Origin of the sequence: Bacillus sp. FSL W8-0519 (assembly GCF_038005585.1) — a bacterium.
GTDB classification, from domain to species: domain Bacteria; phylum Bacillota; class Bacilli; order Bacillales; family Bacillaceae_G; genus Bacillus_A; species Bacillus_A paranthracis.
In genome coordinates this window covers 4309239-4366909 of sequence record NZ_JBBOTL010000001.1, presented here as the reverse complement: position 1 = coordinate 4366909, position 57671 = coordinate 4309239, and the positions used below count along the sequence as shown (strand labels likewise).

The following is a 57671-nucleotide window of genomic DNA, read 5'->3' as shown; positions in this document are numbered from 1 at the left end:
TCACAATATTCCCCTCTTTCTATAGGGATTATTATATAACATTTCTCATTTATAAAAACAGATTTTTCTTTGGGAAAATCTGAATATATAAGAAGAAAAAAAGAATTGGCAAATTATATGCAAATTATGTATACGTTTTCTTGACGCTTCGACAAAAATAGGAGTAAAATGAACTTGGTATCAAATTATGCTGAAATATTTCGAATAATTTTTTCAGTTTTTCTTATGCCAATAGTGAAAAAACATTATTGCCATAAACTAATCTGAAAACAGCAGTCAATCATTCAAGGGGGGTAATGGGGACATGAAAGGCCGCGAGTATACGTTTCGTAAGTGGCACTCATTAATGGGGGTCATCCCGGTTGGTGTCTTTTTGACGCAACATTTAATTGTAAACAACTTTGCAACACGAGGAGCAGAGGCTTTTAACAAAGCTGCAGGCTTTATGGAGCTCCTTCCATTCCGGTATGCGCTAGAAATTTTCATTATCTTTTTACCAATACTGTACCATGCTATATATGGCTTATATATTGCATTTACAGCTAAGAACAATGCGGTTTCTTACGGTTATTTCCGTAACTGGATGTTCGTCTTCCAAAGAATTTCAGGTATCGTTACACTGATTTTCATTTCTTGGCACGTCTGGGAAACTCGTATTCAAGCAGCGTTAGGTAAAGAGGTAAACTATGACATGATGGCAGATATTTTAAACAATCCAGCTATGTTTGCATTCTACTTAGTTGGTGTTGTTTCAACAATTTTCCACTTTGCAAATGGACTATGGACATTCTGCATCAGCTGGGGAATTACAGTATCTCCACGTTCACAAAGAATCTCTACTTATGTAACATTAGCTATTTTCTTAGGTCTATCTTATGTAGGTGTGAGTGCATTATTAGCGTTCATCGATCCACAGCTAGCAAACCAGTAAGGAGTGGGAGAGCATGAAAGGGAAACTTATAGTAGTCGGCGGTGGCTTGGCTGGCTTAATGGCAACGATTAAAGCGGCGGAAGCAGGAGTAAATGTTGAACTGTTCTCTTTAGTACCAGTAAAACGTTCGCATTCTGTATGTGCCCAAGGTGGAATTAACGGTGCCGTAAATACGAAAGGTGAAGGGGATTCTCCATGGATCCACTTTGACGATACAATTTATGGTGGGGACTTCTTAGCGAACCAACCACCAGTTAAAGCAATGTGTGAAGCAGCACCTGGTATCATTCATTTAATGGACCGTATGGGTGTTATGTTCAACCGTACGGAAGAAGGACTTCTTGATTTCCGTCGTTTTGGTGGAACGCAACATCACCGTACAGCATTTGCTGGTGCAACAACTGGACAGCAATTACTATACGCATTAGATGAGCAAGTACGTCGTCACGAAGTAGCAGGACTTGTAACGAAATATGAAGGTTGGGATTTCTTACGAGCTGTTATTGATGATGAAGGTGTGTGCCGAGGAATCGTTGCACAAGACTTACAAACTATGGAGATTAGAAGTTTCCGAGCTGATGCCGTGATTATGGCAACAGGGGGCCCTGGTATCATCTTCGGAAAATCAACAAACTCCATTATCAATACAGGTACAGCAGCTTCTGCTGTATATCAACAAGGCGCATATTATGCAAACGGTGAGTTCATTCAAATTCACCCAACGGCAATTCCTGGAGACGATAAATTACGTCTGATGAGTGAATCTGCACGTGGTGAAGGTGGACGTGTTTGGACATATAAAGATGGTAAACCATGGTATTTCTTAGAAGAAAAATATCCGGCTTACGGAAACCTTGTACCTCGTGATATCGCAACGCGTGAAATCTTTGATGTTTGCGTAGAGCAAAAACTAGGTATTAACGGTGAAAACATGGTGTACTTAGATCTTTCTCATAAAGATCCGAAAGAACTAGATATTAAACTTGGTGGAATTATTGAAATCTATGAGAAATTTACAGGTGATGATCCTCGTAAACTACCAATGAAAATCTTCCCAGCTGTTCACTATTCAATGGGCGGGCTATGGGTTGATTATAAGCAGATGACAAGCATTCCAGGTTTATTTGCAGCAGGTGAGTGTGATTATTCTATGCACGGTGGTAACCGTCTTGGAGCGAACTCACTATTATCAGCAATTTACGGTGGTATGGTAGCAGGACCAAATGCAATTGAATATATGAAAGGTCTTTCTAAATCATCAGATGCTGTTTCATCTACTGTGTATGAACAAAATGAATTAATCGAAACAGAGAAATTTAACAATATTTTAACGCTCGATGGTAACGAAAATGCGTATGTTCTTCATAAAGAGCTTGGAGAATGGATGACAGATAACGTTACAGTAGTTCGTGAAAATAAAAAATTATTAGAAACAGATGCAAAAATTGAAGAGTTAATGGCTCGCTACAAACGTATTAACATTAACGATACAGCGAGATGGAGCAACCAAGGTGCTTCATTTACACGCCAACTTGCAAATATGTTTGAATTAGCACGTGTTATTACAATTGGTGCATATAACCGTAATGAGAGCCGTGGGGCGCATTACAAACCTGAATTCCCAAATCGTGATGATGCAAACTTCTTAAAAACTACGATGGCGAAATTTGAAGGAGAAGGAAATGCACCGGCATTCCATTACGAAGACGTGGATATTTCATTAATTAAACCACGTAAACGTGATTATTCTTCAAAACACGATGTAGCTGCTAAGAGTGAAGAGAAGGGGGATAAACAACATGTCTGAGAAAACAATCCGCCTCATCATTACGAGACAAGACGGACCAGATGCGCAAGCGTTTGACCAAGAGTTTGAAATTCCGTATCGTCCGAATATGAATATTATTTCGGCGCTTATGGAAATTCGTCGTAATCCTGTTGATTCAAAAGGAAACAAAACAACTCCGATTGCATGGGATATGAACTGTTTAGAGGAAGTATGTGGTGCATGTTCGATGGTGATTAACGGAAAACCACGTCAATCATGTACAGCGCTTATCGATCAATTAGAACAACCAATTCGCTTAAAACCGATGAAGACATTCCCGGTTGTTCGTGACTTACAAGTTGACCGTAGTCGCATGTTTAATGCTCTAAAACGTGTTAAAGCTTGGATTCCAATTGATGGTACGTATGACTTAGGACCAGGACCAAGGATGCCAGAGAAGAAACGTCAATGGGCTTATGAGCTTTCAAAATGTATGACATGTGGTGTTTGCTTAGAATCATGTCCAAACGTAAATAGTAAATCGGACTTTATTGGACCAGCACCGTTATCACAAGCTCGTTTATTTAACTCACATCCAACGGGTGAAATGCATAAAGCAGATCGCTTACGTGCAATTATGGGTGATGGAGGACTTGCAAACTGTGGTAACTCTCAAAACTGTGTGCAATCATGTCCAAAGGGTATTCCATTAACAACTTCAATTGCGGCGTTAAACCGTGATACAACAATTCAATCGTTCAAAGATTTCTTTGGTAGCGACAATAACTATTAAAAAATATTGCCTCTTCATTTCGAAGGGGCAATATTTATAACTATATTTTTCTGTTTATTCTGTTTATTTTAAAGCGAAAAGGAGAGGGAACAATGAAGAGGATTTCTTATATTGAAGACTTTGAGCAATGGGAAAGTGGTTTTTCGTTTTACAATCCTGTAAAGGTTCGTTTTGGTGAAGTAGATATGTTTGGACATGTAAATAATGTCGTTGCCTTCACCTATTTTGAAGAAGCGCGTATCGCATTGTTTAAAGAACTTGGATTTATGCAAGAATGGACGCATGAATCTTCAGAAACGATGATTGTTGTTGCGGATTTACAATGTAATTTTATTAAACAAATATATTTTGATGAACAGTTGAAGGTGTATGTAAAAGCGGGATCAGTTGGAAATTCTTCATTAGATTTGCATTATATGGTGAAGAATGCAGAAGGAGAGGTTTGTTTAGTTGGTCGTGGAATGATGGTCCAAGCGTCGAAAAAAACAGGAAGAGGCGAACCGTGGCCTGAAGAGTGGAAGAAAAAATTACTACAATAATAGAGTGAAAGAAAAATAAGAGAGCAACATGCTCTCTTATTTTTTGTCTTCCATCGCTTCTTCTAATGTTAAATGATGTTTATATATGTATGTAGCGTATGGATTTCCAACGTAGCGCAAATGCCATGGTTCATATGAGTATTCTGTTGTTTCTGTTTTATCTTCTAAATAACGAATGACAAAGCCAAATTCATGAGCATGTTTTGCAACCCATTTACCTTCGGCTGTCTCTCCAAAAATAGGCTCTAATTGGAATTTAGCAGATTTTGAACTAATATCCATTGCTAAACCAGTTTGATGTTCACTCGTACCAGGAATGGCGCTTACTGAATCTGCCTCAGCTTTTCCTTGACGTCTAACGTATGTATCATGTAATGATTTTTGGCGTTTGTATGAACGATAACCAGATACAGCTGTAAGTTCAAGTCCTTCTTTTTTTGCTGCTGCAAACATATTTTCAAGCGCATCTGCAGCATCTTTGCGTAGCAATGTTTTTTCTTTATCTTTTGGACTAGTAAATGGTACATTTGGTCTTGTTAAGTCTTCAGGTGTATATCCGTCTGGTAGTTTTCGATGTTTATTAACTAATACAAGGTTAGAATCTGGATTTGTTACAACGGAAAAATCATTGTCTAGCTTCTTGGCGTTATGATCAGCTTTTGGAAAAGCAGGAATCTCTTCTTTTTGGTGATTATTATGCTGTTGACTTTCGACCGCTTTCGCCTCATTTTGTAGTGGCGATTTAGAATCAAAGTAAGCGAAAGAAGTGATACCGATTACAATAGTAGCGGCAGAAATAAGGATTATTTTTTTCATGATGCCTTGTAATCACAATCCTTTCTTAATAAAATATGTATCGTTTTTTATTATAAGTCTAGTTTACTGAAAAAGAAATATAAGAGTCGTAACGTAATAGAAATGCAAAGAAAATGTCAGAAAATGTGTGGAATTGTAGTATTTTTTTATATAATTCATTTCTTATCTTTCATGAAATTCATTTTTTATGTAATATATATACATAAGAAGATGTAGCGATTATCGAGAATAAAGAACTTCTTGTATAGACTAGGAGTGAATGGGAATGGATTTTGCAACACTTATTGGAATCATCTTAGGAGTAGTGGCGGTAGTTGTAGGGATGGTCGTCAAGGGCGCTGACGTAATGGCCTTAGTTAATCCTGCCGCAGCATTAATTATTTTTGTTGGTACATTTGCTGCAGTATGTATCGCATTTCCGATGGATCAATTAAAAAAGATTCCAAAATTATTTAAAGTTCTTTTTGGTTCTAATAAAAAAGATTTAAGTTATGAACAGTTGCTAGAATTGTTTGTTCATTGGACATCTGAAAGTAGAAAATACGGTATTTTGTCTTTAGAGCAGCAATTAGACAAAATTCAAGATGAATTTCTTTTGCGTGGTATGAAGTTTGTGATTGATGGCGTATCTGCAGAAGATTTAGAACAGATTTTAGAAGCTGAATTAGAAGCAATTGAAGAAAGGCATGCAAAGGGGGCAGCAATTTTTTCTCAAGCTGGTACATATGCACCAACATTAGGGGTTTTAGGTGCTGTTATTGGTCTTGTAGCTGCACTTGGTAATTTAACTGATATTGAAAAGTTAGGTCACGCTATTTCGGGTGCATTTATTGCAACGATTTTTGGTATTTTCTCAGGTTATATACTATGGCATCCATTTGCAAATAAATTAAAGCAAAAATCTGCAGCTGAATTAGAGAAAAAACGTTTAATTATTGATTGTTTATTAATGTTACAAGAAGGTACATATCCGTTTATTATGAAGAACCGCATTTTAGGTGCACTTTCTGCAACTGAGCGCAAAAAGCTTGAAAAAGGGGCAGAAAAAAATGCGGAGTAAAAAAAATAGAAGAAGTAAAAAGAAAAAACACGAAGAACATATCGATGAAACTTGGCTAATCCCTTATTCTGATATGTTAACGTTGTTGTTTGCATTGTTCATCGTTTTATTCGCAATGAGCAGTATAGATGCTGCTAAGTTTAAACAGATGGCTGTTGCTTTTCGAAGTGAATTAGCTGGTGGAACAGGTAACAAAGAATTTTTAAGTGATCAGAAGCCAAATGATGAAAAGGAATTATCAGCAAGTAGTTTAGAGTCTGAGAAGATTAAAAAGAATGCTGAAGCTGAAGTAAAGCAACAAGAAATGAACGAATTAAAAGCGGTACAAAAAGGTATTGATAAGTATATTGAGGAAAATCGATTATCTTCTTCTTTTAAAACTGATTTAACAGAAAAGGGATTGAAGGTAACGATATTAGAAAATGTACTATTTGATTCTGGGAAAGCGGACGTAAAATTAGAATCGTTAAGTATTGCGAAAGAAATGTCTAATTTACTGGTTTCAGCATCACCTCGTGAAATCACAGTATCTGGACATACAGATAATGTTCCTATTGCAAATGCGCAATTTGCATCGAACTGGGAATTAAGTACGCAGCGGGCAGTTAATTTTATGCAAGTATTACTGCAAAATAAAGAATTACAACCAGGAAAATTTAGTGCAGTTGGTTACGGAGAATATCGGTCAATTGCTCCAAATGATACGCAAGAAGGAAAAGCGAAAAATAGACGTGTAGAAGTGTTTATTTTACCTTTAACGAGAAATATGCAATAAAAGAGGAGGGCACATGCCATCCTCTTTTATTTTGCATCAAATGATTTTAAGTTGTCATGGCGGATTTTATCTTTTTCTGCATCTGATTTTTTGAAATCATAATCATATAAAGCGCCTTCCCAATCACCATACATCGGATTAGGGAAAATAATAAATTTCTCACCAAATTGTGCTTTTGAATCTGCTACTGCTTGGTTTCGGTCCTTTACAGACTTTCCATCAAAACCAGTGAAGTCAGATAAGTTATCACCGAAGAATAAGACGATATCATGTGTTTGAGAAACGAGTTCACGTCGTTTTTCTTTTCCTTTTTCTTTCGGGTCTTGTAGTAATATATGTTCTTTCGTTGCTTGAGGAGCGCCTACACGCTCAAGATTTTTAATTGTTGCATCTAGTTGGTTCGTTTTACGATTTGAGATGTAGTAAATATCTACACCTTTAGACTCTGTATATTTTAAGAAATCAATTGCACCTGGAAGGGCTTCGGCTTCAGCCTTATTAATCCAGTCATCCCATTTATATGGATAGCCTTTTCCTGTTTTTACGCTCATTGCTTGATGAGGACTGTTATCTAAAACAGTTTCATCTAAATCAAGTACGATAGCGGGTTTTTTCTCGGTTCCTTTTGCAAGAGCTGCATCAAGTTTCAATTGACCGATATTGTATCCTTGGTAGTACAGTGCTTTCGTTTCACCGGCTGTTTGATACCATAAATCAGCCATTAATTGCTGGTCTGTTAATTTTACTTTCTCTTCTTTCGCCACTGTTTTCTCTTGTGTTCCTGAACATGCTACAAGTGATGTAGATAGAACCGCTACAGATAATAAAGTGGTAATGCCCCTTTTCATCTTCATATGTACCCTCCTTGATGTTAGAAAACCAGTTAATATTATATATCGAAAAATAATATTTTTTGTATGAACATTTGCATATTGTCTTTTGTATATATAGTAGTATGTCCTATATTAGAAAGATGAGAAAAAATGATGGGAATTATTTTGACAAGTTTAATTGTCGAAATGACAATAATAATTGACAAACTATGTAATTTTATTTACAATTTTAACTAAATGAAACAAATGATGGATTAGAGAGATGCTACATAATAAGAGGATGGAGTGTAGTGCTATATTTTATCCTGAATAAACATAGTCTTTGAAAGAGAGTATGAATGATACTAAAGGGGAGGCTTTATACTTTGAGTTTACAAATTCAAAACTTAACGAAACAATTTGGGGAATCAAAAGCAGTTAACGGCTTGCAAATTTCGTTACCAAAAGGTGAAGTGTTAGGATTACTTGGACGAAATGGTGCAGGAAAAACAACGACAATCAAAATGCTTCTCGGATTATTAACGCCTAATGAAGGCTCTATTACATGGGATGGAAAACCATTTGGGACTAGTGGGGTAACGATAGGATACTTACCAGAAGAAAGAGGTTTATATACTAAAAGTAGAGTAATAGACCAGTTGCGATATTTTGGTAGATTAGAAGGAATGACGAAAAAAGAAGTAGATCTTGCTATTGATCATTGGTTAGATCGATTAGCAATACCAGAATATAAATTTAAAACAGCAGGAGAGCTTTCAAAAGGGAACCAGCAAAAAATTCAATTAATTGCTGCTCTTCTTCATAATCCAGAACTTCTCATTTTAGATGAGCCATTTAGCGGACTGGATCCAGTGAATGCTGGAATGTTAGCTAGCATTATTGAAGAACAAGTACAGAGCGGAAAGACAATTATTTTATCTAGTCATCGTATGGAACAAGTAGAGGCTTTTTGCCAACATGTATGTATTTTGAAAAAAGGCGAAGCAGTCGTAAAAGGCCAGTTAAGTGATATTAAAAAACAATATGGTTTTCGTAATTTAACGATTGAAGATACAGAAGTGAATGAGAAGGGATTAGAATCTATACATGTATCGTATGAAAAACAACAAGGCCTTCTTTATGTGCGAGTACAAGATGATGCAGAAGCTCTAAACATTTTACAACAATTACAAGAACAAGGTGTTACCTTACGACAATTTAAGATGTTAGAGCCGACGTTAAACGAAATCTTTGTAGAGAGGGCGAAATAACGATGCGTAAATTTTCTCACGTATTTTCATTTTATTTTAGAGAAGCATTTTTATCTAAAAAATCATTAATTACGAGTGCGATTTTGTTTTTAGTTGTGTTTGGCCTTTTTGCCTTTAATCATTTCACAGCTGATAACGATAAAGGAAAAGATAAATTTGCTGTAGTAACAGAAAGTGATACGTATAAAGTGCAAGAAAGTGATGTAACAAAGTTACTCCCGTCTGCTAAAGTAACGGTAGAAAATAAGGATAAGTTTAATGAGTTACGTAAGCAAGTAGAAGATGGGGATCTAGACGGTTTATTCCGTATTACAGAAAAGAATGGTATTCCAGAAGTGACGTATATGTATAGTGGTTTTCCAAGTCAATCAACTGCTACACTTATGGCGAGTTATTTAAAAGAACAATATACAGCGGTAATGATCGAAAAAAATAATGTATCTGCAGAAGTAGCCAAACAGTTACAGATGGAAATTCCGTTAAAGCAAGAGGCAGTAAAGGATCATGCATCTTCCTTTGGAATTGGTTATGTTTTCTCGTTTGCTTTATATATGTTTATTGTTATCTTTGGTGCTGCAATTGGAACAACTGTGGCATCTGAAAAATCATCTCGTGTTATGGAGTTAATGCTTCCGAAAGTAAAACCATTAACAATGCTACATGCCAAAATTTTAGCAATTGTTTCTAGTGCTTTACTATTACTTGTTATTGCTTCTTTCGGTTTTCTTGTACCAAATTTATTAGGGTGGGTGGATTTAGATAATGCATCCTTAATAGGACTTACACTAGATTTTTCTAAATTGGATGCTGTAGTAATTAGTATGTTCTTTGTGTATTTTGTTACGGGTTACTTACTATACGCAATGCTATATGCAGCGGTTGGTGCTGTTGTATCAAAAATTGAGGATGTGCAATCTCTTTCGTTCCCAATTACAATGTTAGGTATGGCGGCATTTTTTATTAGTCTTAAATCATTATTTGATCCAAATAGTACATTAGCTATAGTTAGTTCATATATTCCATTCTTTACACCTATGGTTACTTTTTCAAGACTTGTATCTGGTGAAGCGGGCACTGTAGAAATTATTGTGACGTTAGTCATTTTATTGGTGACTATTGTTATCGTCAATATGCTAACAAGCCGCATTTACGTAAATGGTGTAATGAATTACTCAGACAAAGTGAAATTTAAAGACTTAGCGAAATTTATAAAGCGTCAATAATGAGAGAAAAGCATGATTTCCTAATGAAATCATGCTTTTTCTTTATGTATAAATTAAAAATAGTATATAATAATAAGAGTCGTCTTTTAATAGAATGAATAAAAAGGAGGGTGTGCAGATGGGAATTAGTAGTCGTTTTACAGTAGGTGTTCATATGCTGACATTACTTGCGATAGATCGAAACTCTCGCTGTACCTCTGAATGGATTGCCGGTAGTGTGAATACAAATCCAGTTGTGATTCGTCGCATTACAGGAATGTTGAAGAGAGCAGGACTTGTTGATGTACAAGCTGGTAAAGGTGGTACGACACTTGCTCGTGATTTAGAAGAAATTACATTACTTGATGTATATAAAGCAGTGGAAGTTGTAGAAGAAGGACAGCTATTTTCCTTCCATGAAAATCCCAACATTGAATGTCCAGTAGGAGCTAATATTCAATCAGTATTAGAAATTATTTTAATGCAAGCACAAGAAGCGATGGAAAATGTACTTGCAAATGTAACGGTAGATCAACTAGTTACAAATTTAAAGTCTAAAATGAAAGAGTAAAAAAGCGAGCATCCTCATAATGAGGGCTCGCCTTTTTTTATTCAGAAATATTGAAAATTCTATTTTTCAGTATTTAAAATGAATTTACCTACGATAGCTGCTACGATACCACCAAGAATTGGTGCGATGATGAATACCCATAGTTGAGAAAGGGCTTCTCCGCCAGCGAATAAAGCTGGGGCGATACTACGAGCTGGGTTAACAGAAGTTCCAGTTAACGGAATACCTAATAAGTGAACTAAAACTAATGTGAAACCAATTACTAATCCTGCTAGAGAAGAACTTCCTTTTTTACCTGTTACAGCAACGATCACTAAAATGAATACGAAAGTTAAAATAAATTCAACTAGAAATGCTCCAGATAAACCAAGAGTTCCAAAACCGTTTTGTCCTAAATTATCTAAAGGTGTTTTAGCAGATTTTAAAATTGTTACTAACGTTGCAGTTCCTAATAAACCACCTAAAATTTGAGCTAATACATAATAACAAAGTTCCATAGCGTTCATTCTTTTATTGATGAACATAGCTACTGATACTGCTGGGTTAATGTGACATCCAGAAATTGTTCCGATGCTATATGCCATAGCCACAATAGATAGACCGAAAGCCATAGCGATTCCTAATGTTCCAATTCCTTCAATTCCGCCGCCAATGACAGCTACTCCAGTTCCGAATAATACTAGTACAAACGTACCAATAAATTCAGCGATTGCTTTTTTTAACATAATTTACCTCCTATTGTTGCGCATGAACCGTATTATAACATAGGTTTTAGTATAAACCGTTAATGAAATACTATTCTGATAAGGCGCAATAGGGGGACAATAAAAAAGAGTATAGTTCTTTGTTACAGAACCATACTCTTTTTTTATGCTGTTTTTTTCTGTTTAACGACTGGAACAGAACGGTTTAAAATGCTATTTGCAACCATTCCTAACATAATAATAATCATTCCAAGTAGGGAAAGCCCGCCAGGAAATGAACCATTTAAGAAAACAATTTCGCCAAGCACGGTAAAGACCATCGTTCCAGCTTGCGTTGCTTCAACAGCTCCAAGTAGAGCGAGATTATCTTTGGCTAAGTCAGTAGCAAAGAAAAATGTCATTGTCGCTATAACGCCAGAACATAATGCTAACAAAAATCCTTGTAGCATTTGGCTTGATGTTGGAATACCAGTAGTAGAAAATCCGTATATACCAAGTAAAATTGTTATAGGAAGACTGCCTATTGCCATTCCTAATACACGTTGGAATGTATCAAGGCGCCCACCAACAAGTTCCATCATTTTTCGGTTACCGAACGGATATAAGAAAGCAGCTAACACGACAGGTAAAAAACCTGAAATAAACTGAGTCATTGTAATGTGACCTGCTGCAGTTGCTTGCATACAAATTACACCAAGTAAAATAAATAATGCAACGTATAAACTACGAAGTGGAATTTTTCCGCGTACAAGTTTCGTACCTGATTTCGTTTCTATTTTAACGAAAAATAATGGCGAGAGTAGTAAACCTGCTAATATAGTAACTTGCCAAGTTCCAGCAACGAGCCAAGCTGGAGAAAAGACAGCTGCAAAACTTAATAAAGAATAGAAACCAATACCAGCAACAGAACCCCACCCGATCCAAGCCAATGGATGTTTCTTTAATTCTTCCCATAACTCCCTTAAGTTTTTGCGAAATAAAACGATAAGGAATAAAATAGGGAGAGCAAATAAAAAACGGAAGGAAGCTGTCCAAGCCCAGCTCGTTCCAGATACATTCATCGCTCGATTTATAATAAAAGTTGCGGAAAAAAAGGCTGATGATAAAAGGCCTAATAAAATTGCGCGCATGAAGTATAGCACTCCTTTCGGAATTTAATGATTATGTATAGTATAATATACTTTATCTAGATAAAAGTAAACTATTTTATATTTTAAGGTGGTTTTATAGATGAAAGAACATGAAGATATGCAAACGAAAGAAGTCATTCAGCAAGTAGGTCAGTTATTAAGGCAAATTCGAAATGAACAAAAATTAAGTTTAGAAGAATTAGCTCAAAAAACAGGGGTTAGTAAATTAACATTAGGAAAGATTGAAAGAGGCGAAACGAATCCGACGTTAGCTGTCATTTGGAAAATAACGAAAGGGTTATCGATTCCTTTATCGAGATTGATGGTTGTTGGAGAACCTGTAGCGGTTGCGCGCTGCGGAGAAGGATTTGCAGTAGACGTAGGACAAGCATGGCATTTAGAAACAATGTTCCGTTATACGAAAGAAACGGGTATGGAAATGCATCGTGCTTGTTTAAGGTCGAATAGTATATATGAACCAGAAGCTCATCATGAAGGTGCTATTGAGCTTGTAACGGTAATGAAAGGAAAAGTATCGATTCAAGTAGAAAGCGATGTTTACGAATTAAATGAGTTTGACTCTATTCAATTTGAAGCGAATAAGAAACATAGTTATAAGAATGAAGAAGATGAAGTGGCGGTATTACATTTAACGATGAAATATTCTTCATGAAAAAATCCCCTATAGAAAAATCTATAGGGGATTTTGTATACACTATGCTCAAATATACGAAAGAATGTTATTAGTAAGAGCGTGGCATAAGTAATAAACAAATAAAATAAACTAAAAACCCCGTCCCAAAACATAAAACTGCAATGACCCAAAGTATGCGAATGAGAGTAGAGCTAATATCAAAATATTCTCCTAAACCACCGCATATACCAAATAGCATTTTATCAGTTTCGGATTTATATAATTTTTTTGACATATTACGATCAACTCCTTTTTATAGCAAACTATATACTTCTATTCTATATGGAAATCTATGAGGAGACTATGAGGTTGTATGACATTTTTTTATAAAGTGAACCGTATTTTAAAATTTAGATGTGAGGTCATATAAACAATAAATCTAATTTATAGCGCAGTATAATAGTTTGCGATAAAAATAAAAAGGCCTTAGGTAGCAAAATTTAAGCTACCAAAAAGGCCTCATATTATTGTTTCATTTTATAGTTGAATTGTTGATGTATCCAATGTGAAAACAGAAAACAAATACTTAGTGAAAGAGTAACCGCTATACTAACCCAAATGCTCGTTAAAGGACCGATTAAGAAGTAAACTACATAACCGGTAAGAGCACCAATAATCGAGATGAGCGGTATAATGATGCTGATTTTTTGCTTGCTGAAAATAACGAATAATATTGTGATGATAAGAGATGTATAAAGAATACCAAAGAAAAAAATAATTTCTAAAATCGTATAGTTTGTAGTAATTGTAATGAAAAAAGCTAAAAATCCGATAGTGATAGAAATAAAATGAGTTGTATATAATTTGAAATTTATTTTTGTAGGTATCATCGGTATAAAATCTCGAATGAGTTTAGTAAATCCATGTATCCAAGAAATAAAACTAGAAGTTATTGCGCTTAACGAACCGATAACGAGCAGATAAAATAAAATGGTAAATTCTATTTTTTTTGGAAGCTGGACTAGAAGATCGTATAAGTGATCTAAGCTCCCACTAAAGATAACTATCATAATTAGAGAAGCGAATGCCAAAGGGATAGTAATCCATATAAATCCTGATAGTAAAAAAGTTGGAATAATTTTTTTAGGATGAATACGGAAAGCTTTATCCCAAGATGCAGGGCTTATTAATACTCTTCCTGTTTCAATGAGAATACCGGCAGTAAGAAAATATATTCCATTTCTATTTTCATAAAATAGCAAGTACGGGTGATATAAGCGGATTCCATCGTATACATGGGTAATGCCATCTTGCACAAAAAAATAAATTGGAATAATGATCATAGTAGAAAACATTAATACAGTTTGCATAATAGCCATTTTAGTAAATAGCTTAGCGTTACTTAATATTACGAATATTGTACAAAGGGTAATGAAAAGGAAAGAACCCAATGTATATGGAATATGGAAAAAAACATTAAGTAAAATACTAGCAACTTTCGTTTGAATGAACATACTTTCTATACTTAATAGAACAAGGAAAGAGCATACAATTATATATCCTTTGCGAGAAAGTTTATAAGATAAGTAATCGTGAATGGATTCTCCTTCTGGGAATGTAGAACGTATTTTTTTTATTAAAATCCCCAATAAAATAAGAGTAAAAGGGCCAATCATCGCATAAAGAATACCAGCGATTAGCCCATAATTAATAATCGATTCAGGTAAAGCGAGCGTCGATATACTTGCGACCCATTTAGATAATAAAAGAACAGTACCAGTTCCAATGCCTAATTGTAAAGGTGTGAAAGCTGAGTTGTTTTTCTTCACAATTTATCCCTCGCCTCTATATTCTTTCGGAGTCATTCCGGTCATCTTACGAAAAACAGTGCTGAAATAATGCTGACTATTAAAACCAGATCTTTCAGAGATTTGAGAGATACACCAATGTGGGTGTTCCATTAAATATTTCTGTGACATTTCAATCCGATATTGCATGATATATCCGGAAAATGAAACCCCTACTTCTTCATGGAATTTTCGGCTTAAATAAGTCGGATTTGTATGTACTTTAGTTGCGATGTCTGCTAAGTGTAGTTTGTCATGAAAAGTTTCATGGATGATGTCTAATGTATCTTGAATAATACGTGAGTAGGAAGGGGTATTAGCATCTCCTTTGTACTTTTGTAATATATCGATGAGTTCTTTCTCTATAATTGGCTTTGTTATGTAGTCAATAACGCCTAGACGAATAGATTGTTTTGCATAATCGAAATTTTGATATGCGGTTACAATAATGATATCGAGGTTAGAGTTATTATTTTTTAATTTCTCACCTAGTTGTAGGCCGGATATGCCCGGAAGGTGAATATCTAAAAGTGCCAAATGAATTGAGAATTTTTCATTTATACGTAAAGCTTCAGCCGCATCTAAAGCTAGATGTAATGTCCAATTAGGGAACTGACGGTGGATAAGAAATTCTAATTGTTCCAGTTCCAGTGGTTCGTCATCTACTAATAGCACGTTCATTTTTGTATTACCTCCTCTGTGTTTTTTTCTGTGATGAAAGGCCATGTGATTTCTACTTTCGTGCCATTCTCTTTTGTAGAGAGGAAAGAGAATGTAGTTTGTTCTTGAAAGAATAACTGAAATCGTTGTTTTATATTTTCAAGTCCGTATCCGCTTTCTTCCGTATGGGAAGTAAATGGTTCGTTTTGAGTACCGTTGTCGGATACTAGAAGTGTAATTCGGTTATTTGTATTGTGTAGATGAATATTTAAAATAGCTTGACCAGCTTTTTTTTCAAGACCGTGTTTAAAAGAATTCTCAACTAACGTTTGAATAACGAAAGGTGGAATATAAGCATTCTGTAAATCTTCAGAAGAAGTAATATTTATTGAAAGTCTCGAGCGAAACCGCATTTTTTGAATCTCAATATAATAATTCGTATAAGCCAGTTCTTCAGAGATTGGAATTAACAAATCTGTTGTTTTATATTTTCCTTTCAAAAATAGAGAAAAGATCTCGAGTGATTTGACAACTTCATCTGTTCTCTGTAGACGAGCTAAGCTCAAAATTGTATTTAATGTATTGAATAAAAAATGAGGCTGAATTTGTTGCGTAAGTTGATGATATAAAGACTGTTGCAACTCTCGTTCCAGTGCTATTTTTTTCTTTTCACTTTCTAGTAAATCGATTCGTTTTTCAAAAATAAATAAACATAATAAAATAATAGCTCCAAAAATTGGAGCTAAGACAAGTATAGTTATTAATACAGCAAATGCTTCATAAGTTAACATACATACCTCAATCTTGTTTTTTATTATTATACTAAAGCGTTGTAAATGTTTCTATTATTCAGACTCGGATCAAATGATATGACAGGCTACTTTATGACCTTCGCTTATAGATTGAAAACTTGGTTGCTGCGTAGCGCATTTTTCAATGGCATACGGACAACGAGTATGAAAACGACAGCCTTTTGGCGGGTTTAGAGGAGAGGGGAGGTCTCCTTTAAGTTCAATGCGTTCTTTTTTCGTTCCTGCACTAATGGTAGGAATTGCTGAGAGAAGCGCTTTTGTGTAAGGGTGTTGCGGATTGTTAAAAAGAGAATGTTTATCGGCAATCTCCACAATGGTACCAAGGTACATTACAATGATGCGATCTGATATGTGACGAACGACAGCTAAGTCGTGAGAGATGAATAAATATGTTAACCCGTATTGTTGTTGCAACTGCTTTAATAAATTTAAAACTTGTGCTTGCACTGAAACATCTAAGGCGGAGACAGCCTCGTCACAAATAATGAGTTTTGGATTAACAGCTAAGGCGCGTGCGATTCCGATTCTTTGCCGTTGACCACCGCTAAATTCATGTGGATAGCGCTTCACTGCATCAGGTGGAAGACCAACTTTCCCGAGCAGCTCAATAACTTTCGCCATTCTTTCACCTTTTGGGCATACGTTTTGAATGGCTATAGCTTCTTCTAAAATGCTCCCTACAGTTTGCCTAGGGTTTAAAGAAGCAAAGGGATCTTGAAAAATAACTTGTAAATCTTTTCGAACCTTTCGCATTGCTGAGTTATTTAATTCTAGTAAATCCTTGTCTTGAAAAATAATTTTTCCACTTGTTGCTTCATCAAGGCGTAATATTGCACGCCCAGTGGTGGATTTTCCGCAACCAGATTCACCAACAATACTAACAGTTTCCTTTTCGTAAATTGTAAAGCTAATATCGTCAACCGCTTTAATATAGTTAATAGAGCGTCCTAGAATTCCTTTTTTTATAGGGAAGTATTGTTTTAAGTTTTGTACTTGTAATAACTCTTTTTTATTTATTTGCGTAGCAGTAGACATATTATAATACCTCCAATTTTTCTGAAGATGATTTATCCCAAAGGTCTGTAAACATCCAGCATCGAACTTTACTTCCATCTTGTGTGAGTTGAAGTTCTGGAAGAGTATTGTGACATAGTTCTTTTGCATGTGTGCATCTATCAGCAAAGCGACATCCGCTCGGCATATGGTATGGACTCGGTACGGATCCAGGAATAGTTTGTAACTCTTCTTGGTCTGTATCGAGTCTTGGAAGAGATTGAAGAAGTCCGATTGTATAAGGATGTTTTGGACTAGTAAATATATGCTCGATATCTGCATATTCGACGATTTTTCCAGCGTACATAACGGCGACTCTATCGCATGTTTCTGACACGACTCCTAAGTCATGTGTAATCATGATAATTCCCATACCGAGTTGTTTTTGAAGTGATTTCATAAGTGATAATATTTGGGCTTGAATTGTTACATCAAGAGCAGTTGTTGGTTCGTCTGCAATGAGTAAATCTGGATTGCAAGCAAGTGCCATTGCAATCATAATGCGTTGTCGCATTCCTCCGCTTAGTTCATGAGGCTCTTGTTTTGCACGCTTTTCAGGAGAAGGAATTCCAACTAGTTTCAACATATCTACGGCTTTATTCCAAGCTTCCTTTTTATTTAATTTTTGATGGATACGAATTGCTTCTGCGATCTGTTCCCCAACAGAATATACTGGATTCAAAGATGTCATTGGTTCTTGGAAAATCATTGAGATTTGATTTCCGCGAATTGCACGCATTTCAGCTTCGTTTTGTTGTAATAAATCTTTTCCTTTAAATAAAATGCTCCCCTCAATTTTACTGCCGCTTTCTCGGTCAATTAATCTCATAATGGATAGAGAAGTGATACTCTTCCCACAACCAGATTCACCTACGATGCCGAGTGTTTCTCCTTTAGAAACAGAGAAATTTAAACCATCAACCGCTTTGCTTACACCTTCGTCTGTAAAGAAATGTGTTTTTAAATCTTTAACTTGTAATACCTCTTCCTTTTTATTCATGTTTGTGCACCCCCTTAATTAAGCTCAATACGTTTATTGAAATGACGGTATAAAATATCAACAATAAGATTGACTAGAACGAAGATGACCGAGGCGATTAATACGCCTCCTTGTAACATTGGTAAGTCTCTCATTCGGATGGCGTCTACGATCAATCTTCCAAGTCCATTTATAGCAAAAACTGATTCTACTAAAACTGTACCGCCTAAAAGGGCACCAAATTGTAATCCAACAACAGTAATAACGGGAATTAATGCGTTTCTCAAAGCATGTTTATATATAACAACTCTTTCTTTTACCCCTTTTGCTCTTGCTGTTCGTATATAATCTTGGCGTATAACATCAAGCATACTTGAGCGAGTCATACGTGCTACAATTGCTGCGCCAGATGCACCAAGTGTAAGTGCTGGTAAAACCATGTGCATCCAAGTTCCCCAACCAGAAACCGGGAATATTTGAATTTGGACAGAGAAGTAGAAAATGAGCATAAGTCCAAACCAAAAGCTTGGTAATGAGACACCTAACAAAGCGATAATCATAATAGAAACATCTGTCCAAGAATATTGCTTTGTAGCAGAGATGATACCAGCAATCATCCCAATTACAACTGTAATGACGATACTACACAGTGCGAGTTCAATAGTGATTGGAAGGCGGATTAATACTTCGTCTAACACTGGGCGGTTAGAACGAATTGAAACCCCGAAATCTCCTTGTAATATATTTCCGATATAAGAGAAATATTGCATGATAAAGGGTTTGTCTAATCCTAATTGATGGCGTATTTGCTCGACAGTTTCTTTTGATGCTCCTTCACCAGCGATAAGGAGAGCTGGGTCACCGGGTACCATTTGCATAATTAAGAAAACGACGAATACAACGCCGAAAAGAACGGGAATTAATTGTAGTATTCTACGAAAAATAAACATTAGCATGTATAATGCCCCTTTCTATTTTTTAAGTCTCGGATCTAGTGCATCACGTAATCCGTCACCAAACATGTTTAAACCGATTACGAGTGTAGACATTGCGATTCCAGGAAACATTGCAATATGTGGTGCGGTAAATAAAAAGTCGCGCCCATTACTTAACATGGCACCCCATTCAGGTGAAGGTGGTTGCGCTCCAAGTCCTAAAAATGATAATCCAGCTGCAGATAAAATTGCTGTAGCTAAGCGTAAAGTAGCTTGGACGATAATAGGTGATAAGATGTTAGGGAATATGTGTTTCATAATAATAGTAAAATCATTTGCCCCTAGTGCTCTTATAGCATCGATATACTCTAATTTTTTTACTGTTAATGTAGAAGCTCTAACGATACGAGCGAACATAGGGATTGAGAAAAAGCCAATAGCGATAATTACGTTCACAAGACTTGGTCCTAGTGCGCCTACAATGGCAAGAGCAAGTAAAATACCAGGGAAAGCTAGCATAATATCAATGATTCGCATAATGATTGTGTCAAACCATCCACCGTAATAACCAGAAATGATACCAAGAATAATGCCGAACAATGCCCCTATAAATACAGAAGAAAATCCAACAAGTAACGAAAGGCGTGTCCCGTGTAAAAGGCGGCTTAAAATATCTCTGCCTTTATCATCTGTTCCCATCCAATGTTCCATAGATGGTGGTTGTAATTTGTTAACTAACTGAATATCAAATGGATTGTAGGGTGCTAACAATGGGGCAAATATAGCTATTAAAATATAGAAAAGAACGATAATACCCCCGATAAATGCCATCTTATTTTTTTTCAGTTTTCGATAGCTAATGATCCATTTCGATGTGTTCTTCGTTTGAATTGTTTGCAAAGAAGTATTTTCTTCTTTAGAAAGACGAACTTCCATTTTTTATACCTCCCTTTCTTTCTTTCTTTATGATTAAATTATCAGAAAATTAAAACGAGTCAACGAGTTTAAAACAATAAGTAAAGAAAGTGCAAATAGAAGTAAAGATGTTTCAAAATAATTCAGAAAATTCAATAAGTAAAGAAAGTGCAAATAGAAGTAAAGATGTTTAAAAACTTTTTTCGCAAAGTTATTTATAATTACAAATACATAGACGAAATTGAAAAAGAAAGGGTGGTGGAATGATCTGCTATTAGAAAGTAGGGGATAGAAAGCTAGATGTAAGGTTTCACTTTAGGATGTAGAGATAAAAGAAAGTGGAGGGGGAAGGGCGATGAGATTCAAAAGGGGACTTGTGATTTGTTTTATCACAATTTTATGTCTTTCAGTTTTTCTAGCGGGGTGTTCATCTAATACGAAGACAGGAAATGAAGGATCAGGAAGCAATGGAACAAAAGAAGGCGGTGTTTTAACAATTGCTAGACTGTCAGATGCTGATAATTTAGATCCGCATTTTATTACAAACATCCCTTCCGCAAGTGTTGTGTACCATAAAGTATATGAAAATCTTGTACAGCGAGATAAAAACATGGATTTTAAGCCGATGTTAGCAAAGGAATGGAAACAAATTGATGATTTAAATTGGGAATTTAAGTTGCAACAAGGAGTGACATTCCAAGATGGTGCACCATTTAATGCTGAGGCAGTAAAGAAAAACTTTGAACGTGTATTAGACCCGAAAGTAGGTTCAAATCGAGCAACTGTTTATTCCATGATTCAAGAAATAAAAGTAATTGATGAATATACAGTACAGTTCGTATTGAAATACCCATACTCACCTCTTTTATCTATTTTCGCAAGTAATGAAGGAAGTATTTTAAGTCCGAAGGCAATTGATGAAAAAGGGAAAGGCTTAGCGCAGCATCCGGTTGGGACAGGTCCATATACTTTTAAATCATGGAAACCAGGTGAAGAAATTCGCCTTGAAAAGAATAAAAATTATTGGGGTGAAAAATCAAAGATTGATGAAGTGGTATTCAAAGTAGTACCAGAAGATGCAACACGTATTGGAATGATTGAAACTAGTGAAGCTCACATTGCAGAGAATTTACCTGTAACTGAAGTAGAACGTGTGAAAAATTCACCATCTATGGAGTTAATTGAAAATGAAGGTTTAGGTGTAGAATATATTGGATTTAATGTACAGAAAAAGCCATTTGACAACCCGCTCGTTCGTCAAGCGATTGCACATGCAATTGAAACGAAAGGGATTTTAAAAGGGGTATATAACAATGTTGGGACTGAAATAAACTCCGTAATGACTCCTAAAGTGTTCGGTTATACGAAAGACGTAAAAGGATATAAGTATGACATTAATACTGCGAAAAAATTATTAGCAGATGCTGGTTATCCAAATGGATTTAAAACAACAATTTGGACGAATGACAGCAAAGTTAGAATGGCGTTAGTGGAAGTAATTCAATCTCAATTAAAAGGGATTGGCGTTGATGTAGAAATTAAAGTTATGGAATATGGTGCGTTTTTAGCTGCAACGAATAAATCAGAACATGCGATGTTTGTTGGAGGATGGGGAAACGCAACAGGTGATGGTGACTATAATCAATATAATTTATTCCATTCTAGTTCACACGGAGCAACTGGTAACCAATTTTTCTATAGTAATCCGGAAGTAGATAAATTAATAGAAGAAGCTAGAAAAGAAAAAGATGAGACGAAGAGAAAAGAATTATATAAACAGTTACAAGAGATTGAATTAAAGGATGCTTTACTAGTACCAATTCGAGGGATTAATCATATTGCGGCAACTACGAAAAATATAAAAGGATTTTGGATTGATCCATCTGGGTATTTGCGACTGGAAGGTGTAGAACTACAGTAAAATAGAAAATTCTATCAGTGTAAAAATGATTTTACACTGATAGAAATTTTTATCTGTTTTTGTTTCGTTTGTAAGTAGAAAAATCATATTGCGAAGGGAGATTGACAAAGTGAGTGTGAAATCACAATATTGGTTAACGAATGTAAAACTTGAATGTGGGTACGTATATGAGGAAGCGCGAATTACAAGTACAGAAACAGAAATTTGTAGTTTATTTATTGAAGATGGAAAGATTACGAACATATTACCTGGAATTGTATCAGAGCAAGATGGTGAAGTAGTAAATGCAAATGGTTTACTGGCATTACCGGCATTTGAAGAAATGCATATTCATATTGATAAAACGTATTATGGTGGACCATGGAAAGCATGTACACCAGTAAAAAGTATATTCACTCGTATTCATGAGGAGCAAACTATTCTTCCGAAGCAATTAGAAACTGCAAAGAGTAGAGCGGAGAAAATGTTGCAATTACTTCTTGAAAATGGAGCGACAAATATTCGAACACATTGCAATATTGATCCTGTAATTGGTCTTGGGAATTTAGAAGCAACGATTGCGGCACTGGAAACATATAAAGATAAGTTATCAGCAAAAATTGTAGCATTCCCGCAACACGGTTTGTTAAGAAGTAATTCCGTAGGGCTTGTAAAAGATGCTATGCGTATGGGAGCTCATTTAGTAGGTGGAGTAGACCCAGCCACAGTAGATGGTAATATTGAAAAATCATTGAATACAATTATGGATATTGCAGTAGAGTTTGATTCAGACATTGATATTCATTTACATGATGCGGATCAACTTGGAACATTTACAATGAAGAGATTAGCTGCACTAACAGAAGAAGCAGGGTGGCAAGGAAGAGTTACGATTAGTCATGCTCTTGGACTTGGAGATGTATCTGTAGAAGAAGCGGAGGAAATGGCTGAACGACTTGCGGCATTAGGTATTGATATAACGTCAACAGTTCCAATTAGTAGACATGTAATTCCAGTTCCGTTATTAAATCGTAAAGGTGTAAAAGTTTCGCTAGGAAATGATAGTATAACTGATCATTGGTCTCCGTTTGGGACAGGAGATATGTTGCAAAAGGCAAATTGTCTAGCGGAGAGATTTAGATGGATTGATGAGCGCTCTTTAGGGAAAGCACTTCAGTTTATTACGGGTGGGAAATCTATATTAGATGATCAAGGAAATCGTCAATGGCCAAAAATTGGGGATGAAGCAAATATCGTCTTTACAGAAGCATCATGTTCAGCCGAGGTAGTAGCAAGACAAACAGAGCGCTGTGCGGTTTTATATAAAGGGAATGTTGTTGCTGGTAGTTTGGAAAAAACGGCTATAAATAATCTTGTTTGAGAGGATGATTGAAATGCAAAATGTGTATTGGTTAACGAATGTACGATTAGAAACAGGTTACAAGTTTAATAATGAAGTAGTTACAGGTACAGAAACAGCTTTGCATCATTTACTTATACAAGATGGAAAGATTGCAAAGATTGTACTTGCGGATGTACCGCTTCAAACGGAATATGAAATGAAAGATGCGAAAGAATTGCTTGTTCTTCCGTCGTTTGTGGAAAATCATTTTCACCTTGATAAGACAAGACTTGGTGGTCCATGGGAAGCATGTACACCAGTAAAAAATATTATTGAGAGATTAGAGTTAGAACAGCAAGAGTTACCAATTTTAGCTCAAACAACTGGAGAGAGAGCAGAGTTATTACTAAGCAACATTTTAAATGCTGGTTCGACTCATATACGAACGCATGTAAATATTGATCCGTATATCGGTCTTAAAAACTTAGAATCTGTACGTCAAACTTTAGAGAATATGAAAGATGCGTTTACATATGAAATCGTAGCATTCCCGCAGCATGGTTTACTTCGTACAGAAGCGCATTCTCTTATGAGAGAAGCGATGAAAATGGGCGCAACTTTAGTAGGTGGTGTAGATCCAGCTACTGTAGATAATAATATTGAAAAATCACTTTTTGATATGATGGAAATTGCTGTAGAAGCAAATGCCGATGTTGATTTGCATTTACATGATGCAGGGCATTTAGGTATTTATACAATTAAAAAGTTAGCTCAGTATACAGAGGAGGCTAGTTGGGACGGACGTGTTGCGGTCAGTCATGCGTTTAGCCTAGGAGATGTATCTAAAGAAGAAGGAGCAGATATGGCAGACTTATTAGCTGAAAGAGGAATGTCTATTATTACGACGGTACCAATTAACAGAAATATGCCGCCAGTACCATTACTTACAGAAAAGGGTGTTTCCGTTTCTTTAGGTTGCGATAGTATGTTTGATTCATGGGGACCATTTGGAAATGCTGATATTTTTGAAAGAGTAGGGCGTTTAGCGGAAAAGTATCGCTGGATTGATGAAAAGTCTTTAGCTTCTTCTTTAACTTATATTACAGGTGGAAAAACGCCATTGGATCAAGACGGAAATCAAGTTTGGCCTAAAGTAGGAGATAAAGCTGATTTTGTTTTCTTACAAGCTACTTGTTCAGCAGAAGCGATAGCTAGACGTGCACAGCGACCTGCTGTGATGAAAGGTGGAAAAATAGTAGCAGGTTCCTTGCAACATGTTCAAGGCGTATTGATTTAATTTACGTATCTCCCTAATTTATCCCGCTTTAACGGGCAGTAAGACCCCCACCTCAAAATTCAGCGGAAGCAAAGAAGTTAGGTGGGGGATCAACTGTCCGTAAAAGTCCGATTGGTTCAACTAATAATCAGTGGGGGATGAACAAAACCCCCACTGATTAAAGTTTCACTTTATATATATTTTTTCAAGGGTTCCTAATGAAAGAATAGGAATCCTTCTTTTTTACGAGAAAAGGAGGGGAATAGATGACACGTACATATATATTACTGTTTATATGTGTAGTAGTTTGGGGGAGTAATTTTATATTTGGTGCGATTTTAGTGAATACATTTCATCCGGTGTTGTTAACGACACTTCGCTTACTATTTATTAATTTGTTTTTTCTAGCGTACGCTATTATGTGTAAGAAAGGCTTATATATAGAAAAGAATGAAATGAAAGGTGTATTATTAATTGGAGTCATAGGTGTCGCGATTAATCAATGGTCTTTTTATGAAGGGTTACAAACAGCAGATCCAACAACAGCTGCGCTAATATTAGCACTTACTCCTGTCATGACTTCTATTTTAGCGGTATTTATTTTAAACGAACCGTTAACAGCTAAGTTAGTAATAGGAGGGGGAATTGCTACTTTTGGAGTGTTTTTTGTAATTGGTGTTGGGCAGAGGTTTGTCTTTTCAGAAGGGTTAATATGGATTTTTATAACGATGCTATCTTTTTCTTTATCTATCGTTTTAATTCGGAAATTGGGGAACAGAGAAGATATGTTTTTGATTACATTCTTTTCTTCAATTTTTGGTTTTTTAATTATGCTACCGTTTCTTGCTTTTACCTTTTCTCACATAACGTTGAAATACTCTATAGAGAGTTGGTCGCTTCTTATTGTGACAGCAATACTTATGCATGGAATTTGTACATTGGCTTGGAATAATCAATTGAGAAAAGCACAAGCATCAACAGCAGCCATGTTTTTAAATTTAGAACCATTCGTTACGATGGTGGTAGGCTATATTATATTGCAGAAAAGTGTAACAGCTATTCAAATAATTGGAGCTGTTTTTATCGTTTGTGGAGTGTACACTGCGACATTTGGATACGGGAAGAAATCGAAGGGACAAAAAGTTTTGTTTCGAAAAGCTACGTAATAGTATAGTGTGTATTTCTATGTGAAATGTATGGAAGGGATGAAAAATTTGGACAATCAACATAACCAAAATCATATTATGGGAACTTTGCAATGGTTTATCTTTTTATTAGCGAATTCAATCGCATTACCAATTGTCGTTGGCGGATTATTTCATCTTACGACGGAGGAAATATTTTATTTAATGCAGCGTACATTTTTTGTAGTTGGTATATCTTCTTTTTTACAAGGGTGGCTTGGACATAGACTACCAATTGCAGATGGACCAGCTGGATCATGGGTTGGCGTATTTACCGTACTTGCTTACGCAACGGTCGGGCAAGATCAATTACACAGTACATTGCAAATTTTAGAATTAGGAATGATAATCTCAGGTGTTATTTTAATAGGACTAGGAGTAACTGGTTTCATCGGACGTATTTTATTTTTATTTACGCCACTTGTGACAGGGACGTTTTTACTTTTATTATGCTTACAATTAAGCGGTGTATTCCTAAAAGGAATGCTAGGAATTACTGCTACTGTTTCTCAAATTGATGCATTTACAGCGATAATTGCGTTTAGTATATTTCTTTTCGTTATTATACTATCTAATTTTGGGAAAGGTTTTGTCAAAAGTTATGCGGTTTTAATAGGATTAATTAGTGGGTGGATTCTTTTTCTCATTGCAGGAAAAGTGACGATTCCATCTCAAGTAACTCATTTTGTGCAACTTCCGCAAATATTTGCTTGGGGACTTCCAAAATGGAATACAGGTATGGCAGTATCAAGTTTCGTTATGGTATGTATTTTAGTTTCAAATACAGTGGCAGCTATTATAGCGATTAATCAAGCTACCATTCAAAAAGCGACTATTGAACAGAAACAGTTGAAGGATGGAACGTGGGTTGGAGGCATTTCACATATCATTTCTTCCATATTTTCAACTGTAGGTGTCGTGCCGTTACCGGCAACGGCAGGATTTATACGTTTAACGAAACAAAAATATATACGTTCGTTCTTACTAGCATGTATGTTACTAGTCGTAATGTCGCTGTTCCCAAGTATTATTCGTTATTTAGCATCTTTACCATCCGCTGTCGCATCTGCGGTTTTAATGGCTTCTTTCGTACAGTTAATTGGAATTGGGTTAAATAATATAAAACAAGTGGAGCTTAATGAAAGGAATGTAACAATTTTAGGCGTTGCAGTATTATTTGGTAGCGGCGTTATGTTTTTACCGTCTGGAGCGCTCCAATCCTTGCCGTCTGTCATACAATATATATTTGGAAATGGTTTGTTCGTAGGTACAGTTGTCAGCATATTACTAGAACAAATATGGCGTACCGAAAAGTAAGTGGATACAAAGAGTGAACGCACTGTATAAAAGTCTAAAATAACATGTGAAATAAAGCCCATTTTCATTCACCACCCGCACATTTCGTTCATACAATATCTTGACTAAATAAACACCCAACTTACACATACACAGCTCTGGCTTAAGCAAGGAGGGTTATACCAGTTGAAGGAAAAAGCGTATCAATCTAAACCTTTACTCACAAAGAGAGAGAGAGAAGTATTTGAATTACTGGTTCAAGATAAAACAACGAAGGAAATTGCAGGTGAACTTTTTATCAGTGAAAAGACAGTTCGCAACCACATCTCAAACGCAATGCAAAAGCTAGGGGTTAAAGGACGTTCACAAGCAGTTGTTGAGCTTCTTCGTATGGGAGAGCTCGAGTTATAAAAAGAAAGCCGACTTATATAAAGAGTCGGCTATTTTTTTGTTTCATGCGTTATATGAATGATAAGAACACTCCATACATAAATAAGTAGTAAGGAGGGGATATGTTGAAAAGGATATTGTTAGTTTCAACAAGCGCTCATGATATGAATGGACACCCGACTGGTTTGTGGCTGGAAGAGCTCGCAGCTCCTTATAACTTGTTTAAAAAGGCTAAGTTTGATGTTGATATTGTGTCGATACAGGGCGGTAGAGTGCCGATTGATAGAGTTTCTATTCCGAACGGGATACCTCGTGAATTTAAGCATGTCGCTTCTTTATTGCAAAATACGAAACCAATCTCAAATGTTCATTTTTCGGATTATGATGCGGTTTTATTTGGTGGTGGACACGGGGCGATTGTAGATTTTCCAGGTAATCCATATGTTGCAAATTTAATTGTGAATATGTACAACGACAACCGAATTGTAGCGGCTGTTTGTCACGGAGTAAGTTCTTTAGTCGGTGTGAAAAATAAGGACGGCTCGTTTTTTAGTGCGGGTAAGCATATAACAGGTTATACAAATGATGAGGAAAAAGCTGTACATTTAGAAAAGCGAGTGCCGTTTTTGTTAGAAAATAAATTGAAAGAAGAAGGGGCTTTGTTTTATGTTGCTCCAAATTTTACGCCGCACGTCGTAGTAGATGGGCGTTTAATTACAGGGCAAAATCCGCAGTCTAGTATGGAAATAGGGAAAGCTATAAGAAGAGCTGTAAATAAAGTATAGAAAAAGTGCTCGTTACTCATAAAGGTAGCGGGCACTTTTTCTATAGGATAAATGACCCCTTAAACTAAAAAGATGTATTGAGTATAGTGACTTCATTTATAATTAATCGTGAATTTGCTATACTATTTTGTATGGACAAAAGGGGAGGCTCTTTTAATGAGAAAAGTTGCGTGTGCAAATACTTATATTAATAAAATAAAGCCCGTTATTAGAAAAACGAGTTTTAGTCAATTGAAAATAGATGAAATTGCGAAGTATATGGATATTAGTAAAGCTACTTTATATAAACGTTTTTCTTCAAAAGATGAGATTATTGAAGCTGTGGTAGAAGATTTTATGAACTATCTTCTTGAAGGGGATGCGGATAATCAAGATGAAAGTATGTCTTTTGCAGAACGTTTCCAAAAGACGTTTATTCACTCTTTAAAATGTGTGACATACATTTCAGATGTCTTTTTACAAGATTTGAAAGAGGCATATCCGCACTTATCTGATCGGTTAGTCGCTGCACAACAAAATCGTAATCATAATTTGCAAATGTTTTTTGAAGCTGGTATGGAACAAGGTTACTTTAATAAAATGAACGCACAATTATTTATGGTGCAAGATGATGTGATGTTAAGGCGTATTATAGATCATTCTTTTTGTATTCAGTACGATATTACGTTAAAGAAAGCGATACTTGATTTTTATCAACTAAAGAAGTATCAACTGTTTAAACCGGATTATATAGAAGCGATTGATGATTCTGAAATTGAAAAAGAAGTTATGGCTATTTTGCAAATGATTTCGTAAAAAAGCAGATTTTCCTATATGAATGGAAAATCTGCTTTTTTTATTACATGTTCTTTTTTAAGTGTTGTAATACTAATTCAGCTACTGGACCACCTGAAGCTGGGTTTTGACCAGTGATAACACGACTATCTTCTACAGCGAAAGCTTCCCAAGGCTGCGCTGCTTTTTCGTAAATTCCTCCATTTTTAATAAGTTCATCTTCTGTTAAAAATGGAACGAATTGATCTAATTCAGCTAGTTTTTCCTCTTCATTTGAGAAACCTGTTACTTTTTTACCGCTAATTAAACGTTCCCCATTACTTAATGTAATATGAAATAAACCAGCAGCTCCGTGACAAACAGAGGAAACAATTCCGCCATTTTCATAAATGCTACGGCTAATCATTTGGAGTTCTTTATTTTCAGGGAAGTCCCAAATCACACCGTGACCACCTGCGTAATAAATAACAGCATAGTCTTCTGGATTCACCTCACTCGGTTTTATTGTAGAACCGAGGCGATTCATAAATTCTTTCTTTTGATACCATTCCCAATCGATGCTCTCCGCCATTGCTAAACTATGCGGATCAATCGGTGTATAACCACCTTGTGGGCTAACATAATCTACTTCGTAACCAGCTTCTTCAACTTTTTTAACGAAATGAACAGCTTCACCAAGCCAAAGGCCAGTAGCTCGATTTAAATTTGGATATTTTTCAACGCTCGTTAATACAACTAACATTTTTTTCTTCATCATAATCCTCCTGTAATGTTTCTTCCGTATACAAGTTCATTATTTTATTAAGTTAGAAATTGCAAATTTGAATAACCGTGTTAGTCCTCCTTATATCGGATTCGAAATTAGTGTATAACAATTTTTGAACAAAGTAAACTAAAAACACTAAATTAGTTTACTTTGTATATTTTTCGTTGACAAACTGTAATGCTGAAACTATGATAGTTCCATGAATATCGAACAACGTACATGTTTCGTTTCGAATTCAATTTGTCGCGCGATAAATGTATACATTTGATGAAGTTGTCTAGTGATAATAGAAGAGCTAAACAACTTCATTTTTCGTTTTCAATTACTACAATCAGGAGAGGTGTTACACATGGGGGAAGATATAAACAATCATTCAAAATGGTTTGTTTTCACATTATGTTTTATCGTTTTATTAGGACCGATGAATGCGGTTTTATTTAATGTTGCGTTAGAGGATATTGCTCATGATTTATCTATTAGTCAATCGAAAGTAAGTTGGGTTGTAGTAGGTTATTCTTTAGTTGTCGGTATTGGTTCAATGATATATGGGAAGCTTGCTGATCGTTACAGTGTAAAAAAACTATTAATTATTTCGATTATCATATTTGTAGTGGGTTCTATTATTGGATTTATGAATCAATCTTATGTGATTACCATTCTTGCAAGATTAGTGCAAGCGAGCGGGGGTGCAGCGTTTATTGCGCTTAGTATGATTGCAGTGGCCAAATTAGTTATTCCTCATAAGAAGCCTGGTGCGTTAGCGATGATTAGTTCTTCTATTGCATTAGCAGTAGGTATTGGCCCTTTAGTTGGCGGGGCTATTACAAATACACTAGGGTGGCCATATTTATTTTTATTTATGGTTATTTCAGTAGTGGGGATTTTCTTGCTTATAAAATTTATGCCAGAAGAAATGCAGCATACGGATGAAACGTTTCATTTTGATTATATTGGAGCGGCGTTACTATTTGCATTCATTACGACTGTTTTACTAGGTATCAATATGAATCGTTGGCTATTTGTGTTATCGATAATTTCTTTATTTTTATTCACGGTTCGTATGAAGAAAGCGGAGCATCCATTTATCGATATTGAGTTGTTTTCGAACAAAGCATTTCTTCGTTTAATAACAGTCGGATTTATAATTAATGTGGCGTTATGTGCTAATTTATTATTGTTGCCATTACTGTTAGGAAGAGAGCACGGATTGTCTCCATTTGTTATCGGAATTGTATTATTTGTTGCATCACTCTTTGGTATTGTGTCTAGTTTTATTACTGGAAAGATTGTCCCTTCGTTTGGAAATGTGAATATGATTTATGTAGCGTCTGTCATTATGATTGTTGGCTTTTTAATTTTAGGGTTTATTCCGAATGGAAGTATAGTCGTTATTGTATTGGCGATTATTTTGACATTTATGAGTTATTCTGCCATTCAAGTATCATTGAACACATTTATACCGAAAACATTACATGCAGCTAAAGTTGGAGTCGGTCTTGGCTTATATAATTTAATTAACTTTTTCGGTATGGCATTTGGACCAGCTGTTGCGAGCAAAATTATGGAATCTACAAATAGTTATCGTTTCAATTTTATTTTAATCGTCATGTTAATTTCTGCTCATTTCTTCTTATTAATAGGAATGTCTTCTTTCCAAAAAAAGATGGAGCATTAAAGATGTACTTTATTATAGAAGAAACCGACTTTCATATAGAAGGTCGGTTGTTTTTCTGTCTTGCAAATTATGAAAAAAAGGAGCAAAATAAAAAAGGTCCTAGTCTATACAGGTACAAATGAAAATTTTCATATAGAAGCAGTTTAAGTGAGCGAACTTAAAGTGTGAAAAATATAATGATAAAATAAGATGATGAATGAGAAAACGGGTGATGAAGTTGAATAGAGCAATCGGTGTTATCGATTCAGGAGTTGGCGGTTTAACAGTGGCGAAGGAATTAATTCGTCAGTTGCCGAAAGAGCGCATTATATATTTAGGGGATACAGCACGTTGCCCTTATGGTCCACGTTCTCGAGAAGAAGTGCGTCAATTTACGTGGGAAATGACGGAGCATTTACTAGATTTAAATATCAAAATGTTAGTTATTGCATGTAATACAGCAACTGCAGTTGTATTAGAAGAGATGCAGAAACAATTACCAATTCCAGTGGTAGGAGTTATTCACCCAGGATCACGTACAGCTTTAAAAATGACAAACACGTATCATGTTGGGATTATTGGAACGATTGGAACGGTGAAAAGTGGTGCATACGAAGAAGCGTTAAAGTCTATTAATAATCGTGTTATGGTAGAAAGTTTAGCGTGTCCACCTTTTGTTGAGCTTGTAGAGAGCGGTAATTTCGAAAGTGAAATGGCGTATGAAGTTGTAAGAGAAACGTTGCAACCGCTGAAAAACACTGATATTGATACGCTTATTTTAGGCTGTACACATTATCCAATTTTAGGTCCTGTTATTAAACAAGTAATGGGAGATAAAGTGCAACTCATTAGTTCTGGTGATGAAACGGCACGTGAAGTAAGTACCATTTTATACCATAGTAAAATGTTGAATGAGGGAGAGGAACAAAGTGATCATCTCTTCTTAACAACAGGAAAAATAGGCCTATTTAAAGAAATTGCATCAAAATGGTTCGGTCAACCGATTGAAAATGTAAAACATATTTATTTAGAAAAAGAATAATAATAGAATTCATATAAGTGAACTCCTGAGAAATCAGGAGTTTTTTTGTTTATAGGGAGCACAGCTTGTTCTAAAACATGAAACAGCTCGTATACATAATAGTACAAACTTAGATTTTAGGGGGGAATGGCATGCCTAAATCCACTTTTAAATGGGTTGTTGGTGCTACTGTGAGCGCTGTTTTACTAACAGGGTGTGGCTTTATAAATCAAGAGAAAGCAACGGAGCAAATTGATCCGCCAAAACAAGTTACGTATACAGAGGGTGGAAAGAAAGAAGTATCTAAGAAAGATAAGCAAGGACAAACGGTGAATAGAGAACTATACCTTGTTGATAAAAATGGCTATGTTGTACCGCAAACGTTAGCTATACCTACTCCGAAAGCAAATGAGGTTATTCAGCAAACGTTAGAGTACCTTGTGAAAGATGGACCGGTAACGAATTTGTTACCGAATGGGTTCCGTGCAGTCATTCCGGCGAATACATCGATGACCCTAAACTTGAAAAAAGATGGGACGGCAGTCATTGATTTTTCTAAAGAAATGAAAAACTATGCAAAAGAGGAAGAACGTCAAATCGTTGAATCTATTGCATGGACGTTGACGCAATTTAAAGAAATAAAACAAGTGCAGTTCCAAATAAATGGTGAAAAATTAGCGAAGATGCCTGTTGGTGGTACACCGCTTGGTGAAGGGGTGAGCCGTGCGAACGGTATTAACTTCGATGATGAGCAAGTAGCGGATGTAACAAATACAAAACCAGTAACACTTTATTTTATGGCACAAAATAATAATAAACAGCAATACTACGTACCAGTAACACGCCGCGTTGTAGAAGGAAAAGAAAATGATTATGCAGCAATTGTAGATGAACTTGTAAAAGGGCCGATTCATCAATCTCTTCTGAACGATTTCAATCCAGGAGTTAAGCTCATTACGAATCCGAAATTACAAGATGGAAATCTTACATTAAACTTTAATGAAAATATATTTATAAACCCAGATAAAAATATGATTTCAAATTACGTATTGAAGTCATTAGTTTTATCTTTAACAGAAAAGAAAGGCGTGAAAAGCGTTTCTATTGAAGTAAATGGTAAAGCAAATCTTATAGATGAAAAGGGCGGAAAGTTAATAAAACCTGTAGATCGTCCAGAAAACGTGAATACAGGTAGTTTTTAATCGCCAATAATTTGATATACTTAAGTAAGAAAGGGGAATTGCTTTTTGGGTTCCTCTTCTTTTATTGTATACATATCATACATTTAAATTTGGCTATACTAACAAGTAGTTATGAGGAGGTTATTTTTATGCGAGTAGATGGTAGAGAAAAAACAGAATTACGCCATATACATATTCATACGAATTATTTAAAACATCCAGAAGGATCAGTGTTAATTGAGGTTGGGGATACAAAGGTAATTTGCTCAGCGACAATTGAAGAGCGCGTCCCGCCATTTATGCGTGGAGAAGGAAAGGGCTGGGTAACAGCTGAATATGCGATGATTCCACGTGCGACAGAACAACGTACAATTAGGGAGTCAAGTAAAGGGAAAGTAACAGGACGTACAATGGAAATCCAGCGCTTAATTGGACGAGCATTACGTGCGGTAGTTGACTTAGAAGCGCTTGGTGAGAGAACGGTTTGGATTGATTGTGATGTTATTCAAGCGGATGGTGGAACGCGAACTGCTTCTATTACAGGTGCATACGTAGCGATGGTATTAGCGTTTGAGAAGTTATTACAAGCAGAAAAAGTATCTAAAATTCCAGTAAAAGATTATTTAGCAGCAACGTCAGTAGGGATTGTTGAAGAGCAAGGTGTTGTTTTAGATTTGAACTATGCAGAAGATTCTAAAGCAGACGTTGATATGAACGTAATTATGACTGGAAAAGGTCAGTTCGTTGAAGTGCAAGGAACTGGAGAAGAAGCGACGTTTAGTAGAGCGCAGTTAAATGAATTACTTGATGCTGCAGAACAAGGCATTTTCCAACTGATCGATATGCAAAAAGAAGCGTTAGGTGACATCGTATCTCATATAGAGTAGAGGTGGAAAAAATGAAACAAGTTGTTGTAGCGACAAAAAATATGGGGAAAGTACGTGAATTTGCTGAGTTATTTGAGCGATTTGATTTAGAAGTGAAATCATTACACGATTTTCCTCATATTGAAGAAGTCGAAGAAACTGGTGAAACATTTGAAGAAAATGCAATCTTAAAAGCGGACAGTTTGAGTAGACAATTGAATGCAATTGTAATTGCGGATGATTCAGGTCTTATTGTAGATGCTTTAAACGGGAAACCAGGCGTGTATTCAGCACGTTTTGCTGGAGAGCCGAAAGATGATCAAGCAAATATTGATAAAGTTTTACAAGAATTAAATGACGTAGCGTTTGAAAAGCGTAAAGCTCGTTTCTACTGTGCATTAGCAGTGGCTTTCCCTGAAGGGGATAAAAAGCCTGTCATTGTAAATGGGACGTGCGAAGGTTTTATTTTAGAACAACGCCGCGGGGAAAACGGTTTTGGATATGATCCGATTTTTTATGTGGAAGAATATAAAAAAGCGATGGCGGAACTAAGTTCAGATGAGAAAAATGCTATTAGTCACCGCGGACGTGCTCTACGTAAGCTAGAAGAAAAAATCCCTGAATGGTTTTTAGGAGAATAAGGGAGAGAGATTGATGAAAGCTTTAATCGTAAGCGATAGTCATAGCTCTGTGAAGGAATTACAGCAGTTAAAAGAGAAGTATGAAGGGAAAGTAGATATCATGATTCATTGCGGTGATTCAGAGCTAACGCCTGCTCATGAAGAGTTGCAAGGTTTCCATGTTGTAAAAGGGAATTGTGATTATGCTAACTTTCAAGACGAAATTGTAACTGATGTAGATAGTGTTCGTTTCATAGTTGTGCACGGACATCGTCATAACGTGAAAATGACGTTACAAACATTAGCGTACCATGCTGAAGAGGTAGGGGCGCAAGTTGCATGCTTCGGACACTCTCACGTATTAGGTGCGGAATTAATCGACGGCGTTTTATTTATTAATCCAGGCAGTATTTTATTACCGCGTCAGCGTGTAGAAAAAACATTTGCTTTATTAGAAATGGATGAAAATCAAATGGAAGTTCGTTTTGAAACACTAGACGGACAGCTAGTTGAACAAGCAGTTTTTAAAAGAGGATAAGAAAAATTATCCTCTTTTAAAAAAGGTGTTGACTTTATGTATGGTTATACATATAATAAATATTGTCGATAGGGCAACGGCGCTAACGATTGAAAATAAAATAACATATGCGGGTGTAGTTTAGTGGTAAAACAAGAGCCTTCCAAGCTCTGGTCGAGAGTTCGATTCTCTTCACCCGCTCCATGTCCCAGTAGCTCAGCAGGATAGAGCAACGGCCTTCAAGAAAAATAGGAGCCTTTATAGGGAAACAAGAACTTATAAAGTGGACGACACTATATCGGTGAAGCCTTAACAGTTCGGCTGATGGTAATACCGAGGAAACTTACGATCTTGAAAAAGATTAAGGAGTTTTGAATGATTAAGTAAAACTTAATGGTAAAGACTCTGAAGTATGATGAAAATCATCGTGAGGTTCCGTAGAGACTACACGTGTCGCACCTGAAATGGTGAAGATATAGTCCAGACTACAAACAGTAATTGCTGGTAGCGAAAGCTATGGTGGTAAGCTAAGCCGTCGGTCGGGAGTTCGAATCTCTCCTGGGACGCTAAAAAAAACCTTGTTATCTTTTGATAACAAGGTTTTTGTTTGTCTACAAATTGATGTATGTGCAAAAGGTGTAAAAAATATGACGTAATATATGGTAATTATTATGTGTAACGGATTAAAGTGCATGAAGAAAAGAGCGCCATTTATGCGCCCTATTCCTCTTATTTCATTTCAAGAATCAATAGGTTTATGATGGAACTCAAATCCATATCCAGATTCTCCTAACTGTTCACTTACAATATTATAAAACTTTTTACCGCCCTCGTACGATTGAGCAACCGTTATCGAAACTTATCCCCGTTAGTGTGTTACAATGAATAGAAGCGGAAAACGAGAATCTCCAATTGACTAGACCTGTGATTGGTTAGACAGTTTAAGAAGGTTGTATAAAAAAGGGAGATGGCGCAAAGATGGCGAGATCAAATGAGAACGATTTAACGGAGAAATTGGCAGAAGGTCACCGAAAATATGGTGATGGCAACTTTACAGTACAGAACATCGGTGATGAAACCAACCCGGATTGGACTATCGTAAAAAATGTGAGGAAAGGATCGGCAGGTATTCGAGAAGAGGAAGATATATTAAGACTGCGATCAAAATATATAAAATAGTACGGAAATGAGCAGGCCGAGAGTTTGAACATCTTCTAGGACGCTGAAAAACCCTTGTTATCTTTTGATAACAAGGGTTTCTTGTTTAGTTATTAATAAACTTCTCAAATACAAAACCATAATCTTTCACATTATATTGTTTCTTCGTATCAACAAGCCAGTTAAAGGCAATCTCATTCATTTCTTTAAACTGCTCTGCTAAATTTACTTGTGCGTTTGAAATACGGCTAAAAGCGTTAGATGCCATATCTAAACTTTTATGTGCATACTGCAATGTAATGTCGTTGTCGTATGAAATTTCTTCGATTTTAAGTAAAGCTTTATATAAATCTTTTAATTCCTCGATATGTTTTTTATGAACATCAATTGAATAATGTTCATCTCCCATTTGAAATTTAATTTCTACATCTAAATCAATCGTTCCCGCAGTTTCAAGCGCTACGTTTTTAATTTGATATTTACTATAGCTAAAGCGGCGTAGTGTACGTTTTTTGCTTGTCGCACTTGTACCATCTAGGTGAAGTAATCCTTTGTTTGTGAAGCAATATTCATCTGATTTCGATTTAATTAGAAAATAAATTTTCTCTCCATCTTCATGCATTACGTAATCATCAGCATCGACCTTGTCATAATCTTTCGGTGTAATTACAGAACCTACATCACTTAACCCTAAAACATCAGCAGCTACTTTTTTGAACATATATAATCCCCCTTGTAAATTAAATTCTTAATTATACAAAAATATATTAACATGGTTTTAACAAAGAGTTTTCTTTTAATGAGAAAATGTTGGGAGGTAAGTTAAGAAAAGGAACGAATATTATTTTGAAAATATGTAAAAAGGTGCTGAGAAAAAGTGTACCATCATACAAAAACAAAAGGAGATTTAGCTGTTTTAAAGGCACAAGTTGATTTGTATGAAAAAGGATATATGATTTTAATACCACAAACAGAGCATTCGCCCTTTGATCTTGTAGTATATAAGGGCGGGGTATTTAAAACGGTGCAAGTGAAATATAGAGAGTTGAATGCAAGAGGGATACTGGAAGTAAGATTCCGATCTAGTTATTCTACAGCAAGCGGAGTCGCTACAAAAGAAGTGAATAAAGAAGAAATAGACGTGTATTGTGTATATTGTCCTCAAACGGATTGTTGTTATTATTTCAATCCGAAATTATTTAGTAAATCTATTAGTTTAAGAGTGGATTCTCCGAAAAATAAACAAGAGAAAAAAGTTAATTTTGCAAGTGATTATAGAGAAATTCCGTGAAAGCACCTCAAGCGATATGGGGTGTTTTTCAATCTCTCTTTGAAATCTTACAATTCTGTAAGGTAACTGTAAGGTAGTTCGATGGTAACAAATTGCTAATCCTCTATAATGAAGGTAACAACGATAAAACGAGGAGGAAGAAATAATGAAGGGATTAATCGTAACGGGTTTAACAGTTGCTTTTGGATTTGTAGCGTATGAGAAATTAACGTATGTAGTTGATGTTGTAAAACATTTAATCGCTTAGAGGAAACTACCATGAGAGGGAAAGGGAATGAGTGAATGAATGGAATGGTTATTTGGAATTATAGGTACTTGTAGTGTAGTGTTATTGTTCTTTGTCCCGAGTGGTATACTTAGTTCGACAACGAGTTTGTTCTTCTTAAGTTTGTTTGCTTGTACGATGCTTATCATTATGTTTTTAATGAAGCGAAGTAAACCAATCTTCTACTTTAGCATGATTGTTATGGCAATTATTGTTCTCCAAATTATTACCCTTGTTATATACCCCACTATTATAAAAGCTTTCCATTAATGATGAATCCTCTGCTTGAATTGCTGAGGGTTTTTATTTGCATATTTTTAATTTTGAGTAGGAATTCACTTGTATTGAAATATAAAAATTAAATATTTCTATATTTCAAACAAAGGGTTTCGGGATGTTGTGTTCTCATTACTCATTTGATATATTTACTTTAAAGATAATTAAAATCTAGAAAAAGAGGCGGACGTATGGATAAAAAAGAAAATACGGTCGTATTGTTTCCGCAACTATCAGAGCGCTATATTGATGAAGGTTTTTTAGCGCTGAAAGAGCGGAAATTCGAAGATGCATTGCGCTGCTTTGAAATATTACGTCAGTATAATGCAGAAACGGAACAAACGGAACTAGCTTCGGTTATTTGTTTGTTAGAATTAAAACATATGGAAGAAGCGAAAGAGAAATGTGAACAGTTACTGGAAACAGGAGCGGTCTTATTTGGTGATATTCTTGAAACGTATGTGACAATTTTAGTTCAAACAAATGATTATGAAGGCGTTATTGAAACTGTTGAAAAAGTTTTGCAAACGAAAGATGTAATGCCTGAGCAAAAGGAAAAATTAGCACAGCTCGCTTTATTTGCAGAAGGTATGTTACATGAAGTAGATACATCACGAGTTGATTCGAATTTTGAGTTAGATGAATTTACTAATGAAATATTTGGAGAAAACTTTGGGCAAAAGCTAAGAGCGATTCAGCAACTTTCGTTAAAAGACTTGGATCTTGCATTACCTATTTTAAAGAAATTTTTAATAGACGAAAAACAGCACCCTTATTTGAAAACTTCTATTTTATATAAAATGATAGAAAATCAAATAGAAGAAGAGATAGAGGTAGAAAAGTTTGGGAATACGATCAAGGTAATTCCGGCATTTACAGGTCATAATGAGGAGCAATCCGATAACATTATACATAGATTATCAAGTCGATTAGAGCAAAATTATCCTGATATATTTGATGCGATGGTTACATATTGGAAAGAATTGCAAATTAGCATTTTCCCATTCGCTCTATTAATGGATAAAGTGGAGATTTGGGCTGCTGTTTTAGAGAGAATTGGTAGAAAGCGTTTCGGGTTGACTATTGATGAAGAAGAGCTTATGACAGCGTATAATATTGAATTAGAAGAGTTTCATATTGCCTATCAATGGTTATTACGTGTCGAAAGAGAAGGATATTTGCCCGTATAATTATGAAAAAGAATCGTTCGGTTCTTGAAACGAGCATATTCTATGTTATAATGTAAGGGTTGCAAAAGGCAGAAATCTGCCTGTTTGTAAGAGAAGAGAAGTGTAATTCTCTTACTTAATATGTTTCATATTATTCTCGAACAAAATATACCGTAGTTGTCTTTTAGGCAATTAGTAGATTGGAACATTATATCTGAAAGCTTTTGCTAGAGGATTATTTGTACTTTTGTTATTTCAAAAAAGAGATAATGAAGATCTTAATCTATAGAGGTATGTGCATACATTATTATAGTTGGAGGGAAAGAATAAATGGCTGCAAAATGGGAAAAATTAGAAGGTAACGTAGGCGTTTTAACAATCGAAGTTGATGCTAAAGAAGTAAACAACTCTATCGACGCTGCGTTCAAAAAAGTAGTAAAAACAATCAACGTACCAGGTTTCCGTAAAGGAAAAATGCCTCGTCCGTTATTCGAACAACGCTTTGGTGTTGAATCTTTATACCAAGATGCTTTAGATATCATCTTACCAAAAGCATACGGTGAAGCAATCGATGAAGCTGGTATCTTCCCAGTTGCTCATCCTGAAATCGACATTGAGAAGTTCGAAAAAAATGCTAACCTTATCTTCACTGCAAAAGTTACAGTGAAACCTGAAGTTAAATTAGGTGAGTACAAAGGTTTAGCAGTAGAAAAAGTTGAAACAACTGTAACTGACGAAGATGTAGAGAACGAATTAAAATCTTTACAAGAGCGTCAAGCTGAGCTAGTTGTTAAAGAAGAAGGAACTGTTGAAAACGGTGATACAGCTGTAATCGACTTCGAAGGTTTCGTTGATGGCGAAGCATTTGAAGGCGGAAAAGGCGAAAACTACTCTCTAGCAATCGGTTCTGGTACATTCATCCCAGGTTTCGAAGAGCAATTAATTGGTCTTAAATCTGGTGAGTCTAAAGACGTTGAAGTATCATTCCCAGAAGAGTACCATGCTGCTGAATTAGCTGGCAAACCAGCAACATTCAAAGTAACAGTTCACGAAATCAAAACAAAAGAACTTCCTGAGTTAAACGACGAGTTCGCTAAAGAAGCTGACGAAGCGGTTGCAACTCTTGATGAATTAAAAGCAAAACTTCGCACAAACTTAGAAGAAGGCAAAAAGCACGAAGCTGAGCACAAAGTACGTGACGAAGTAGTAGAATTAGCTGCTGCTAACGCTGAAATCGACATTCCAGAAGCTATGATCGACACTGAGTTAGATCGTATGGTTCGTGAATTCGAGCAACGTTTAAGCCAACAAGGTATGAACCTTGAGCTTTACTACCAATTCACAGGTACTGATGCTGACAAGTTAAAAGAGCAAATGAAAGAAGACGCTCAAAAACGCGTAAGAATCAACCTTGTTCTTGAAGCTATCATTGAAGCTGAAAACATCGAAGTTACTGAAGAAGAAGTAACTGCAGAAGTTGAAAAAATGGCTGAAATGTACGGTATGCCAGTAGACGCTATCAAGCAAGCTCTTGGAAGCGTAGACGCTTTAGCTGAAGATCTTAAAGTTCGTAAAGCTGTAGACTTCTTAGTAGAAAACGCTGCATAATAAAATAACAAGGCGCGATTTTAATCGTGCCTTGTTTTATAAATATAGAAATATATTTATAAAACTTTTCGATGAAGAAGGAAAACTTCCTTAATAAGTCGAATATACATATTTCAAAAGTTTTAAAAACTTTTTATTTGTACATAACTAGTCATATTATTTGTATTTCTCGCCACGTAGTGACATAATATGTATTTACATACGATACATTTATCGTGTACATACGAAGGCAAGAGGTTAGCACTTTGTAAGGGGTGTGAAAATATGTTTAAATTTAATGATGAAAAAGGGCAATTAAAATGTTCTTTCTGTGGTAAAACACAAACGCAAGTCCGAAAGTTAGTTGCAGGTCCAGGTGTTTACATTTGTGACGAGTGTATCGAACTTTGTACTGAAATTGTACAAGAGGAGCTTGCGAAAGACGAAGAAGTAGAATTCAAAGATGTACCGAAACCGGTAGAAATTCGTGAAATTTTAGATGAGTATGTCATCGGACAAGATAACGCGAAAAAAGCACTAGCGGTAGCGGTATATAACCATTACAAACGCATTAATTCTAACAGCAAAATTGATGATGTAGAATTAGCGAAGAGTAATATCGCACTTATCGGGCCAACAGGTAGTGGTAAAACATTACTGGCACAAACGTTAGCGCGTATTTTAAATGTTCCATTTGCAATCGCGGACGCAACATCTTTAACTGAAGCTGGGTACGTTGGGGAAGATGTAGAAAACATCTTACTTAAATTAATCCAAGCAGCTGATTATGATGTAGAGAAAGCGGAAAAAGGAATCATTTATATTGATGAGATTGATAAAGTGGCACGTAAGTCCGAAAATCCATCAATTACACGTGATGTATCTGGTGAAGGTGTGCAGCAGGCACTTCTGAAAATTTTAGAAGGTACTGTAGCAAGCGTTCCACCTCAAGGTGGCCGTAAGCATCCGCATCAAGAGTTTATTCAAATTGATACAACGAATATCTTATTCATCTGTGGTGGAGCGTTTGATGGCATCGAGCCAATTATTAAACGTCGTCTTGGTGAAAAAGTAATTGGATTTGGTTCTGAGAAGAAAAATGCTGATGTAAATGAGAAGCATGTTTTATCTCACGTATTACCAGAGGACCTTTTAAGATTTGGTTTAATTCCAGAGTTTATCGGTCGTCTTCCAGTTATTGCGAACCTAGAGCCGCTTGATGAAGATGCTCTTGTTGATATTTTAACGAAACCGAAAAATGCACTTGTTAAGCAATTCCAAAAACTATTGGAGCTTGACGATGTTGAGTTAGAGTTTGAAGAAGGCGCACTAATTGAGATTGCGAAAAAAGCAATTGAACGTAAAACAGGTGCTCGTGGACTTCGTTCTATTATTGAAGGCTTAATGCTTGAGGTAATGTTCGAGCTACCATCTCGCAAAGATATCGAGAAGTGTATTCTTACAAAAGAAACAGTAGCTGATAATGCAGCACCAAAATTGGTGTTACAAGACGGTACTGTACTTGATACAAAAACATCTGCATAATGCGAAGGAGAAACAGCAATTTTTATAATTGCTGTTTTTCTTTATGTTTAGCTATGTTCCTCCGCGGAAATACTAAGAGATAAAACATTGCGGGAGGAAATAAATGATGAGCTGGACAAATATATTTTTACTTGTTCAACTTGTTTTTGGTGTAATTGTCGGATTGTATTTTTGGCATTTACTTCGAAATCAGCGAACACAAAAAGTTTCAATTGATCGAGAATCGAAAAAAGAATTAGAACAGCTTCGTAAAATGCGCGAGATTTCTTTAACAGAGCCGCTTGCGGAAAAGGTGCGTCCTACATCCTTTTTAGATATTGTAGGGCAAGAGGACGGGATTAAGTCGTTAAAAGCGGCTCTTTGTGGTCCGAACCCGCAACATGTGATTATATATGGTCCGCCAGGTGTCGGAAAGACAGCGGCAGCACGTCTCGTATTAGAAGAAGCGAAACGAAATCCAAAATCTCCATTTCGCACAAATGCAACATTTATTGAACTGGATGCGACGACAGCTCGGTTTGATGAACGTGGTATTGCAGACCCTTTAATTGGTTCGGTGCATGATCCAATTTATCAAGGTGCTGGTGCGATGGGGCAAGCAGGTATTCCGCAACCGAAAAAAGGTGCGGTAACAGATGCTCACGGTGGTATTTTGTTTATTGATGAGATAGGTGAATTACATCCGATTCAAATGAACAAAATGTTAAAGGTGCTAGAAGATCGGAAAGTGTTTTTGGAAAGTGCATACTACAGTGAAGAGAATACGATGATTCCAACGTATATACATGACATTTTTCAAAAAGGTTTACCAGCCGATTTTCGCTTAGTTGGGGCGACGACACGTTCGCCAGAGGAGATTCCTCCTGCTATTCGGTCGCGCTGTTTAGAAGTGTTCTTCCGTGAGTTAGATACAGAAGAAATTCAAAAAGTAGCGAAGAATGCGGCTGACAAAGTGGAAATGCAAATCGGTGAAAATGGTATTGAAATGATCGGGATGTATGCAAGAAATGGGCGAGAAGCGATTAATCTTGTACAAATTTCTGCTGGAATGGCAATAAATGAAGAACGTCCTTTCATTAAAGATGAAGATATAGAGTGGGTTGTTCACTCTAGTCAACTTACACCGAAGTATGAAAAACGCATTTACCCTATTCCGAGAATCGGTCTTGTAAATGGACTTGCTGTATACGGACCAAATACAGGCGCGTTATTAGAAATTGAAGTAACAGCAATCAAGGCGAAAGATAAAGGATCGGTAAATGTTACTGGAATTGTTGAAGAGGAAAGTATTGGTAGTCAAACGAAATCCATTCGTCGTAAAAGTATGGCGAAAGGTTCTGTAGATAATGTATTAACAGTGCTTCGATCTCTAGATGTATTGCCAGAAGGGTACGATATACATATTAATTTTCCAGGTGGTATCCCGATTGATGGGCCTTCGGCGGGAATTGCTATGGCAACAGGTGTGTATTCAGCAGTGCATCATACGTATGTGAATAATGAAGTAGCGATGACTGGTGAGATAAGTATACACGGGGAAGTGAAACCTATCGGTGGTGTGTACGCAAAAATAAAAGCTGCGAAAAAGGCAGGAGCTAAGAAAGTTATCATTCCTGCTGAAAACATGCAACCATTTTTGTATACAATAAAAGGAATTGAAATTATTCCTGTTCGGAAGTTGAAGGAAGTATTTGAGCTAACGTTTATACAGGAAAATATACATCGAGAGCTCGATGTACATACTACGATAGACGAAACAGATGCACAATCAATGTGAGAATGAACGATAATAGTATTTGCCAGACTTCGTTTAAGTTTGTATGCTTAAGCGGAGTCTTTTTTCTTTTATAAGGGAGAAAAAACGAGGGATTTACAGTTGCGGAGAATCTCTGCAATTGCATCTAGATGTATTGTAATATAAAATAGTTGAACAGGAGTTTAATTTATTATGGAGGTGCTATGTCTAGTATGAATACGAATGAAAGAATCGTGCCCCTCCTACCATTAAGAGGCGTTCTCGTATATCCAACGATGGTTCTGCATCTTGATGTAGGACGTGATAAATCGATACAAGCACTAGAGCAGGCGGCAATGGATGAAAATATCATCTTTTTAGCAATGCAAAAAGAAATGAATATCGATGATCCGAAAGAAGATGACATATATAGTGTAGGTACAGTGGCGAAAGTGAAGCAAATGTTAAAATTGCCGAACGGTACGCTTCGTGTCCTTGTAGAAGGTTTACATAGAGCAGAAGTAGTAGAGTTTATCGAAGAAGAAAATGTAGTGCAAGTTTCTATTAAAACGATAACGGAAGAAGTGGAAGCTGATTTAGAAGAGAAAGCTCTTATGCGCACATTACTGGAGCATTTCGAACAATATATTAAAGTTTCGAAAAAAGTTTCAAATGAAACATTTGCAACGGTAGCTGATGTAGAAGAGCCAGGAAGATTAGCGGATTTAATTGCTTCTCACTTGCCAATTAAAACGAAGCAGAAACAAGAGATTTTAGAAATCATATCTGTGAAAGAACGATTACATACACTTATTTCAATTATTCAAGATGAACAAGAATTACTTAGTTTAGAAAAGAAAATTGGACAAAAAGTGAAACGTTCAATGGAGCGCACGCAAAAAGAATATTTTTTACGTGAGCAAATGAAGGCGATTCAAACTGAACTTGGCGATAAAGAAGGTAAGGGCGGGGAAGTTGAAGAACTTCGTGAGAAAATTGAACAGTCAGGAATGCCTGAAGAAACAATGAAGGCCGCACTGAAAGAATTAGATCGTTATGAAAAGTTACCAGCAAGTTCTGCGGAGAGCGGTGTTATTCGCAATTATATCGATTGGTTATTAGCACTTCCGTGGACAGAGGCAACAGAAGATATGATTGATCTTGCTCATTCTGAAGAGATTTTAAACAAAGATCATTACGGTCTTGAGAAAGTGAAAGAGCGCGTACTTGAATATTTAGCGGTACAGAAGTTAACGAATTCATTAAAAGGGCCTATCCTTTGTTTAGTAGGACCACCTGGGGTCGGAAAAACTTCGTTAGCGCGTTCTATTGCAACATCATTAAATCGTAATTTTGTCCGTGTATCCCTTGGTGGTGTGCGTGATGAATCTGAAATTCGTGGTCACCGTCGTACGTACGTTGGAGCAATGCCAGGACGTATTATTCAAGGTATGAAAAAGGCGAAATCAGTTAATCCAGTCTTCTTATTAGATGAAATTGATAAAATGTCTAACGATTTCCGTGGAGATCCTTCAGCAGCATTACTTGAAGTGTTAGACCCAGAACAAAACCATAACTTCAGTGATCATTATATTGAAGAACCATATGATCTATCGAAAGTTATGTTTGTAGCAACTGCGAATACACTTTCCAGTATTCCAGGTCCGTTACTTGACCGTATGGAAATTATTTCGATTGCTGGCTATACAGAGCTTGAAAAGGTTCACATTGCTCGTGAACATTTATTGCCGAAACAATTAAAAGAGCATGGCTTACGAAAAGGTAATTTACAAGTACGTGATGAAGCGCTTCTTGAAATTATCCGCTATTATACACGTGAGGCTGGTGTTCGTACATTAGAGCGCCAAATTGCAAAGGTTTGTCGTAAAGCAGCAAAGATTATCGTTACAGCAGAACGTAAGCGTATTGTAGTAACAGAGAAAAACGTTGTTGATTTACTTGGTAAGCACATATTCCGTTATGGGCAAGCTGAAAAAACAGACCAAGTTGGTATGGCGACAGGTTTAGCGTATACGGCAGCAGGTGGCGATACACTGGCGATCGAAGTGTCCGTAGCGCCAGGTAAAGGGAAATTAATTTTAACAGGGAAACTTGGGGATGTTATGAAAGAATCCGCACAAGCAGCGTTTAGCTATATTCGTTCTCGTGCAGAAGAGCTTCAGATTGATCCTGATTTCCATGAGAAAAATGATATTCATATTCATGTTCCAGAAGGAGCAGTTCCAAAGGATGGACCGTCAGCAGGTATTACGATGGCAACGGCACTTATTTCTGCGCTAACAGGTATTCCTGTAAGTAAAGAAGTGGGGATGACAGGTGAAATTACACTTCGTGGTCGTGTATTACCGATTGGTGGTTTAAAAGAAAAAACATTAAGTGCTCACCGCGCAGGTTTAACAAAGATTATTTTACCAGCGGAAAATGAGAAAGATTTAGATGATATTCCAGAGAGCGTAAAAGAAAACCTTACGTTTGTGCTTGCATCTCATTTAGATGAAGTATTGGAGCACGCATTAGTAGGAGTGAAACAATGAAAGTAACAAAAGCAGACATTGTAATTAGTGCTGTTAAACCAGAACAATATCCAGACGGTGACTTACCAGAAATTGCATTAGCAGGTCGTTCAAATGTCGGGAAGTCTTCCTTTATTAATAAAATTTTAAATCGTAAAAAGTTAGTACGTATTTCTTCTAAACCAGGAAAAACACAAACATTAAACTTCTTCTTAATTAATGAGATGATGCACTTTGTGGACGTTCCAGGTTACGGATATGCGAAAGTATCTAAAACAGAGCGCGCGGCTTGGGGTAAAATGATTGAAACGTATTTTACAACACGTGAGCAATTAGATGCAGCTGTATTAGTAGTTGATTTACGTCACAAACCAACAAATGATGATGTAATGATGTATGATTTCTTAAAGCATTATGACATTCCAACCATTATTATTGCAACGAAAGCCGATAAAATTCCGAAAGGGAAATGGCAAAAGCATTTAAAAGTTGTAAAAGAAACGCTTGATATTGAAAGTGGCGATGAAGTCGTTCTATTCTCTTCTGAAACAGGACTTGGGAAAGAAGAAGCATGGAAAGCAATTCATAAATTTACAAAAACAAAAAACGCGTGACGAATGTCGCGCGTTTTTTTCTTTATACACTTTTAGCGTACGTTTAATGTAACCTCAATATTTCCTCGTGTTGCTTTAGAGTAAGGACATACACCGTGAGCGGCTTCTACAAGTTCTTGTGCTTCGCTATGTGAAACGCCAGCGACATGTACATCAAGTACAGCAGATAGGCCGAAACCACCATCTGTATCTTTTCCGATAGAAACGTGAGCAGTTACTTCTGTACTTTCTACTTTCACACGTTTCGTACGAATGACAAGTTGTAATGCACTATCAAAACAAGCAGCGTAACCAGCAGCAAATAGTTGTTCTGGATTTGTTGCCTCTCCGCCTGCACCACCTAGTGCTTTCGGCATTTTCACATCAAGATTTAATATGCCATCATCTGATACTACTTTTCCATTTCTTCCACCTGTAGCAGTTACTGAAGCAGTATATAATTTATCCATGTTTATTCCCCTTTTCTATCATTAATTGTTTTCATTGTTTCAATTAGTTTATTTAATTGAATTAATAAAGAACGATATTCTTGTTCTGTAATTCCTAAATTTGTTGCCATCGTTGTCGGCAATGAACAAGCCTTATCTTGTAAATCTTTTCCTTGTTCTGTTAATTCAATACACACTTTTCGCTCATCTTCTTTGGAACGAACGCGTTTTACAAGGTTTAATGATTCCATTCGTTTTAACATAGGTGTTAACGTACCGGAATCTAAAAATAGACGTTCTCCAATTTCTTTTACTGTTAATCCATCTTGCTCCCATAGTACGAGTAAAGTAATGTACTGTGGATACGTAATGCCCATTTCTTCTAAATATGGTCGGTAAAAGCGTGTAACCTCTCTAGAACAAGCATAAATAGAAAAACAAAGTTGATTATCTAGATGCAAAGAATCTTCTGTCATGAATGACTCCTTTCTAATTAAGTTGTGCACAATTTAATTTTGTAAAATCAATATAACGAAAAAGAAATACAATGTCAAATACATTGTATTGAGAAAGTTTGTGCTACAATTTGGAACAATCATACATATTTTCCTTCATGATGAAAGAAGATAGGAAAGATGATGTTATAATTTATATGGAATAGTTTCCATCACTTGATTATGAGGGCTTTTTTTGGTAACGTACAAATAGAGTTATTAATTTATAATCATTATAAAGTAGAAAAATTTTATTCATTTTACTGAATCTCCTTTCTTACATATGGAGAATAAATAAAAAAATAATCGGTTGTTCACACGATTGTCAGATTCATAAGAGGAAAGTTGTATTATGATAGTAGATAAAGTGATAAAACGGGTGAAGGGGGACATGCTGCGTGCATATTCTTGTTGTTAGTGTAAATTATCGAACAGCCCCTGTAGAATTTCGTGAGAAACTCACATTTCAGGCAGCAGAGCTAGAGCAAGCAATGACTACATTACAAAATCAAAAGAGCGTGTTAGAGAATGTTATTGTATCAACTTGTAATCGCACTGAGGTTTATGCTGTTGTCGATCAATTACACACGGGACGGTATTATATTAAGAAGTTTTTAGCTGATTGGTTTCAGCTTGAAATAGAAGAAGTCGCACCATATTTAACTATTTTTGAACAAGATGGTGCAATTGATCATTTATTCCGCGTAACGTGCGGTTTAGATTCTATGGTAGTTGGAGAGACGCAAATTTTAGGTCAAATAAAAGATAGCTTTTTAGAAGCGCAACAAGTAAAAGCAACAGGGACAATTTTTAATGAATTGTTTAAGCAAGTTATTACATTGGCGAAACGTGCTCACTCAGAAACGACAATTGGTGAAAGCGCGATGTCTGTTAGTTATGCTGCTGTTGAGCTTGGGAAGAAAATATTTGGCGAGTTAACAGATTGTCACGTACTTATTCTTGGTGCTGGTAAAATGGGTGAACTTGCACTACAAAACTTATATGGAAGTGGTGCTCGTAAAGTAACAGTCATGAATAGAACGCTTTCAAAAGCAGAAATAATGGCTGAGAAATATATGGGACACGCAAAACCTTTAAGTGAATTACAATGTGCATTATTAGAAGCTGATATTTTAATTAGTTCAACTGGTGCATCGGATTATGTCATTACGAAAGAGATGATGACAAAGGTAGAGAAAATGCGCTCTGGTCGTCCATTATTTATGGTTGATATTGCAGTGCCGCGTGATATTGATCCAGCAATTGATGAGCTAGAAGGTTCTTTCTTGTATGACATTGATGATTTGCAAGGAGTAGTGGAAGCGAACCGTGCTGAGCGTTTGAAAGAAGCAGAGAAAATTCAATTTATGATTGAAGAGGAAATTGTTGTATTTAAAACGTGGTTAAGTACACTTGGTGTCGTTCCGTTAATATCAGCTCTTCGTGATAAGGCACTTGCTATTCAAAGTGAAACGATGGAAAGTCTGGAACGAAAAATACCGAATCTTAGTGATCGTGAGAGAAAAGTAATTAGTAAGCATACGAAAAGTATTATTAATCAATTATTAAAAGACCCAATTTTGGTAGCGAAAGAAATAGCTGCTGAAGAGGGAGCAGACGAAAAATTAGCGTTATTTGCAAAGATTTTCGATTTAGAAATGGAAGACGTAGAGAGTCGTGCGGAAGAAGTAGAACATAAAAGAGCGTGGACACCATCCGTTCCATCTTTATAATTTGGAAGGATGATCGGATGAGTTTTTTAAATAACAGTATTATTTATCATATTGCAATTATTTTATATGCTTGTAGCATTAGTTTATATTTTATAGATTATTTCCAAAGTAACCGAAAGGCGAACCGATTTGCTTTTTGGTTACTTTCGATTGTATGGGTTCTGCATTCTATTTTTATGTTGCTTAGAGCTACAGATTCAGAAACGAACCCCCTTTTAACCTTATTATCAGGTATTTATTTTTATGTTTGGCTATTGATTACGATGTCGTTAGTCATTAATCGATTTATGAGAATCGATTTTTTAGTCTTTTTTACAAATGTTGTTGCATTTGGCGTAAGCGCTTTTTCTATTTTTACGCCGCTTGGAAAGATGTCGCCGATACTTGCAGAGCAATTAGTTTCGGAGCTTGTATATGTACATGTCGGTATGGCTATTATTTCTTATGCAACTTTTACTGTATCGTTCATTTTTTCTATTATGTATTTATTGCAATATCGCCTATTAAAAAAGAAAAAATGGAATGCCAGATTAAGAAGGTTAGGGAATTTACCGAAGCTAGAATCGATGTCTTACGGATTAAATTTATTTTCTGTTCCATTTTTCTTACTAGCTATTTTATTAGGATGCATATGGGGATATACAAAATTGGACAATTTCCATTGGTATGATACGAAAGTAATCGGGTCCTTTGTCGTTCTATTTGTATATTGTGCTGGCCTATATTTACGAGCGGCAGATGTGTTGCAAGGGAAGAAAATCGTGCAGTGGAACATCGGAGCATTTCTCGTAATGCTAATTAATATTTTTCTATTAAGCAGTTTATCCAACTTCCACTTTTGGTATTTATAATGAGGAGAGAAAATTATGCGCAAAATTATTGTAGGGTCACGAAAGAGTAAATTAGCATTAACGCAAACAAATTGGTTTATTGATCAGTTAAAAGCGCTAGGTTTACCATATGAATTTGAAGTGAAAGAAATCGTCACAAAAGGCGATGTAATTTTAGATGTTACTCTTTCAAAAGTAGGTGGCAAAGGCTTGTTTGTGAAGGAGATTGAACATGCGCTACTTACGAAAGAAATTGATATGGCTGTACATAGTATGAAAGATATGCCGGCCGTACTTCCAGAAGGATTAATGATTGGTTGTACACCAAAGCGTGTTGACCCTCGTGATGCTTTTATCTCAAAAAACGGAGCGTCGTTTAAAGAGTTAGCAGAAGGCGCTATCTTAGGTACGAGTAGTTTAAGACGTAGTGCACAGCTACTCGCTGCGAGACCAGACTTACAAGTGAAGTGGATTCGCGGAAATATCGATACACGTTTACGCAAATTAAAAGAAGAAGATTACGATGCAATTATTTTAGCGACAGCGGGATTACAAAGAATGGGCTGGGATAATGAAGTTATTACAGAACATTTAGATGAGACGTTATGTGTACCTGCTGTAGGACAAGGTGCATTAGCGATTGAGTGTCGTGAGGATGATAAAGATTTACTGCAGTTGTTAGCTCATATGAATGATGGAGTAACAGAAAAAACAGTGGCAGCAGAACGCGTATTTCTTCATAAACTTGAAGGTGGATGCCAAGTTCCAATCGCTGGATATGCAACTCTTACGGAAAACGATGCAATCGAATTAACAGCTCTTGTCGGGTCTATGGACGGTTCGGTTTTATTGAAAGAGACAGTAGTAGGAACTGATCCAGAGAAAGTAGGATTAGAGGCTGCGGACCGTTTAATTAACCAAGGCGCAAAAGAACTCATTCTTGCTGCAAATAAGGGGCAACAATAAATATGAACGCTCTCGCTGGCAAAACGGTATTGATTACACGTGCCCAGCATCAAGCAAAACAAATGAGTGTAGCGGTGAAAGAAAAGAGCGGAATTCCATTGGAAATTCCGCTTTTGCGTATGGAAGGTATGTCTCATAGGCAAATTCAACATATAGCAGGGCAGTTACATTCGTATGACTGGGTTATTTTTACGAGTAAAAATGGGGTAGCTTTTTTTCTAGATCGTTTGAGACAGAAGCTACCTGTAACGACTAAAATTGCTGCAGTAGGTGTGAAAACAAAGTTAGAGTTAGAAAAGCGAGGCTATCGAGTGGATTTTGTTCCAACTTCATTTGTTGCAGAAGTATTTGCAGAAGAGTTTGTAAAAAGATTAAGTGGAAACGAACGTATTTTATTTCCGAAAGGGAATTTAGCAAGAGACGTAATTCCAGTTGCGCTTCGTGAAATGGGTGTTTCTCTAGATGAGCTTATCGTATATGGTACGAAAGAAAATGTAGAGAAAAAGCAAGAGCTTATAGAAGCGTTAGAAGTAGGGAAAGTAGACATTATTACATTTACGAGCCCTTCCACTGTTACGAGTTTTGTTCGTTTACTTGAGGATACAAACTGGAGAGAATGGACAAAAAAATGTACAATTGCTTGTATAGGGCCTATTACGGAAAAAGAGGCGAGCCTTTATTTTCCGCATATTATTATGCCGAAAGAGTACACTGTAGAAGCATTACTACAATGTGTTTGTGAATCTATAAAATAAAAGAATGGGGATAGAAATCTATGAACTCTTTACAATTTAATCGTCATCGTCGCTTAAGACAAAGTGGAGGCATGCGTGCGCTTGTGCGTGAAACGTTTTTACATACGGAAGATTTTATTTACCCTATTTTTGTATTAGAAGGAGAGAATGTTCGTAATGAAGTGCCTTCTATGCCAGGCGTATATCAAATATCTTTAGATTTATTGCAAGCTGAAATGCAAGAAGTTGTTGATTTAGGTATTCGTTCTGTTATTGTATTTGGTTTACCTGCTGAAAAAGATGAAGTTGGATCATCAGCATATTGTGATCATGGAATTGTGCAACGTGCGATTCAGCAAATTAAAGGTGAATTCCCTGATCTAGTAGTAGTTGCGGATACATGTTTATGCCAATTCACAAGCCATGGTCATTGCGGTGTAATTGAAGATGGTATTATTTTAAATGACGAGTCTCTTGCAGTTCTTGCAAAAACAGCTGTAAGCCAAGCGAAAGCAGGAGCGGACATTATTGCGCCATCAAACATGATGGACGGATTCGTAACAGCAATTCGCCACGCATTAGATGAAAATGGTTTTGGACATGTACCAGTTATGTCGTACGCTGTTAAATATTCATCAGCATTTTACGGACCATTCCGTGATGCGGCGCATGGTGCACCGCAATTTGGTGATCGTAAAACATATCAAATGGACCCAGCGAACCGCATGGAAGCATTCCGTGAAGCAGAATCAGATGTAATGGAAGGGGCAGATTTCTTAATTGTAAAGCCAGCTCTTTCTTACTTAGATATCGTTCGTGATGTGAAAAATAACTTTAATTTACCAGTCGTTGCTTATAACGTAAGCGGTGAATATTCAATGATTAAAGCGGCAGCGCAAAATGGCTGGATTAATGAAAAAGAAGTTGTACTTGAAAAATTAATTAGTATGAAACGCGCAGGAGCAGATTTAATTATTACGTATCATGCGAAAGATGCAGCAAGATGGTTACAAGAAGGAGGCGCTAAATAATGAAAAAGTTTGATAAGTCGATTGCAGCGTTTGAAGAGGCTCAAGATTTAATGCCTGGTGGCGTAAATAGCCCAGTTCGTGCTTTTAAGTCTGTCGGTATGAATCCGTTGTTTATGGAGCGTGGAAAAGGCTCTAAAGTATATGATATCGATGGAAATGAATACATCGATTACGTATTATCATGGGGTCCATTAATTCATGGTCATGCAAATGATTGTGTTGTTGAGGCTTTAAAAGCTGTTGCTGAAAAAGGTACGAGCTTCGGTGCTCCAACGGAAATTGAAAATAAATTAGCGAAACTTGTTATTGAGCGTGTTCCATCAATTGAGATTGTGCGTATGGTTAACTCTGGAACAGAAGCGACAATGAGTGCGCTACGTTTAGCTCGTGGTTATACAGGGCGTAACAAAATTTTGAAATTTATCGGTTGTTATCACGGTCATGGTGACTCGTTATTAATTAAAGCGGGTTCTGGGGTAGCGACGCTAGGTTTACCAGATAGCCCTGGTGTACCAGAAGGTGTAGCGAAAAATACGATTACAGTAGCGTATAACGATTTAGAAAGTGTGAAATACGCTTTCGAACAATTCGGTGATGATATTGCTTGTGTCATTGTAGAACCAGTAGCAGGGAATATGGGTGTTGTTCCTCCGCAACCAGGATTTTTAGAAGGTCTTCGTGAAGTAACAGAGCAAAATGGCGCATTGCTTATTTTTGATGAAGTAATGACAGGATTCCGTGTTGCTTATAATTGTGGACAAGGTTATTACGGTGTAACACCTGATTTAACTTGTTTAGGTAAAGTAATCGGTGGTGGATTACCGGTAGGAGCATACGGTGGTAAAGCAGAAATTATGCGCCAAGTTGCACCGAGCGGACCGATTTATCAAGCAGGTACTTTATCAGGTAACCCACTAGCAATGGCAGCAGGTTATGAAACGTTAGTACAGTTAACGCCAGAATCGTATGTAGAATTTGAGCGTAAAGCTGAAATGTTAGAAGCTGGCTTACGTAAAGCGGCTGAAAAACATGGCATTCCACATCATATCAATCGTGCGGGTTCTATGATTGGTATCTTCTTTACAGATGAACCAGTTATTAATTACGATGCAGCAAAATCTTCAAACTTAGAGTTCTTTGCGGCTTACTATCGTGAAATGGTAGAACAAGGGGTATTTTTACCGCCATCTCAATTCGAAGGTTTATTCTTATCGACAGCACATAGTGATGCTGATATTGAAGCGACGATTGCAGCGGCTGAAATTGCAATGTCAAAATTAAAAGCTTAATTGAATAAAGAAAATCGCTCTCCGTAAGGGGAGCGATTTTTTTTATTCATAAAGTCAGCTTTCCGTACATAAATCTGTAATGACATATAGTTTGGGAGGGGGAAAAGAAGTGGCAACAGATCATTCATTACGTTTTTCATTAAAAGAATCTGTTTGGTTCCAAAAAGGACAGGAAGTCGAAGAACTTTTGTCAATTTCGTTAGATCCAGACGTTGAGATAGAAGAGCTTGATCATGAGGTTATTGTGAGAGGGCAATTAGATTTAACGGGAGAGTATGTTGCAAGGCAAGATGATTCAGCTTATTCATTAAGAGATTTATCGCCAGCGAAGTCAATTGATTATGTAGAAACGAGAGAAGATGGGGTTAATGAACTTGTTCATTCCTTTCCGCTTGAAATATCGATCCCAAGAAACCGTGTGAAAGTAATTGAAGAACTATATGTATCCATCGAGGAATTTGATTATGAATTAAAGGAAAATGGTTGCTTACAATTATTAGCGGATATATCTATTACAGGATTATGTGATGAAGAACGCATCGAGGATGAAGAGGAAGAGAAAGAAACGGCGTATGCTGAGTTGGAAGTTGATTCAGCGCAAGAGGATGAAAATAGACCGACGCCGCAAGTAGAAGAACCAGCTTATAAGGAATCAGATGAGTGGGAAGATTACGCGTTTGAACCGTTCCAACTAGAAGAAAGAAAAGAGCAGGAAGTAGAAGAAGAGGAAATAGAAGAACATGAATTTGTAGAGCGTGAAGAGGAGAAAGAAACAACGCCGCAATTTGAATTGTTCGGACGAAAAGATTTCAAGAAAGAAAAAGCGAAAAAACAAGAAGAGCAAGAAGAAGAAACGTATTCACAGCGAGATGAAAATGCGCTTTATTTAACGAAATTATTTACGAAAGAACCGGAAGAAGAATTTACAAAGTTAAGAATGTATTTCGTGCAAGAAGGAGATACGATCGAATCTGTTGCAGAACGTTATGAAACATCTGTACAAAACTTATATCGTGTCAATCAAACAGAAGATATATATTTAACTACAGGACAAATTATTTATATTCCTGTTTCAAGAGCAAAAGCGAAATAAGTGAGTGTTTTCACTCACTTATTTTTCTAAAGGCTATGTTTTGAATAGAAAGGGTTATTCGTATGGATATGGAATTACGAAATCGTTATGAACCCATTGTAAGGCAATATAGATTGGATACGCAGCATATGGAAGAGCACGGAAGTGTGACGAAAATTTATACGAATCAAGGTCCATATGCGCTCAAGAAAATAGAAGGCAGGAAGTTAGAGCGGAATAACTTTTTGCATCATATTCAATATTTAAAGGAGAAAGGTTTTTCAAATTATGTACCTATATATCATGCGACGGACGGAAATTATATTTTAAGTGACGGTACGTATAATTATTATTTAATGCCTTGGTTAGAGCGTGCGGAAGGGAACGGCGAGGATAATGATCAATACCATAAAATGTTTCAGACTCTCGGAACGTTGCATCAAAAAACGGTAAAAGAAGAAACGTATACAGAAGAGGATTTAGAAAAACATTATACAAATATATCCGATCGCTGGGAAAGTGATGGAGAGATGTTAGAAGAGTTTCTTGTAGAATCGGAAGCGAAGTGGTATATGTCTCCGTTTGAATTGCAATATTGTACGTACTATCATCATGTAATGAGGGCGCGTGAGTTTGCGACGAAGCAATTAAATGAGTGGAACGATGCAATGAAAGAAAAAGAAACAACGCGCATTACTTTTGTACATGGTAACGTATCGCTTAATCATTTTTTATTTGATTATGAACGGAATGGCTATTTTATTAGTTTAGAAAAATCGAAGTTTGCAACACCTGTGCAAGATATTGTAGGCTTTTATTCTCGGTCTTTAAACACATATCCAATTGCGCGAAGTGATCGGTTTGAATGGTATCAAATGTATCAAAAAAATTTCCCTTTTACGAAAGAAGAGCAACTACTCATGTTTGCGTATATGACGTATCCATCGCAATTTATTCGGCAAATCCAGTCTTATAAGAAAAGAAGAGAGCGGCGTAATGAGGAAAATGAACTTCTCGGAGTAAAGAGTTTGCAACAAGCGCATTGGCTCGTTAGTAATATAGAATATTTTCTTTCGCAATTACAAGCTGCCCAGCAAGGGAACGGATAAAGAAGATAAGTAGAGGATGTTACTTATCTTCT

58 protein-coding genes, 1 tRNA gene and 1 pseudogene (1 of these 60 only partly in view) are annotated in these 57671 nt (G+C 36.3%); 42 read left to right on the top strand and 18 right to left on the bottom strand.

Annotated elements, in window-relative coordinates:
- A protein-coding gene (locus tag NST14_RS22925; protein WP_000042220.1) for a YslB family protein crosses the window boundary here: on the bottom strand, positions 1 to 4 show its 5' portion. The gene continues 446 nt to the left of window position 1, outside the view; 4 of the gene's 450 nt are visible here — the first part of the coding sequence; its start codon is at positions 2 to 4; the stop codon falls past the left edge of the window.
- 300 nt (positions 5 to 304) lie between these two features.
- Between NST14_RS22925 and sdhC the strand changes: the two genes are divergently transcribed.
- The 4 genes from sdhC (at position 305) to NST14_RS22905 (ending at position 4031) form a co-directional block, all read left to right on the top strand.
- On the top strand, positions 305 to 931 hold the full coding sequence (sdhC, locus tag NST14_RS22920; protein WP_000678352.1) for a succinate dehydrogenase cytochrome B558: 627 nt from the start codon (positions 305 to 307) through the stop codon (positions 929 to 931).
- A gap of 13 nt (positions 932 to 944) precedes the next feature.
- Positions 945 to 2738: a succinate dehydrogenase flavoprotein subunit gene (gene sdhA, locus NST14_RS22915; protein WP_000676735.1), complete on the top strand. Its 1794-nt coding sequence runs from the start codon at positions 945 to 947 to the stop codon at positions 2736 to 2738.
- Positions 2731 to 3492, top strand: coding sequence for a succinate dehydrogenase iron-sulfur subunit (sdhB, locus tag NST14_RS22910; protein ID WP_001291826.1), 762 nt, complete (start codon positions 2731 to 2733; stop codon positions 3490 to 3492). The genes sdhA and sdhB overlap by 8 nt, the downstream gene beginning before the upstream one ends.
- Before the next feature lie 92 nt (positions 3493 to 3584).
- Positions 3585 to 4031, top strand: a complete 447-nt coding sequence (locus NST14_RS22905; RefSeq protein WP_000822740.1) for an acyl-CoA thioesterase — start codon at positions 3585 to 3587, stop codon at positions 4029 to 4031.
- A gap of 36 nt (positions 4032 to 4067) precedes the next feature.
- On the opposite strand, the gene NST14_RS22900 is transcribed toward NST14_RS22905, so the two are convergent.
- Positions 4068 to 4847, bottom strand: coding sequence for a M15 family metallopeptidase (locus NST14_RS22900; protein WP_000720579.1), 780 nt, complete (start codon positions 4845 to 4847; stop codon positions 4068 to 4070).
- A 265-nt stretch (positions 4848 to 5112) separates the two neighbouring features.
- On the opposite strand from NST14_RS22900, the gene motA reads away from it, so the two are divergent.
- Positions 5113 to 5907: a flagellar motor stator protein MotA gene (gene motA, locus NST14_RS22895; RefSeq protein ID WP_000344867.1), complete on the top strand. Its 795-nt coding sequence runs from the start codon at positions 5113 to 5115 to the stop codon at positions 5905 to 5907.
- Entirely contained in the window at positions 5897 to 6682 is a 786-nt protein-coding gene (gene motB, locus NST14_RS22890; protein ID WP_001256753.1) for a flagellar motor protein MotB, read from the top strand. Before motA ends, motB begins: the two co-directional genes overlap by 11 nt.
- Positions 6683 to 6708: 26 nt before the next feature.
- On the opposite strand, the gene NST14_RS22885 is transcribed toward motB, so the two are convergent.
- Positions 6709 to 7536 (bottom strand): 5'-nucleotidase, lipoprotein e(P4) family, encoded by an 828-nt coding sequence (locus NST14_RS22885; protein WP_000782776.1) that lies wholly within the window; start codon positions 7534 to 7536, stop codon positions 6709 to 6711.
- Between the two features lie 344 nt (positions 7537 to 7880).
- Here NST14_RS22885 and NST14_RS22880 point away from each other — a divergent pair, with 344 nt between their 5' ends.
- From NST14_RS22880 to NST14_RS22870, 3 genes are all read left to right on the top strand, one after another.
- Positions 7881 to 8765, top strand: a complete 885-nt coding sequence (locus tag NST14_RS22880; protein ID WP_000058124.1) for an ABC transporter ATP-binding protein — start codon at positions 7881 to 7883, stop codon at positions 8763 to 8765.
- Positions 8766 to 8767: 2 nt separating this feature from the next.
- Positions 8768 to 9988 (top strand): ABC transporter permease, encoded by a 1221-nt coding sequence (locus NST14_RS22875; protein ID WP_001225004.1) that lies wholly within the window; start codon positions 8768 to 8770, stop codon positions 9986 to 9988.
- A 118-nt stretch (positions 9989 to 10106) separates the two neighbouring features.
- Positions 10107 to 10538: an Rrf2 family transcriptional regulator gene (locus NST14_RS22870; RefSeq protein ID WP_000512998.1), complete on the top strand. Its 432-nt coding sequence runs from the start codon at positions 10107 to 10109 to the stop codon at positions 10536 to 10538.
- Between the two features lie 59 nt (positions 10539 to 10597).
- Here NST14_RS22870 and NST14_RS22865 read toward each other — a convergent pair whose 3' ends face one another.
- Together NST14_RS22865 and NST14_RS22860 are read right to left on the bottom strand one after the other, a co-directional pair.
- Entirely contained in the window at positions 10598 to 11263 is a 666-nt protein-coding gene (locus NST14_RS22865) for an MIP/aquaporin family protein (RefSeq protein ID WP_000913198.1), read from the bottom strand.
- A gap of 143 nt (positions 11264 to 11406) precedes the next feature.
- A complete protein-coding gene (locus tag NST14_RS22860; RefSeq protein WP_001201653.1) occupies positions 11407 to 12372 on the bottom strand; it encodes a DMT family transporter in 966 nt (321 codons plus the stop codon).
- 100 nt (positions 12373 to 12472) lie between these two features.
- On the opposite strand from NST14_RS22860, the gene NST14_RS22855 reads away from it, so the two are divergent.
- A complete protein-coding gene (locus NST14_RS22855) occupies positions 12473 to 13045 on the top strand; it encodes a helix-turn-helix domain-containing protein (RefSeq protein ID WP_000658051.1) in 573 nt (190 codons plus the stop codon).
- A 70-nt stretch (positions 13046 to 13115) separates the two neighbouring features.
- Here NST14_RS22855 and NST14_RS22850 read toward each other — a convergent pair whose 3' ends face one another.
- The 8 genes from NST14_RS22850 to nikC all read right to left on the bottom strand — a co-directional run bounded on the left by NST14_RS22850 (position 13116) and on the right by nikC (position 20228).
- Positions 13116 to 13301 (bottom strand): PspC domain-containing protein, encoded by a 186-nt coding sequence (locus NST14_RS22850; protein ID WP_000038791.1) that lies wholly within the window; start codon positions 13299 to 13301, stop codon positions 13116 to 13118.
- Positions 13302 to 13530: 229 nt separating this feature from the next.
- Positions 13531 to 14835 (bottom strand): hypothetical protein, encoded by a 1305-nt coding sequence (locus NST14_RS22845; RefSeq protein WP_000740013.1) that lies wholly within the window; start codon positions 14833 to 14835, stop codon positions 13531 to 13533.
- Between the two features lie 3 nt (positions 14836 to 14838).
- Positions 14839 to 15534, bottom strand: a complete 696-nt coding sequence (locus tag NST14_RS22840; RefSeq protein ID WP_001101757.1) for a response regulator transcription factor — start codon at positions 15532 to 15534, stop codon at positions 14839 to 14841.
- Complete coding sequence (locus NST14_RS22835; RefSeq protein WP_000958967.1) at positions 15531 to 16304, bottom strand: sensor histidine kinase; 774 nt, start codon at positions 16302 to 16304, stop codon at positions 15531 to 15533. Before NST14_RS22835 ends, NST14_RS22840 begins: the two co-directional genes overlap by 4 nt.
- A 69-nt stretch (positions 16305 to 16373) precedes the next feature.
- Positions 16374 to 17360 carry an ABC transporter ATP-binding protein gene (locus tag NST14_RS22830; protein ID WP_000102013.1) on the bottom strand — a complete coding sequence of 329 codons (987 nt, stop codon included), beginning with the start codon at positions 17358 to 17360 and terminating at the stop codon, positions 16374 to 16376.
- Position 17361: 1 nt separating this feature from the next.
- A complete protein-coding gene (locus NST14_RS22825; RefSeq protein ID WP_001034321.1) occupies positions 17362 to 18378 on the bottom strand; it encodes an ABC transporter ATP-binding protein in 1017 nt (338 codons plus the stop codon).
- A gap of 14 nt (positions 18379 to 18392) precedes the next feature.
- On the bottom strand, positions 18393 to 19313 hold the full coding sequence (gene nikB / locus NST14_RS22820; protein ID WP_000928487.1) for a nickel ABC transporter permease: 921 nt from the start codon (positions 19311 to 19313) through the stop codon (positions 18393 to 18395).
- Between the two features lie 15 nt (positions 19314 to 19328).
- Positions 19329 to 20228, bottom strand: coding sequence for a nickel transporter permease (gene nikC, locus NST14_RS22815; RefSeq protein WP_000453816.1), 900 nt, complete (start codon positions 20226 to 20228; stop codon positions 19329 to 19331).
- 334 nt (positions 20229 to 20562) lie between these two features.
- On the opposite strand from nikC, the gene NST14_RS22810 reads away from it, so the two are divergent.
- From NST14_RS22810 to NST14_RS22775, 8 genes are all read left to right on the top strand, one after another.
- A complete protein-coding gene (locus NST14_RS22810) occupies positions 20563 to 22128 on the top strand; it encodes a glutathione ABC transporter substrate-binding protein (protein WP_001211304.1) in 1566 nt (521 codons plus the stop codon).
- Positions 22129 to 22237: 109 nt separating this feature from the next.
- Positions 22238 to 23488, top strand: coding sequence for an amidohydrolase family protein (locus tag NST14_RS22805; RefSeq protein WP_000114203.1), 1251 nt, complete (start codon positions 22238 to 22240; stop codon positions 23486 to 23488).
- A 13-nt stretch (positions 23489 to 23501) separates the two neighbouring features.
- On the top strand, positions 23502 to 24746 hold the full coding sequence (locus NST14_RS22800) for an amidohydrolase family protein (RefSeq protein WP_001181865.1): 1245 nt from the start codon (positions 23502 to 23504) through the stop codon (positions 24744 to 24746).
- A gap of 245 nt (positions 24747 to 24991) precedes the next feature.
- Entirely contained in the window at positions 24992 to 25891 is a 900-nt protein-coding gene (locus NST14_RS22795) for a DMT family transporter (RefSeq protein WP_000198921.1), read from the top strand.
- A 30-nt stretch (positions 25892 to 25921) separates the two neighbouring features.
- A complete protein-coding gene (locus NST14_RS22790; RefSeq protein WP_000398837.1) occupies positions 25922 to 27226 on the top strand; it encodes a purine/pyrimidine permease in 1305 nt (434 codons plus the stop codon).
- 165 nt (positions 27227 to 27391) lie between these two features.
- Complete coding sequence (gene gerE / locus NST14_RS22785) at positions 27392 to 27616, top strand: spore germination transcription factor GerE (RefSeq protein ID WP_000659484.1); 225 nt, start codon at positions 27392 to 27394, stop codon at positions 27614 to 27616.
- Between the two features lie 101 nt (positions 27617 to 27717).
- Positions 27718 to 28380, top strand: coding sequence for a type 1 glutamine amidotransferase domain-containing protein (locus NST14_RS22780; protein ID WP_000919612.1), 663 nt, complete (start codon positions 27718 to 27720; stop codon positions 28378 to 28380).
- Positions 28381 to 28536: 156 nt separating this feature from the next.
- The gene (locus NST14_RS22775; protein WP_001233025.1) at positions 28537 to 29175 is read left to right on the top strand and encodes a TetR/AcrR family transcriptional regulator; all 639 of its coding nucleotides are present in this window, start codon (positions 28537 to 28539) and stop codon (positions 29173 to 29175) included.
- Between the two features lie 43 nt (positions 29176 to 29218).
- On the opposite strand, the gene NST14_RS22770 is transcribed toward NST14_RS22775, so the two are convergent.
- Positions 29219 to 29908, bottom strand: coding sequence for a type 1 glutamine amidotransferase domain-containing protein (locus NST14_RS22770; RefSeq protein WP_000728501.1), 690 nt, complete (start codon positions 29906 to 29908; stop codon positions 29219 to 29221).
- A 361-nt stretch (positions 29909 to 30269) separates the two neighbouring features.
- Between NST14_RS22770 and NST14_RS22765 the strand changes: the two genes are divergently transcribed.
- From NST14_RS22765 to NST14_RS22735, 7 genes are all read left to right on the top strand, one after another.
- Positions 30270 to 31595, top strand: coding sequence for an MFS transporter (locus NST14_RS22765; protein WP_000503385.1), 1326 nt, complete (start codon positions 30270 to 30272; stop codon positions 31593 to 31595).
- Between the two features lie 211 nt (positions 31596 to 31806).
- Entirely contained in the window at positions 31807 to 32616 is an 810-nt protein-coding gene (racE, locus tag NST14_RS22760) for a glutamate racemase (RefSeq protein ID WP_000773996.1), read from the top strand.
- A gap of 131 nt (positions 32617 to 32747) precedes the next feature.
- Positions 32748 to 33797, top strand: coding sequence for a spore germination protein GerM (gene gerM / locus NST14_RS22755; protein ID WP_001126762.1), 1050 nt, complete (start codon positions 32748 to 32750; stop codon positions 33795 to 33797).
- A 128-nt stretch (positions 33798 to 33925) separates the two neighbouring features.
- A complete protein-coding gene (gene rph, locus NST14_RS22750) occupies positions 33926 to 34663 on the top strand; it encodes a ribonuclease PH (protein ID WP_001261765.1) in 738 nt (245 codons plus the stop codon).
- 11 nt (positions 34664 to 34674) lie between these two features.
- A complete protein-coding gene (locus tag NST14_RS22745) occupies positions 34675 to 35283 on the top strand; it encodes an XTP/dITP diphosphatase (protein ID WP_000815935.1) in 609 nt (202 codons plus the stop codon).
- Positions 35284 to 35296: 13 nt separating this feature from the next.
- On the top strand, positions 35297 to 35800 hold the full coding sequence (locus NST14_RS22740) for a metallophosphoesterase (RefSeq protein WP_061535643.1): 504 nt from the start codon (positions 35297 to 35299) through the stop codon (positions 35798 to 35800).
- A gap of 109 nt (positions 35801 to 35909) precedes the next feature.
- Positions 35910 to 35983: transfer RNA gene (locus NST14_RS22735), tRNA-Gly, on the top strand.
- Positions 35984 to 36518: 535 nt separating this feature from the next.
- Here NST14_RS22735 and NST14_RS31035 read toward each other — a convergent pair.
- Positions 36519 to 36605, bottom strand: a pseudogene (locus NST14_RS31035) (DUF6572 domain-containing protein); the annotation flags it as partial.
- 152 nt (positions 36606 to 36757) lie between these two features.
- Between NST14_RS31035 and NST14_RS22730 the strand changes: the two are divergent.
- The gene (locus NST14_RS22730) at positions 36758 to 36958 is read left to right on the top strand and encodes a hypothetical protein (RefSeq protein ID WP_000124456.1); all 201 of its coding nucleotides are present in this window, start codon (positions 36758 to 36760) and stop codon (positions 36956 to 36958) included.
- An 85-nt stretch (positions 36959 to 37043) separates the two neighbouring features.
- Here the strand turns inward: NST14_RS22730 and NST14_RS22725 are convergent, their stop codons facing one another.
- A complete protein-coding gene (locus NST14_RS22725) occupies positions 37044 to 37658 on the bottom strand; it encodes a PH domain-containing protein (RefSeq protein WP_000475206.1) in 615 nt (204 codons plus the stop codon).
- A gap of 156 nt (positions 37659 to 37814) precedes the next feature.
- Here NST14_RS22725 and NST14_RS22720 point away from each other — a divergent pair, with 156 nt between their 5' ends.
- From NST14_RS22720 to ysxC, 8 genes are all read left to right on the top strand, one after another.
- Positions 37815 to 38228 (top strand): group I intron-associated PD-(D/E)XK endonuclease, encoded by a 414-nt coding sequence (locus NST14_RS22720; RefSeq protein WP_000274736.1) that lies wholly within the window; start codon positions 37815 to 37817, stop codon positions 38226 to 38228.
- Positions 38229 to 38514: 286 nt separating this feature from the next.
- Positions 38515 to 38763: a hypothetical protein gene (locus tag NST14_RS22715; RefSeq protein ID WP_001983650.1), complete on the top strand. Its 249-nt coding sequence runs from the start codon at positions 38515 to 38517 to the stop codon at positions 38761 to 38763.
- A 197-nt stretch (positions 38764 to 38960) separates the two neighbouring features.
- Positions 38961 to 39959, top strand: a complete 999-nt coding sequence (locus tag NST14_RS22710; protein ID WP_000358268.1) for a hypothetical protein — start codon at positions 38961 to 38963, stop codon at positions 39957 to 39959.
- 309 nt (positions 39960 to 40268) lie between these two features.
- Positions 40269 to 41546, top strand: coding sequence for a trigger factor (gene tig, locus NST14_RS22705; protein ID WP_000729258.1), 1278 nt, complete (start codon positions 40269 to 40271; stop codon positions 41544 to 41546).
- A gap of 264 nt (positions 41547 to 41810) precedes the next feature.
- Complete coding sequence (gene clpX / locus NST14_RS22700; RefSeq protein ID WP_000472282.1) at positions 41811 to 43070, top strand: ATP-dependent protease ATP-binding subunit ClpX; 1260 nt, start codon at positions 41811 to 41813, stop codon at positions 43068 to 43070.
- Between the two features lie 106 nt (positions 43071 to 43176).
- Entirely contained in the window at positions 43177 to 44847 is a 1671-nt protein-coding gene (gene lonB, locus NST14_RS22695) for an ATP-dependent protease LonB (protein WP_025991615.1), read from the top strand.
- A 182-nt stretch (positions 44848 to 45029) separates the two neighbouring features.
- A complete protein-coding gene (gene lon, locus NST14_RS22690) occupies positions 45030 to 47360 on the top strand; it encodes an endopeptidase La (RefSeq protein WP_000097293.1) in 2331 nt (776 codons plus the stop codon).
- On the top strand, positions 47357 to 47953 hold the full coding sequence (ysxC, locus tag NST14_RS22685) for a ribosome biogenesis GTP-binding protein YsxC (protein ID WP_000869113.1): 597 nt from the start codon (positions 47357 to 47359) through the stop codon (positions 47951 to 47953). The genes lon and ysxC overlap by 4 nt, the downstream gene beginning before the upstream one ends.
- A 32-nt stretch (positions 47954 to 47985) precedes the next feature.
- Here ysxC and NST14_RS22680 read toward each other — a convergent pair whose 3' ends face one another.
- Both NST14_RS22680 and NST14_RS22675 read right to left on the bottom strand, forming a co-directional pair.
- Positions 47986 to 48402: an organic hydroperoxide resistance protein gene (locus NST14_RS22680; RefSeq protein WP_000359781.1), complete on the bottom strand. Its 417-nt coding sequence runs from the start codon at positions 48400 to 48402 to the stop codon at positions 47986 to 47988.
- Positions 48403 to 48404: 2 nt separating this feature from the next.
- A complete protein-coding gene (locus NST14_RS22675; RefSeq protein WP_000133920.1) occupies positions 48405 to 48857 on the bottom strand; it encodes a MarR family winged helix-turn-helix transcriptional regulator in 453 nt (150 codons plus the stop codon).
- Between the two features lie 416 nt (positions 48858 to 49273).
- On the opposite strand from NST14_RS22675, the gene hemA reads away from it, so the two are divergent.
- From hemA to ysxE, 8 genes are all read left to right on the top strand, one after another.
- Entirely contained in the window at positions 49274 to 50608 is a 1335-nt protein-coding gene (hemA, locus tag NST14_RS22670; protein ID WP_000547851.1) for a glutamyl-tRNA reductase, read from the top strand.
- 17 nt (positions 50609 to 50625) lie between these two features.
- On the top strand, positions 50626 to 51459 hold the full coding sequence (locus NST14_RS22665; RefSeq protein ID WP_000008993.1) for a cytochrome C assembly family protein: 834 nt from the start codon (positions 50626 to 50628) through the stop codon (positions 51457 to 51459).
- Positions 51460 to 51474: 15 nt separating this feature from the next.
- A complete protein-coding gene (gene hemC, locus NST14_RS22660; RefSeq protein WP_001226412.1) occupies positions 51475 to 52404 on the top strand; it encodes a hydroxymethylbilane synthase in 930 nt (309 codons plus the stop codon).
- Positions 52405 to 52406: 2 nt separating this feature from the next.
- Positions 52407 to 53159, top strand: a complete 753-nt coding sequence (gene hemD, locus NST14_RS22655) for a uroporphyrinogen-III synthase (protein WP_000992332.1) — start codon at positions 52407 to 52409, stop codon at positions 53157 to 53159.
- A 20-nt stretch (positions 53160 to 53179) separates the two neighbouring features.
- Positions 53180 to 54169 (top strand): porphobilinogen synthase, encoded by a 990-nt coding sequence (gene hemB, locus NST14_RS22650; protein ID WP_001087058.1) that lies wholly within the window; start codon positions 53180 to 53182, stop codon positions 54167 to 54169.
- Complete coding sequence (gene hemL, locus NST14_RS22645; RefSeq protein WP_048557562.1) at positions 54169 to 55458, top strand: glutamate-1-semialdehyde 2,1-aminomutase; 1290 nt, start codon at positions 54169 to 54171, stop codon at positions 55456 to 55458. The genes hemB and hemL overlap by 1 nt, the downstream gene beginning before the upstream one ends.
- Before the next feature lie 109 nt (positions 55459 to 55567).
- A complete protein-coding gene (spoVID, locus tag NST14_RS22640; protein ID WP_000179732.1) occupies positions 55568 to 56551 on the top strand; it encodes a stage VI sporulation protein D in 984 nt (327 codons plus the stop codon).
- Between the two features lie 62 nt (positions 56552 to 56613).
- Positions 56614 to 57639: a spore coat protein YsxE gene (gene ysxE / locus NST14_RS22635; protein ID WP_000367001.1), complete on the top strand. Its 1026-nt coding sequence runs from the start codon at positions 56614 to 56616 to the stop codon at positions 57637 to 57639.
- Positions 57640 to 57671 lie beyond the last annotated feature (32 nt).

Excerpts from the sequence above, each read along its gene's own strand:
- ysxC (WP_000869113.1), top strand. The coding sequence starts at position 47,357 with ATGAAAGTAACAAAAGCAGACATTGTAATTAGTGCTGTTAAACCAGAA.
- nikB (WP_000928487.1), bottom strand. The coding sequence starts at position 19,313 with ATGCTAATGTTTATTTTTCGTAGAATACTACAATTAATTCCCGTTCTT.
- NST14_RS22885 (WP_000782776.1), bottom strand. The coding sequence starts at position 7,536 with ATGAAGATGAAAAGGGGCATTACCACTTTATTATCTGTAGCGGTTCTA.
- NST14_RS22835 (WP_000958967.1), bottom strand. The coding sequence starts at position 16,304 with ATGTTAACTTATGAAGCATTTGCTGTATTAATAACTATACTTGTCTTA.
- NST14_RS22840 (WP_001101757.1), bottom strand. The coding sequence starts at position 15,534 with ATGAACGTGCTATTAGTAGATGACGAACCACTGGAACTGGAACAATTA.
- NST14_RS22790 (WP_000398837.1), top strand. The coding sequence starts at position 25,922 with ATGGAAGGGATGAAAAATTTGGACAATCAACATAACCAAAATCATATT.
- lon (WP_000097293.1), top strand. The coding sequence starts at position 45,030 with ATGTCTAGTATGAATACGAATGAAAGAATCGTGCCCCTCCTACCATTA.
- NST14_RS22710 (WP_000358268.1), top strand. The coding sequence starts at position 38,961 with ATGGATAAAAAAGAAAATACGGTCGTATTGTTTCCGCAACTATCAGAG.
- hemC (WP_001226412.1), top strand. The coding sequence starts at position 51,475 with ATGCGCAAAATTATTGTAGGGTCACGAAAGAGTAAATTAGCATTAACG.
- ysxE (WP_000367001.1), top strand. The coding sequence starts at position 56,614 with ATGGATATGGAATTACGAAATCGTTATGAACCCATTGTAAGGCAATAT.
- NST14_RS22680 (WP_000359781.1), bottom strand. The coding sequence starts at position 48,402 with ATGGATAAATTATATACTGCTTCAGTAACTGCTACAGGTGGAAGAAAT.
- NST14_RS22865 (WP_000913198.1), bottom strand. The coding sequence starts at position 11,263 with ATGTTAAAAAAAGCAATCGCTGAATTTATTGGTACGTTTGTACTAGTA.
- sdhC (WP_000678352.1), top strand. The coding sequence starts at position 305 with ATGAAAGGCCGCGAGTATACGTTTCGTAAGTGGCACTCATTAATGGGG.
- motB (WP_001256753.1), top strand. The coding sequence starts at position 5,897 with ATGCGGAGTAAAAAAAATAGAAGAAGTAAAAAGAAAAAACACGAAGAA.
- clpX (WP_000472282.1), top strand. The coding sequence starts at position 41,811 with ATGTTTAAATTTAATGATGAAAAAGGGCAATTAAAATGTTCTTTCTGT.
- NST14_RS22875 (WP_001225004.1), top strand. The coding sequence starts at position 8,768 with ATGCGTAAATTTTCTCACGTATTTTCATTTTATTTTAGAGAAGCATTT.
- NST14_RS22900 (WP_000720579.1), bottom strand. The coding sequence starts at position 4,847 with ATGAAAAAAATAATCCTTATTTCTGCCGCTACTATTGTAATCGGTATC.
- motA (WP_000344867.1), top strand. The coding sequence starts at position 5,113 with ATGGATTTTGCAACACTTATTGGAATCATCTTAGGAGTAGTGGCGGTA.
- NST14_RS22855 (WP_000658051.1), top strand. The coding sequence starts at position 12,473 with ATGAAAGAACATGAAGATATGCAAACGAAAGAAGTCATTCAGCAAGTA.
- NST14_RS22745 (WP_000815935.1), top strand. The coding sequence starts at position 34,675 with ATGAAACAAGTTGTTGTAGCGACAAAAAATATGGGGAAAGTACGTGAA.
- rph (WP_001261765.1), top strand. The coding sequence starts at position 33,926 with ATGCGAGTAGATGGTAGAGAAAAAACAGAATTACGCCATATACATATT.
- NST14_RS22795 (WP_000198921.1), top strand. The coding sequence starts at position 24,992 with ATGACACGTACATATATATTACTGTTTATATGTGTAGTAGTTTGGGGG.
- NST14_RS22905 (WP_000822740.1), top strand. The coding sequence starts at position 3,585 with ATGAAGAGGATTTCTTATATTGAAGACTTTGAGCAATGGGAAAGTGGT.
- NST14_RS22850 (WP_000038791.1), bottom strand. The coding sequence starts at position 13,301 with ATGTCAAAAAAATTATATAAATCCGAAACTGATAAAATGCTATTTGGT.
- lonB (WP_025991615.1), top strand. The coding sequence starts at position 43,177 with ATGAGCTGGACAAATATATTTTTACTTGTTCAACTTGTTTTTGGTGTA.
- racE (WP_000773996.1), top strand. The coding sequence starts at position 31,807 with ATGAAGTTGAATAGAGCAATCGGTGTTATCGATTCAGGAGTTGGCGGT.
- NST14_RS22675 (WP_000133920.1), bottom strand. The coding sequence starts at position 48,857 with ATGACAGAAGATTCTTTGCATCTAGATAATCAACTTTGTTTTTCTATT.
- NST14_RS22715 (WP_001983650.1), top strand. The coding sequence starts at position 38,515 with ATGGAATGGTTATTTGGAATTATAGGTACTTGTAGTGTAGTGTTATTG.
- NST14_RS22800 (WP_001181865.1), top strand. The coding sequence starts at position 23,502 with ATGCAAAATGTGTATTGGTTAACGAATGTACGATTAGAAACAGGTTAC.
- hemL (WP_048557562.1), top strand. The coding sequence starts at position 54,169 with ATGAAAAAGTTTGATAAGTCGATTGCAGCGTTTGAAGAGGCTCAAGAT.
- NST14_RS22725 (WP_000475206.1), bottom strand. The coding sequence starts at position 37,658 with ATGTTCAAAAAAGTAGCTGCTGATGTTTTAGGGTTAAGTGATGTAGGT.
- NST14_RS22780 (WP_000919612.1), top strand. The coding sequence starts at position 27,718 with ATGTTGAAAAGGATATTGTTAGTTTCAACAAGCGCTCATGATATGAAT.
- NST14_RS22775 (WP_001233025.1), top strand. The coding sequence starts at position 28,537 with ATGAGAAAAGTTGCGTGTGCAAATACTTATATTAATAAAATAAAGCCC.
- NST14_RS22665 (WP_000008993.1), top strand. The coding sequence starts at position 50,626 with ATGAGTTTTTTAAATAACAGTATTATTTATCATATTGCAATTATTTTA.
- NST14_RS22740 (WP_061535643.1), top strand. The coding sequence starts at position 35,297 with ATGAAAGCTTTAATCGTAAGCGATAGTCATAGCTCTGTGAAGGAATTA.
- NST14_RS22810 (WP_001211304.1), top strand. The coding sequence starts at position 20,563 with ATGAGATTCAAAAGGGGACTTGTGATTTGTTTTATCACAATTTTATGT.
- NST14_RS22730 (WP_000124456.1), top strand. The coding sequence starts at position 36,758 with ATGGCGAGATCAAATGAGAACGATTTAACGGAGAAATTGGCAGAAGGT.
- NST14_RS22825 (WP_001034321.1), bottom strand. The coding sequence starts at position 18,378 with ATGAATAAAAAGGAAGAGGTATTACAAGTTAAAGATTTAAAAACACAT.
- NST14_RS22860 (WP_001201653.1), bottom strand. The coding sequence starts at position 12,372 with ATGCGCGCAATTTTATTAGGCCTTTTATCATCAGCCTTTTTTTCCGCA.
- hemD (WP_000992332.1), top strand. The coding sequence starts at position 52,407 with ATGAACGCTCTCGCTGGCAAAACGGTATTGATTACACGTGCCCAGCAT.
- gerM (WP_001126762.1), top strand. The coding sequence starts at position 32,748 with ATGCCTAAATCCACTTTTAAATGGGTTGTTGGTGCTACTGTGAGCGCT.
- sdhA (WP_000676735.1), top strand. The coding sequence starts at position 945 with ATGAAAGGGAAACTTATAGTAGTCGGCGGTGGCTTGGCTGGCTTAATG.
- nikC (WP_000453816.1), bottom strand. The coding sequence starts at position 20,228 with ATGGAAGTTCGTCTTTCTAAAGAAGAAAATACTTCTTTGCAAACAATT.
- hemB (WP_001087058.1), top strand. The coding sequence starts at position 53,180 with ATGAACTCTTTACAATTTAATCGTCATCGTCGCTTAAGACAAAGTGGA.
- sdhB (WP_001291826.1), top strand. The coding sequence starts at position 2,731 with ATGTCTGAGAAAACAATCCGCCTCATCATTACGAGACAAGACGGACCA.
- NST14_RS22830 (WP_000102013.1), bottom strand. The coding sequence starts at position 17,360 with ATGTCTACTGCTACGCAAATAAATAAAAAAGAGTTATTACAAGTACAA.
- NST14_RS22870 (WP_000512998.1), top strand. The coding sequence starts at position 10,107 with ATGGGAATTAGTAGTCGTTTTACAGTAGGTGTTCATATGCTGACATTA.
- NST14_RS22765 (WP_000503385.1), top strand. The coding sequence starts at position 30,270 with ATGGGGGAAGATATAAACAATCATTCAAAATGGTTTGTTTTCACATTA.
- NST14_RS22770 (WP_000728501.1), bottom strand. The coding sequence starts at position 29,908 with ATGAAGAAAAAAATGTTAGTTGTATTAACGAGCGTTGAAAAATATCCA.
- tig (WP_000729258.1), top strand. The coding sequence starts at position 40,269 with ATGGCTGCAAAATGGGAAAAATTAGAAGGTAACGTAGGCGTTTTAACA.